General features: G+C 52.0%; 53 protein-coding genes, 1 pseudogene and 1 riboswitch (2 of these 55 cut by a window edge). Of the genes and pseudogenes, 17 read left to right on the forward strand and 37 right to left on the reverse strand.

The annotated features are described in order from the left end of the window. The 3 genes from KHQ09_RS15335 to KHQ09_RS15345 all read left to right on the forward strand — a co-directional run. A protein-coding gene (locus KHQ09_RS15335; RefSeq protein WP_213599138.1) for a 5-(carboxyamino)imidazole ribonucleotide synthase crosses the window boundary here: on the forward strand, positions 1–880 show its 3' portion. The gene continues 194 nt to the left of window position 1, outside the view; 880 of the gene's 1074 nt are visible here — the last part of the coding sequence; its start codon lies beyond the left edge, outside the window; its stop codon occupies positions 878–880. 242 nt (positions 881–1122) lie between these two features. Beyond that, positions 1123–1248 carry a type B 50S ribosomal protein L36 gene (gene ykgO / locus KHQ09_RS15340; protein ID WP_075657282.1) on the forward strand — a complete coding sequence of 42 codons (126 nt, stop codon included), beginning with the start codon at positions 1123–1125 and terminating at the stop codon, positions 1246–1248. 143 nt (positions 1249–1391) lie between these two features. Further along, positions 1392–2117 (forward strand): tetratricopeptide repeat protein, encoded by a 726-nt coding sequence (locus KHQ09_RS15345; protein WP_213599140.1) that lies wholly within the window; start codon positions 1392–1394, stop codon positions 2115–2117. 40 nt (positions 2118–2157) lie between these two features. Here the strand turns inward: KHQ09_RS15345 and KHQ09_RS15350 are convergent, their stop codons facing one another. The 4 genes from KHQ09_RS15350 to thiB form a co-directional block, all read right to left on the reverse strand. Continuing rightward, on the reverse strand, positions 2158–3663 hold the full coding sequence (locus KHQ09_RS15350; protein ID WP_213600045.1) for a M48 family metalloprotease: 1506 nt from the start codon (positions 3661–3663) through the stop codon (positions 2158–2160). Between the two features lie 358 nt (positions 3664–4021). Further along, positions 4022–4756, reverse strand: a complete 735-nt coding sequence (locus KHQ09_RS15355; protein ID WP_213599142.1) for a thiamine ABC transporter ATP-binding protein — start codon at positions 4754–4756, stop codon at positions 4022–4024. Continuing rightward, positions 4753–6399: a thiamine/thiamine pyrophosphate ABC transporter permease gene (gene thiP, locus KHQ09_RS15360; RefSeq protein ID WP_213599144.1), complete on the reverse strand. Its 1647-nt coding sequence runs from the start codon at positions 6397–6399 to the stop codon at positions 4753–4755. Before thiP ends, KHQ09_RS15355 begins: the two co-directional genes overlap by 4 nt. Positions 6400–6469: 70 nt before the next feature. Then, the gene (gene thiB / locus KHQ09_RS15365) at positions 6470–7477 is read right to left on the reverse strand and encodes a thiamine ABC transporter substrate binding subunit (RefSeq protein WP_420801455.1); all 1008 of its coding nucleotides are present in this window, start codon (positions 7475–7477) and stop codon (positions 6470–6472) included. A gap of 61 nt (positions 7478–7538) precedes the next feature. Further along, positions 7539–7648, reverse strand: a riboswitch (TPP riboswitch). Between the two features lie 185 nt (positions 7649–7833). Between thiB and KHQ09_RS15370 the strand changes: the two genes are divergently transcribed. The 3 genes from KHQ09_RS15370 to KHQ09_RS15380 all read left to right on the forward strand — a co-directional run bounded on the left by KHQ09_RS15370 (position 7834) and on the right by KHQ09_RS15380 (position 10842). Next, positions 7834–8475 (forward strand): thiamine diphosphokinase, encoded by a 642-nt coding sequence (locus tag KHQ09_RS15370; protein ID WP_151160266.1) that lies wholly within the window; start codon positions 7834–7836, stop codon positions 8473–8475. Between the two features lie 110 nt (positions 8476–8585). Next, positions 8586–8870, forward strand: a complete 285-nt coding sequence (locus KHQ09_RS15375; protein WP_075657278.1) for a glycine zipper domain-containing protein — start codon at positions 8586–8588, stop codon at positions 8868–8870. Between the two features lie 160 nt (positions 8871–9030). Beyond that, on the forward strand, positions 9031–10842 hold the full coding sequence (locus tag KHQ09_RS15380; RefSeq protein WP_022709940.1) for an ABC-F family ATP-binding cassette domain-containing protein: 1812 nt from the start codon (positions 9031–9033) through the stop codon (positions 10840–10842). 64 nt (positions 10843–10906) lie between these two features. On the opposite strand, the gene KHQ09_RS15385 is transcribed toward KHQ09_RS15380, so the two are convergent. Next, positions 10907–11854: an aldo/keto reductase gene (locus KHQ09_RS15385; RefSeq protein ID WP_213599146.1), complete on the reverse strand. Its 948-nt coding sequence runs from the start codon at positions 11852–11854 to the stop codon at positions 10907–10909. A 111-nt stretch (positions 11855–11965) separates the two neighbouring features. Continuing rightward, entirely contained in the window at positions 11966–12421 is a 456-nt protein-coding gene (locus tag KHQ09_RS15390) for a MarR family winged helix-turn-helix transcriptional regulator (protein ID WP_213599148.1), read from the reverse strand. Between the two features lie 72 nt (positions 12422–12493). On the opposite strand from KHQ09_RS15390, the gene KHQ09_RS15395 reads away from it, so the two are divergent. Further along, positions 12494–12847, forward strand: coding sequence for a DUF1428 domain-containing protein (locus tag KHQ09_RS15395; RefSeq protein ID WP_022709937.1), 354 nt, complete (start codon positions 12494–12496; stop codon positions 12845–12847). Positions 12848–12909: 62 nt separating this feature from the next. Here the strand turns inward: KHQ09_RS15395 and KHQ09_RS15400 are convergent, their stop codons facing one another. The 3 genes from KHQ09_RS15400 to KHQ09_RS15410 form a co-directional block, all read right to left on the reverse strand. After that, entirely contained in the window at positions 12910–13179 is a 270-nt protein-coding gene (locus tag KHQ09_RS15400) for a DUF2312 domain-containing protein (protein ID WP_075657274.1), read from the reverse strand. A 162-nt stretch (positions 13180–13341) separates the two neighbouring features. After that, positions 13342–13647 (reverse strand): DUF1244 domain-containing protein, encoded by a 306-nt coding sequence (locus KHQ09_RS15405; RefSeq protein WP_116089071.1) that lies wholly within the window; start codon positions 13645–13647, stop codon positions 13342–13344. Positions 13648–13665: 18 nt separating this feature from the next. Further along, positions 13666–14463: an N-formylglutamate amidohydrolase gene (locus KHQ09_RS15410; RefSeq protein WP_213599150.1), complete on the reverse strand. Its 798-nt coding sequence runs from the start codon at positions 14461–14463 to the stop codon at positions 13666–13668. 292 nt (positions 14464–14755) lie between these two features. Here KHQ09_RS15410 and KHQ09_RS15415 point away from each other — a divergent pair, with 292 nt between their 5' ends. From KHQ09_RS15415 to pyk, 3 genes and pseudogenes are all read left to right on the forward strand, one after another. Further along, a complete protein-coding gene (locus KHQ09_RS15415; RefSeq protein WP_213599151.1) occupies positions 14756–15061 on the forward strand; it encodes a hypothetical protein in 306 nt (101 codons plus the stop codon). Between the two features lie 108 nt (positions 15062–15169). Beyond that, positions 15170–15562 (forward strand): annotated as a pseudogene (locus KHQ09_RS15420) (DUF1036 domain-containing protein); the annotation flags it as partial. Beyond that, entirely contained in the window at positions 15559–16995 is a 1437-nt protein-coding gene (pyk, locus tag KHQ09_RS15425) for a pyruvate kinase (protein ID WP_213599152.1), read from the forward strand. The pseudogene KHQ09_RS15420 and the gene pyk, both read left to right, overlap by 4 nt. A gap of 68 nt (positions 16996–17063) precedes the next feature. Here the strand turns inward: pyk and KHQ09_RS15430 are convergent, their stop codons facing one another. From KHQ09_RS15430 to mtgA, 8 genes are all read right to left on the reverse strand, one after another. Then, positions 17064–17969 carry an RNA polymerase factor sigma-32 gene (locus tag KHQ09_RS15430; protein ID WP_213599153.1) on the reverse strand — a complete coding sequence of 302 codons (906 nt, stop codon included), beginning with the start codon at positions 17967–17969 and terminating at the stop codon, positions 17064–17066. 295 nt (positions 17970–18264) lie between these two features. Next, positions 18265–18843: a CarD family transcriptional regulator gene (locus tag KHQ09_RS15435; RefSeq protein WP_028233395.1), complete on the reverse strand. Its 579-nt coding sequence runs from the start codon at positions 18841–18843 to the stop codon at positions 18265–18267. Positions 18844–19280: 437 nt separating this feature from the next. After that, the gene (fdxA, locus tag KHQ09_RS15440; protein WP_022709929.1) at positions 19281–19619 is read right to left on the reverse strand and encodes a ferredoxin FdxA; all 339 of its coding nucleotides are present in this window, start codon (positions 19617–19619) and stop codon (positions 19281–19283) included. Between the two features lie 489 nt (positions 19620–20108). Next, complete coding sequence (locus KHQ09_RS15445; protein WP_213599154.1) at positions 20109–20513, reverse strand: RNA-binding S4 domain-containing protein; 405 nt, start codon at positions 20511–20513, stop codon at positions 20109–20111. Between the two features lie 4 nt (positions 20514–20517). Then, positions 20518–23586 carry a helicase-related protein gene (locus KHQ09_RS15450; RefSeq protein WP_420801486.1) on the reverse strand — a complete coding sequence of 1023 codons (3069 nt, stop codon included), beginning with the start codon at positions 23584–23586 and terminating at the stop codon, positions 20518–20520. An 876-nt stretch (positions 23587–24462) separates the two neighbouring features. Continuing rightward, entirely contained in the window at positions 24463–25647 is a 1185-nt protein-coding gene (locus KHQ09_RS15455) for an acetyl-CoA C-acetyltransferase (RefSeq protein WP_213599156.1), read from the reverse strand. A gap of 302 nt (positions 25648–25949) precedes the next feature. Next, on the reverse strand, positions 25950–26132 hold the full coding sequence (rpmF, locus tag KHQ09_RS15460; protein ID WP_022709922.1) for a 50S ribosomal protein L32: 183 nt from the start codon (positions 26130–26132) through the stop codon (positions 25950–25952). 259 nt (positions 26133–26391) lie between these two features. Beyond that, positions 26392–27159 (reverse strand): monofunctional biosynthetic peptidoglycan transglycosylase, encoded by a 768-nt coding sequence (gene mtgA, locus KHQ09_RS15465; protein ID WP_213599157.1) that lies wholly within the window; start codon positions 27157–27159, stop codon positions 26392–26394. A gap of 286 nt (positions 27160–27445) precedes the next feature. Here mtgA and KHQ09_RS15470 point away from each other — a divergent pair, with 286 nt between their 5' ends. After that, a complete protein-coding gene (locus KHQ09_RS15470; RefSeq protein WP_238481749.1) occupies positions 27446–28294 on the forward strand; it encodes a polyprenyl synthetase family protein in 849 nt (282 codons plus the stop codon). Between the two features lie 53 nt (positions 28295–28347). Here KHQ09_RS15470 and ispG read toward each other — a convergent pair whose 3' ends face one another. The 5 genes from ispG to KHQ09_RS15495 form a co-directional block, all read right to left on the reverse strand. Then, positions 28348–29619 carry a flavodoxin-dependent (E)-4-hydroxy-3-methylbut-2-enyl-diphosphate synthase gene (gene ispG / locus KHQ09_RS15475; RefSeq protein WP_213599159.1) on the reverse strand — a complete coding sequence of 424 codons (1272 nt, stop codon included), beginning with the start codon at positions 29617–29619 and terminating at the stop codon, positions 28348–28350. A gap of 132 nt (positions 29620–29751) precedes the next feature. Continuing rightward, the gene (locus tag KHQ09_RS15480; protein ID WP_238481660.1) at positions 29752–30945 is read right to left on the reverse strand and encodes an MFS transporter; all 1194 of its coding nucleotides are present in this window, start codon (positions 30943–30945) and stop codon (positions 29752–29754) included. A 184-nt stretch (positions 30946–31129) separates the two neighbouring features. Then, positions 31130–32455 carry a TRAP transporter large permease gene (locus KHQ09_RS15485; RefSeq protein WP_022709917.1) on the reverse strand — a complete coding sequence of 442 codons (1326 nt, stop codon included), beginning with the start codon at positions 32453–32455 and terminating at the stop codon, positions 31130–31132. Next, entirely contained in the window at positions 32452–33066 is a 615-nt protein-coding gene (locus KHQ09_RS15490; protein ID WP_075657263.1) for a TRAP transporter small permease, read from the reverse strand. Before KHQ09_RS15490 ends, KHQ09_RS15485 begins: the two co-directional genes overlap by 4 nt. A 204-nt stretch (positions 33067–33270) precedes the next feature. Next, positions 33271–34269, reverse strand: a complete 999-nt coding sequence (locus KHQ09_RS15495; RefSeq protein WP_028233390.1) for a TRAP transporter substrate-binding protein — start codon at positions 34267–34269, stop codon at positions 33271–33273. A 223-nt stretch (positions 34270–34492) separates the two neighbouring features. On the opposite strand from KHQ09_RS15495, the gene KHQ09_RS15500 reads away from it, so the two are divergent. Both KHQ09_RS15500 and KHQ09_RS15505 read left to right on the forward strand, forming a co-directional pair. After that, positions 34493–36493, forward strand: coding sequence for a sensor histidine kinase (locus tag KHQ09_RS15500; RefSeq protein ID WP_213599161.1), 2001 nt, complete (start codon positions 34493–34495; stop codon positions 36491–36493). Then, positions 36490–37089, forward strand: coding sequence for a response regulator transcription factor (locus KHQ09_RS15505; RefSeq protein ID WP_116089084.1), 600 nt, complete (start codon positions 36490–36492; stop codon positions 37087–37089). The genes KHQ09_RS15500 and KHQ09_RS15505 overlap by 4 nt, the downstream gene beginning before the upstream one ends. Positions 37090–37123: 34 nt before the next feature. Here the strand turns inward: KHQ09_RS15505 and pyc are convergent, their stop codons facing one another. From pyc to KHQ09_RS15560, 11 genes are all read right to left on the reverse strand, one after another. Then, positions 37124–40582 carry a pyruvate carboxylase gene (gene pyc / locus KHQ09_RS15510; protein WP_213599163.1) on the reverse strand — a complete coding sequence of 1153 codons (3459 nt, stop codon included), beginning with the start codon at positions 40580–40582 and terminating at the stop codon, positions 37124–37126. Between the two features lie 238 nt (positions 40583–40820). After that, positions 40821–41939: a branched-chain amino acid ABC transporter substrate-binding protein gene (locus tag KHQ09_RS15515; RefSeq protein ID WP_028233389.1), complete on the reverse strand. Its 1119-nt coding sequence runs from the start codon at positions 41937–41939 to the stop codon at positions 40821–40823. A 240-nt stretch (positions 41940–42179) separates the two neighbouring features. Further along, positions 42180–43292 (reverse strand): branched-chain amino acid ABC transporter substrate-binding protein, encoded by a 1113-nt coding sequence (locus KHQ09_RS15520; RefSeq protein ID WP_121994222.1) that lies wholly within the window; start codon positions 43290–43292, stop codon positions 42180–42182. 296 nt (positions 43293–43588) lie between these two features. Continuing rightward, complete coding sequence (locus tag KHQ09_RS15525; RefSeq protein ID WP_022709909.1) at positions 43589–43933, reverse strand: DUF6867 family protein; 345 nt, start codon at positions 43931–43933, stop codon at positions 43589–43591. Positions 43934–44103: 170 nt separating this feature from the next. Further along, the gene (locus KHQ09_RS15530) at positions 44104–44835 is read right to left on the reverse strand and encodes an ABC transporter ATP-binding protein (protein WP_370637837.1); all 732 of its coding nucleotides are present in this window, start codon (positions 44833–44835) and stop codon (positions 44104–44106) included. Next, entirely contained in the window at positions 44835–46112 is a 1278-nt protein-coding gene (locus KHQ09_RS15535) for an ATP-binding cassette domain-containing protein (protein WP_213599165.1), read from the reverse strand. Before KHQ09_RS15535 ends, KHQ09_RS15530 begins: the two co-directional genes overlap by 1 nt. Before the next feature lie 17 nt (positions 46113–46129). Continuing rightward, complete coding sequence (gene livM / locus KHQ09_RS15540; protein WP_022709906.1) at positions 46130–47524, reverse strand: high-affinity branched-chain amino acid ABC transporter permease LivM; 1395 nt, start codon at positions 47522–47524, stop codon at positions 46130–46132. Between the two features lies 1 nt (position 47525). Next, on the reverse strand, positions 47526–48434 hold the full coding sequence (locus KHQ09_RS15545) for a branched-chain amino acid ABC transporter permease (protein ID WP_022709905.1): 909 nt from the start codon (positions 48432–48434) through the stop codon (positions 47526–47528). A 422-nt stretch (positions 48435–48856) separates the two neighbouring features. Continuing rightward, entirely contained in the window at positions 48857–49858 is a 1002-nt protein-coding gene (locus tag KHQ09_RS15550; protein ID WP_075657259.1) for a 4-hydroxyproline epimerase, read from the reverse strand. Between the two features lie 8 nt (positions 49859–49866). After that, complete coding sequence (locus KHQ09_RS15555; protein ID WP_213599167.1) at positions 49867–51144, reverse strand: NAD(P)/FAD-dependent oxidoreductase; 1278 nt, start codon at positions 51142–51144, stop codon at positions 49867–49869. 118 nt (positions 51145–51262) lie between these two features. Beyond that, positions 51263–52156, reverse strand: a complete 894-nt coding sequence (locus KHQ09_RS15560) for a dihydrodipicolinate synthase family protein (protein WP_213599169.1) — start codon at positions 52154–52156, stop codon at positions 51263–51265. 294 nt (positions 52157–52450) lie between these two features. On the opposite strand from KHQ09_RS15560, the gene KHQ09_RS15565 reads away from it, so the two are divergent. From KHQ09_RS15565 to KHQ09_RS15580, 4 genes are all read left to right on the forward strand, one after another. Then, positions 52451–53113 carry a GntR family transcriptional regulator gene (locus tag KHQ09_RS15565; RefSeq protein ID WP_213599171.1) on the forward strand — a complete coding sequence of 221 codons (663 nt, stop codon included), beginning with the start codon at positions 52451–52453 and terminating at the stop codon, positions 53111–53113. Positions 53114–53195: 82 nt separating this feature from the next. Next, a complete protein-coding gene (locus KHQ09_RS15570; protein ID WP_213599173.1) occupies positions 53196–53570 on the forward strand; it encodes a hypothetical protein in 375 nt (124 codons plus the stop codon). Positions 53571–53711: 141 nt separating this feature from the next. After that, entirely contained in the window at positions 53712–54011 is a 300-nt protein-coding gene (locus tag KHQ09_RS15575) for an ElaB/YgaM/YqjD family protein (RefSeq protein ID WP_022709899.1), read from the forward strand. Positions 54012–54088: 77 nt separating this feature from the next. Next, entirely contained in the window at positions 54089–54235 is a 147-nt protein-coding gene (locus tag KHQ09_RS15580) for a hypothetical protein (RefSeq protein WP_170265303.1), read from the forward strand. 84 nt (positions 54236–54319) lie between these two features. Here KHQ09_RS15580 and KHQ09_RS15585 read toward each other — a convergent pair whose 3' ends face one another. The 4 genes from KHQ09_RS15585 to atpA all read right to left on the reverse strand — a co-directional run. Then, on the reverse strand, positions 54320–54727 hold the full coding sequence (locus tag KHQ09_RS15585) for a F0F1 ATP synthase subunit epsilon (RefSeq protein WP_022709897.1): 408 nt from the start codon (positions 54725–54727) through the stop codon (positions 54320–54322). 176 nt (positions 54728–54903) lie between these two features. Next, entirely contained in the window at positions 54904–56385 is a 1482-nt protein-coding gene (gene atpD, locus KHQ09_RS15590; protein WP_213599175.1) for a F0F1 ATP synthase subunit beta, read from the reverse strand. A gap of 17 nt (positions 56386–56402) precedes the next feature. Continuing rightward, entirely contained in the window at positions 56403–57293 is an 891-nt protein-coding gene (locus tag KHQ09_RS15595) for a F0F1 ATP synthase subunit gamma (protein ID WP_022709895.1), read from the reverse strand. A gap of 22 nt (positions 57294–57315) precedes the next feature. After that, positions 57316–57671 carry the final stretch of a F0F1 ATP synthase subunit alpha gene (atpA, locus tag KHQ09_RS15600; protein WP_022709894.1) on the reverse strand. The gene runs 1174 nt beyond the window's last position, so only the last 356 of its 1530 coding nucleotides appear in the window; its start codon lies off the right edge, out of view — the gene reads right to left on this strand; its stop codon occupies positions 57316–57318.

A 57671-nucleotide genomic window follows, 5' to 3' on the forward strand; every position in this document is an offset into this window, starting at 1 on the left:
AGCCTGCGATGTCATCACCTATGAATTTGAAAATGTGCCGGTAGAAGCCGCACAGTTTCTGGCAACAAAAAACATTGTCTCCCCGCCACCGCTGGCTCTGGAAATTTCTCAGGATCGCGTTGCCGAGAAACAGTTTCTCAATGAGAGCGGCATTGCCACCGCACCATGGCGTGTGGTTGACGATGTGCAGGATCTGGTCGCAGCGCTTGGCGCGCTGAACGAGCGCGGCATTCTGAAAACCCGCCGTTTCGGCTATGACGGCAAAGGTCAGGTGCGCCTGAACAGCCTCGATAATGACGCCGCGGCGGAAGCCATTGCTGCCATTAAAAATGCACCGGCAATTCTTGAAGGCTTTGTGGAATTTACCCGTGAGGTTTCTGTCATCGCCGCACGCGACAAGGCAGGCAATGTCCGCCTTTATGACATTGCAGAAAATGTTCACAAAAACGGCATTCTCGATACCTCAACCATACCGGCATCAATCAGCTCTGAAACCGCAGCCGCCTGCACCGAGGCCGCACAGAAGCTGCTTCATGCGCTGGATTATGTTGGTGTGCTCGGCTTTGAATTTTTCGTTCTGCCGGATGGTTCTGTCGTTGCCAATGAATTTGCACCGCGTGTCCATAATTCCGGTCACTGGACAGAAGCGGCCTGTGCTGTTTCGCAGTTTGAGCAGCATATCCGTGCCGTGGCCGGCCTGCCGCTCGGTGATCCGCGACGTCACAGTGACTGCGTTATGGAAAACCTGATCGGTGATGATGTACTCAAAGTTCCGGCGATTCTGGCAGAATCGGATGCGGTACTGCATCTCTATGGCAAGGCCGAAGCACGTGAGGGACGCAAAATGGGGCATGTCACACGCATTAAAAACGGAAAATAACACCGTTTTGCGGGTTCCGTGCGCATCAATGGTTGACAATTGACCCATTCATTGACTATTTCACCTCAACCATTCAAACGTGCTCTTTGGCTCGCTCTGAAACATGCTCCCAAATACGGGAAACGGTTTTGGGAACAAGGCATGTATAGAAACAAAGAGCTGGAACGAGCGCAGCGTTTCTAATGAAATGAGACACGTTCCAGGAATATGCCCAATTCGGGCCAAACACATTGGTGAGTAACATGAAGATCAAGAATTCGCTTAAAGCGCTCAAAGGCCGTCATCGTGACTGCCAGCTGGTTCGTCGTAAGGGCCGCGTATACATCATCAACAAAACTGCTCCTCGCTTTAAAGCCCGCCAAGGTTAATCTTGGGGTTAATGAGCTGAGTGAGACAGCTCTGAGAGTTGTTTCAGACAGTAAGTTGTAGAGAATTTTAACAGCGCCGGTATTAATTTACCGGCGCTGTTTTTATGCCTTTAATCAGCCGGTTTCTGCTTTATGATAGCACTATGACCAAGACACGCAGCTCCCTCACCGTTTCTCTGATATCAGTCCTGATGATAACAGGCGCTGCGGGCTTTGTTGCGGCAGAAGATATCAGTGCTACCGGCAAAACAGAGCCGCAGCCAATGCCGCCTGCCGTGACCATACCTGAAACCCCGAAACCGGCACCAATCAACAACACGGCGGTAAAAGCCAAGGAAAAACCGAAAAATCCCGATGTGGAAATGGCAGGGCCGCTCACAGAAACTCGCCGGAAGGAACAGGAGCAACTGTTCACGGATTTGCGCAAGGCATCCACACCGGAGAAGTCCCATGCTATTGCCAGCCGCCTGCGCCAGAGCTTTGTGCGCACCGGCAGCGATAGTCTGGATCTGATGCTGCGCTGGGCTGAAACCGCCCTCAACCAGTCCCGCGAGGCCGAGGCGCAGGATTATATTGACGAGGTGATGGCACAGCGCCCTGACAATGCAACGGTCTGGCAATTGCGCGCCCGCTTGCATCTGCGCCGCAACGAGCTGGCTCCTGCCCTCAATGACATCAGACAGGCAATGATTTTAGAGCCGCGCAATTTTGATGTTCTCATCAATTATGCAACTTTGCTGCGCGAAACCGGAAATCGCAAAGGTGCTCTCCGGCTCTATGAACAGGCTTTGAGTGTTTATCCGATGATGAAAGAAGCGCAGGATGAAATGCTGAAGCTCACTGAAGCTGACAGCGATACCGCCCTCTGAACCCGCATTAAAAAAGCCCGCTTTAAAGCGGGCTTTTTGCTTATTCGCTGATGATTTTCACACGGTCGCCCGCAGAAACCGTACCGCCGCTCGGCAGCGCATTCAGAAGGCGGAAGAGATCAAGCTTGCGATCAGTTCCCTGCATCCGGTTGGCCAGTGAGCCCAGCGTATCTCCGGCTTTCACACTGATCACACGGATGCGCAGCGGTTTCGCTGCAGCCTGCTCGGCCGGTGTCAGCACGCGGAAGCTTTGTGTGGTCGCCTGTGTCGTGGCACTCAAAGCACTGCTGTTTTTCGGCGCGGCGATGAGGAAGCGATAAACTTTCTGACCGGAAGCAATGACAACAATTTCAAACTGCCATTTGTCGGCACTGGCACGCGCAGTGGCTGCAGGCAAACCATTGATGGTGGTTGTCTGCACAGACTGCTCATCAAGACCTGTCACCCATCCGCTGCGCAAATAGGCTGCAAGATCGCCGCCCTGCGGCAGCGCTGCACCGTCAAAACGGATAGCCAGTTCACCCGGACCGCTGGCCATAACGGCACTGGCTGAATTATCAATCGTAAAGCCCTGCGGAACACTGAAAGTCACACCGAGTTTCGGGTGAATAAAAGTGCGCTCACGTACAAAACCTTCTTGCGGCGTGTCACCATAGAGCAGGCCGTCAATACCGTTCAGGAATGAAGGGCGGTCAGTGGTGCCGACACCCGGTGCACCGATGCGGCGTGCATGGCCGATGGCCAGATCAACGCGCTGTGGCGTGGCCGGATGGCTGGCCAGAAAGTCGAGGCTGGCATCGGTCGCACCGGAGACAGAGCGGAACCCCGTATAGGCTTCCATCGACTGCAGAAAACGTGCCGAGGCAAACGGGTCATAACCCGCAGCGCCGATCATTTTAATGCCGATTGCATCGGCCTGTAATTCCTGATTACGCGAGAACTGGGCAAGACGCAGCTTGCTGCGGATTGCCGCCTCACGACCGGCCGCATCATCATGCAGCACCTCGGAGGCAACGCGTTTGGCAAGCACCGATTCCGCTTCTTTTGCCTGTCGCAGAATACCGTGATTGGCCGTGACATGCCCCATCTCATGCGCGATTACAGCAGCAACTTCAGATGAATCATTGGCAAGCGCCAGCAAGCCGCGGGTCACATAGAGATAACCGCCGGGCAGCGCAAAAGCATTGATATTCGGGCTGTTGAGAATTGTAATACGGTATGTCTGGTCAGGATTATCAGAAACCGTTGTGAGATTGCCGACGATCTTTGCAACCATGCGCTCAAGCTTGGCATCTTTATATTCCCCGCCATAGGTGGCGAGAATACGCGGATGCTGCTGCGCGCCAAGCTGTGCCAGCTTGTCATTCTTGCTGACATTGGCAACCGTAACCGGATTGGACGACGGGCCAATCACATCGGGATCACTGAAATCTACAGTACGGCAGGCAGATAAAAGCGCGACCAGACCAATAGCGGCTGATCGTTTGAAAACTGGAGAAATAGAGGGCTTTTCCGCTGCGGAAAACCGTGCTGCCCTTAAAAGCATATCCAGTGTCGTGTCCCCGTTTACTTCAAAGCTGATTTGGCGGTGCCGGTTGCACGGCCTGTTCAGCGATTCTGTCTGCTCGTCTGCAAGCGAATTGCCCGCAATATAAACAATGCTCTTCTGAATAGAAGTGAAATGATTTTTGCGGTATTTCACAAATTGTCAGCTATTGCATCATTAGTAGATATAGGCTGGTTCTCTGTTTAACCAGAGCCGGTCGCATTAAATGATCGTAATGCATCCGCACCGGATTGCTTGAACAGCCGCATAGGCGGCGGCTCAAGTCGAGCATTTAACTGCGCATGCTTTGTGTCAATATCACGTCATTCGCTATGATAATCTGATTATCATATTGTAATCAGGATGTTTTATGCTCTGACGTGCCCATATAGTCACGCACGGGCTGAGGGCCGGAGGGCGAGAGCATCATGGCTGCATCACCCTGCTCTCTGATTTGCCCGTCTTTGAGAAAAAACAGCGTTGAATCGAAACGCAGTGCATCTTCCGGCGTATGCGTCACCATCAGAATGGTAATACCGGTTTCCTGTTGCAATTCACGGATCAGATCCAGCATTTGCTGTCGCAAGGCGGGGCCGAGAGAAGCAAAAGCCTCGTCCAGCAGCAAAACAGGCTTATCACGCACCAATGCGCGGGCAATCGCAACACGCTGCCTCTCGCCACCGGAAAGCGCTTCCGGTTTGCGGTTTTCTTTGCCTGTCAGCTCCACACGATCAATGGCATTCTGCACCGCAAGATGATCCGCTTCACTCAGCTTCAGCGCAGGTGACCGGCCAAGGCTGACATTGGCGCGCACATCAAGATGCGCGAACAGATTATTCTCCTGAAACACCATCGTAACCGGCCGGCCGGCGGGGGCTTCGCTGTTGATTTCCTCGTCACCGATCAGGATGCGGCCGGATAGCGGCGTTTCAAAACCGGCAACCAGATTGAGCAGTGTCGACTTGCCTGAACCGCTCGGCCCCACAATCACACCGGTTTCACCGGCCTTTAAATGCAGGTTAAACAGCATGTCTGTCACCCCAAAGGAGAAACGAACATTGTCGAGAGTAATTGCAGCATTATGTCGTGTCATGAGGCATTCCGCTCAGTAGATTTGCCTGAATTGATCCGGCTGCCGGTTTTATCAGTGATAAGCATCAGTGCAAAGCAGATAGCGGCAAGGATCAGGGCAAGGCCTGCCGCGTCACTGGTACGATAGCTGCCCATGCGCTGCAGCAGAAGATAAGGCAAGGTTTGCACCGCATCGCTGCCGAAAAGAGCAATCGTGCCGAGATCGCCCATAGACAGTGCCATGGCAAAGATAAAGCTCAGGATAAGCGGACGGCGGATGACCGGCCAGTCGATCAGACGCAGACGGTTGAGCCCGTTGATACCGAGCGACGTGCAGAGCCGGTTATTCTGTGCCGCTGCACTGTCCCATGCAGGGCGCAGCAAGCGCACCGCGAAAGGCATAGCCATAACACCATTCACCGCAATGACCATGAAAGGCGCGAGCGTGAACACATCGGTGAACTGGCGCAGCAATATGAACCAACCTGCACCGATGACAATCGGCGGAATGATCAGCACCAGACTGGAACCGCTGTCGAGCGCGGTGGTGAAAAAGCTGCGCAGCCGGTGCGGCGATTTCAGATTTTGTGCGGCGCTAAATTCGCGTGCGGTGACCAGCGTAAGCGACAACACGACACAAAGACTGGCTGCGCCAAAAGCCAGCAAAAGCGAGGTGATAATTGCCTGCTGCACCACGGTTTCATTCAGCAAACGCCACAGATCAGAACCCAGACCGGACAGAACCATCCCCAAAACAGGCAAAGCAATGAACAAGGTGGCAATGAGGATAATGATACCTGATGAGATTTTCGACCATCTGCCGTGGTGAATATAATCACGGTTGGTCGTGACCAGCGACAGCCCCTCTTCTGTCGGCTTGCCGGTCAGACGCAGCAGGCATAAAACGCCAATAGTCAGCAGCAGCTGGGTAAGCGTGAGGGCAACAGCACGCGCCAGATCAAAATCGAAATGCAGTGCCTGATAGATAGCGACCTCCAGCGTGGTTGCGCGGGGGCCTCCGCCCAAGGTCAGCACGATGGTGAAGGAACTGGCGCAGAGCATGAAGATCAGCCCTGCAATACCACTCAGGTTTCGGGCGATCACCGGCCATTCGATCAGCCGGAAACGGGCAAAACTGCCCATACCCAATTGCGCTGAGAGTTTCCAGTAATCTTGCGGAATGGATTCGAGACTGGCCAGCAGCAAACGTACAGCAAGCGGCATATTAAAAAACACATGCGCCAGCAAAATACCGGTCAGCCCGTAAATATCCGGTATCAGCGGCAGACCTAAAGCCGTACTGCCCTGCGCGATAAAGCCATTGCGCCCGTAAATACTGGTAATGCCGAAGACGGCGACCAAGGACGGCAAAGTCAAAGGCACAGCGAAAAAGCGCAGCAGTAATTTGCGGCCGCGAAATGCCGTATTGGCATGGAGTGCACGGGCTACCGGCAGTGCAAACAGCACTGAAAGCAGAACTGACAACAGCGCCTGCAGCAGCGTAAAACGCGTAATATTCCACAAATAACTGTCAAAAGCTGCAAGTGCATCGCTATCGGATTGCAGCCCCTGAATACCAAGTGACAGCAAAGCGCCGCCGGTCAGAACCAGCAGCAGCATCAGCGCGATAAAGCCTGAGACAGTTTTAAAACGGAAGGCCTGCATAATTCTCCGTAAATGCCCCGCCGCACGTTGCGGCGGAAGCAGTCATGTTGAGCTCAGAAACAGTTGTGCCTTAGCGGCTCATAGCTTTCAGCCACTCATCAACCCATGCTTTGCGGTTTTGTGCAACGGTTTCAGAAGCAATCAGCAAGCTCTTATCCGGTTTTGGCAGAGCATCAAAAGCCGCATCGAGCGGCGCAGAAGTGTCATAGGCAGGATACATCCAGTTGGTCTGCGGGATAACATCCTGAAAACCGGCTGTGGTCATGAATTTCAGAAACTCTGCAGCGCGCGGGTTTTTAGCACCGTTTATCGTCTGGCCGGCCAGTTCAATCTGGAGATAATTACCTTCCTCAAAAGTCACTGCTTTATAGCGCTCGGTTTTATCCGAGATCATGTGATAGGCGGCAGAAGTCGTATAGGACAGCACCATCGGTGCCTCACCTTTGGTGAACAGACCATAGCCCTCAGACCAGCCCGGTGTAACTGTCAGCACACGTTTGCTAAGCTTTTGCCACTGTTCCGCAGCCTTATCGCCATAGAGATCCTTCACCCAGAGCATCATGCCCAGACCCGGTGTGGATGTGCGCGGATCCATCAGAATGATCTTTTGCGAAGCATCACCGTCAATCAGTTCGGCCATGGATTTCGGCGGATTTTTCATCTTCTCGCTGTCATAGATCACAGCGAAATAACTGTAATCATAAGGCAGGAAAACATCGTCCTGAAAATTGTCAGGCACATTGCTTTTCACATCACTCAATCCGTGCGGGGCGAACAGGCCGGAGGCTTTGGCATCATTGATAAGATTGGTATCAAGCCCCAGAACAATATCGGCCTTGGTGGATTTGCCTTCCAGTTTCAGGCGGTTGAGCAAAGCCACACCATCGGCAACAGCGACAAAATTGACAGTGCAGCCGCAGGATTTTTCAAAATTCTCTTTAACCTTCGGACCCGGACCCCAGTCAGATGTAAAACTGTCATAGGTATAGATGGTCAGATCCTGAGCCTGTACTGCACTTGCACCGAGGCTTAAAACGGACAGAAGACCGGTTGTGAGAAGTAGATTTCTGATAAGCATGAGATAACAGCCGCGCGGGCTCTCCTCTGGTTATGAATTGATCCAAGGATTGAGCGCCGGAAGCCGGACAGCATCTAATCCCTCCGCCGGTACAAACCGGATCAGGTTCAGCGGGTTAGCCGGAGACCGGCCTCTCAGCCTCCGAAACCGAAGGCACCCCGTTAGAGCGAGCGGACAATAGGATAAAACAGCGTCACGGAGCAAGAGGATTGTTAGAGCATGTCGGGCTCAAATGGTTTCATTTAAGCTGCTGCGACCATGCGACAATTAAAAAATCCGGAGCGAACGCAGTGGGTATGATTAAACGCGACACGCTCCAGACTTCCGGTCTGTGAAACAGCGTGATATGCAGCACCATGTCAAAATTTCTCATTCTTCTCGGCGGTGATCTGACCGTCACTTCGCGGCTGAAAAAGCAAATTTCCGGTGCACGCGTCTTGGCGGCAGACAGCGGTATGCGCCATGCGGCCGGCCTTGGCGTGGTGCCGGAATTATGGCTCGGCGACTTTGATTCCACTGATACAGCACTGGCCGCACAATATGGACACATTGAGCGGCAGGTCTTTCCCGTTGCAAAGAATATGACCGATGGCGAGCTGGCATTGCATGAAGCCTATGAGCGCGGTGCAACAGAAGTGATTTTAGCCGGTGCTTTCGGCGGTGAACGCACCGACCACACATTTCTGCATCTCAGCATGGCAGTAGCGCAGGCACATACAGGACGTAAAATATTTCTCTCCAGCGGTCACGAGGAAGCAACACCGCTGATCTACGGAAAAACCGGTTTTGACCTGCCGGAAGAAACATTATTCAGTATTCTGGGCTTTGAGACATTAACCAGATTATCAATTTCCGGCGCCGAATGGCCGCTGGATAATGTGACTGTACCGTTTGGCTCTTCTTTAACGCTTTCAAATAGGGTAAAAGAAAACTTAACAGTGACGTTAGGTGGAGGCGCGGCAATTTTAGTCGCATCGCCTGCCATTGATTCAATCTGATGTGACTGAACGTAAAAACCTGTAAATTGTTTTGATAGTTGCCGTCTTCTTTTTGCTATAAAATGCAGGAGATTATGGCAAGTGAGTAGCCTCAACGGGAGTAACTTTAGATGAAATCACGTCTTTCTATGATCGCAGTAACAGCAGTGCTCGCGTTTTCGACTGTTGCCTGTACAACAGGCGAACAGCGCACCGCCGGTTACGGTGTGGGCGGCGCAGCACTCGGCGCGCTTGCCGGTGGCGCAATTGGCGGTAACGGCCGTGGCGCCCTGACCGGTGCTGCAATCGGTGCGGTTGCCGGTACGCTGCTCGGTGCAGCACAGACCCGTAACGGCGTTCAGTATTGCCGCTACCGCGACAATTACGGCCGCGTTTACGAAGCGCCTTGTAACTAATAGTTACAAAATTGAATTTAAAAACAGGCCGGTTTCCGGCCTGTTTTTTTATGCCCTCGTATCAAGCTCAGGAAATTTGCCGCGAGGGTTCCTGTTTGCAGCAATATGCAGTAATGAGCAGTAACAATCTTCGGCCTCTCTTTTTAAAGCGTAATTATCCATGGCTCCTCCTCTTCTCCGACTTGACCAGATCAGCCTGACTTTTGGCGGCACACCGCTGCTGGAGGATGCAGGCCTGTCGATCAGCGAAGGAGAGCGGATTGCGTTGGTCGGGCGTAACGGCTCCGGCAAATCCACACTGTTGAAAATTGCAGCCGGTATGGTTGAACCGACCGGCGGCGAAGTTTTCCGCCACCCTTCCGCAACCATTCGTTATCTGGCACAGGCACCGGATATGGATGGTTTTGCCAATGTGCGTGATTATGTGGAAGCAGGTCTCGGCCCGACTGATGATCCGTATCGCGTGGCCTATCTTCTGGAAAATCTGGGGCTGACCGGTGATGAAACACCGGAGCAGCTTTCCGGCGGTGAAGCACGTCGTGCAGCGCTGGCACGGGTCATTGCCCCGCAGCCGGATGTGTTGCTGCTGGATGAACCGACCAACCATCTCGATCTCGCAACGATTGAATGGCTGGAACAGGAACTGCGCCAGATCCGCTCGGCGATTGTGCTGATTTCCCATGACCGTCGTTTTCTGGAAAATGTCAGCCGCGCCACGATCTGGCTGGATCGCGGTGTGACGCGTCGTATTGAACAGGGCTTCGCGCATTTTGAAGAATGGCGCGACAAAGTTCTGGAAGAAGAAGAGCGCGATCATCAGAAACTCGGCCGTCAGATCGTCCGGGAAGAACATTGGTTGCGTTATGGCGTGACTGCCCGCCGCAAGCGCAATATGCGCCGCCTTGGCGAGCTGCATACAATGCGCCATGAATTCCGCACCCATCGCCATGCGCAAGGCGTGGCAACGCTGCAGGCCAGCGATGTGAAAGAATCCGGCAAGCTGGTAATTGAAGCAGATAAGATCAGCAAAGCCTATGATGAGCGTGTGCTGGTCAAGGATTTCTCCATTCGCGTCAATCGCGGTGACCGTATCGGTCTTGTCGGGCCAAATGGTGCAGGCAAAACCACATTACTGTCGATGCTGACCGGTAAACTTGAACCGGATTCCGGCACAATCCGTCTCGGTGTTAATCTGGATTTTGCCGAGCTGGATCAGAAGCGTGAGCTCAATCCCGATGAAACCCTGTCGCATTATCTGACCGACGGGCGCGGTGAATCGCTGGTAGTGAATGGCGAGCAGCGCCATGTAGTCTCCTATATGAAAGACTTCCTGTTTCAGCCGGAACAGGCACGCACGCCAATCCGTGAATTATCCGGCGGTGAGCGCGCACGTCTGATGCTGGCGCGCGTCTTGTCCCGTCCGGCCAACCTGCTGATCCTCGACGAGCCGACCAACGATCTGGATATGGAAACGCTGGATCTGTTGCAGGAACTTGTGTCCGGTTTTGCAGGCACCGTTATTCTGGTGAGCCACGACCGTGATTTTCTCGACCGCACGGTAACATCAGTGATTGCACCGGAAGGTGACGGGCGCTGGCTGCAATATGCTGGTGGTTATGCGGATATGATGGCGCAGCGCAAAGAAACCGCACTGGCACGCCGTCAGGTAAAATCTGCTGCACCCGCAGGTAGTGACAAGGCTGAAGCTGCACCCGCACCAAAACGCGATGAAAAGCGCAAACTGTCCTATAAACAGAAATTTGCGCTGGAAACGCTACCGGCGAAGATGGAAAAGCTGAGTGCTGAAATTACAGCACTTGAGGCGAAAATGGCTGATCCGGCACTTTATACCAAAGATCCTGCGCAGTTTGCCAAGATCGCTGCTGAGATTGAAAAGAAACGTAGCGAGAATGAAGCCCATGAAGAAGAATGGCTTGAACTGGAAATGCTGCGTGAGGAAATTGAAGGCTGATTTTTCCTTCGCACTGAAATGATGAAAGCCTGCCTGAAACATCTTTCAGGCAGGATTTTTTGTTTTATGCGCTGGCCTTGTTCAGAACATCCAATGCAACCTGATCGAGCGCCAGCTGAGTCGCTTTAATCAGCTCTTCCAATTGCTCAATCTTGGTGGCGCTGGAAATCGGCGCAGTGATTGACGGCTGAGCCATCATCCATGCAACCGCAATCTGCGCCACCGTCACGCTATAGCGTTCAGCCACCTGATCCATCGCTTCCAGAATCTTCAATCCGCGTTCATTGAGATAGCTGGTGCCGACCCTGTTACCACGCGGGCTGATGCCCAGATCTTTCTCGCTGCGATATTTCCCCGTGAGGAAACCGGCCGCCAGCGTATAATAAGGAATAACGCCAACCTGATTGGCGCTCACAACCGGTTCCAGCGTGGTTTCATAATCTTTGCGGTCATAAAGATTATACAGCGGCTGCAATGAGTCATAACGCGGCAGATTATGTTTCTCTGAAATTTCCAATGCATTTTGCAGGCGCTCGCCGGTGATATTGGACGCACCGATTGCACGGACTTTACCGGCCTTGATCAAATCCTGAAATGTACCGAGGACATCCTCAAACGGCGTATTCGGATCATCATAATGCGACTGGTAGAGATCAATATAATCTGTCTGCAAGCGCTTGAGCGAAGCGTCAACACATTCACGAATATGGGCAGGCGCCATGGTAAAGCCTTCGCCCATATCGGCACCGACCTTGGTGGCAATGATCATCTTGTCACGACTGCCACGGCTTTTTAGCCAGTTGCCGATAACGGTTTCCGATTCACCGCCCTTATGCCCCTCTACCCAGCGGGAATAGACATTGGCCGTATCAATAAATGTCAAGCCGGCATCGAGCAGACGGTCGAGTAAGGCAAAAGATGTAGTTTCATCGGCTGTCCAGCCGAACACATTGCCGCCGAAGCAGAAAGGTGAAACCTGTAAATCTGACCGTCCAAGTTGTTTCAAGCGCATTCCGTTTCCTCCGCAGGATATGCATTATTCGTTCGCAATGAATTATGACCAAAAAGATGCGGAGGGAAAGAAAAAGCATGGCAAACTATTCTGATAACACAGCTTTGTGTTTTATGCCGGAGTGATGTTCCCAAGGCTGAGCAACATAGAGCGTAAAAAATCGCCGTTACCATTCAGAAGATTGTTTTCCAGTTCTGCGTGGGTCTGCCGCCAGACAGGAACTGCTTCTGCCAGCAGAGCTAAACCTTTTGGAGTCAGCAACAATAAACGGCTGCGTCGGTCGGTAGCATCTGGTATAATTTCTATCAGTGCTTTTTTCTGAAGCGGTTTAAGTGCGGCCGTTAAAGTCGTGCGATCCATGGCCAGCAATTGGGCAACCGGTGCGATGGATGGCGGTTCAGGCCTGTTTAAAGCCATCAGCAAAGAAAACTGGCCGTTTGTCAGTCCGAAAGGCCTCAAAGCATCGTCAAAATAACGGGCTAAAGCACGGGCTGCGCGCTGTGCGTGCAGGCACAAACATGTATCACGGACTTCCAATGTGGTCGAAAATGGTACATTCATTGACATTTTACAATTATGTTGATATCAACATATTAAGTCAACGCAAGAATAAGGTTGCCCACAAGGAGGAGAATGAAAATGGGATATGTCGAGGGTTTTGTCGCTTCTGTTCCGGAAAACCGCAAAGAAGACTACCGTAAACATGCAGCTGAAGCGGCTGTGATTTTTAAAGAATTTGGCGCCACCCGCATTGTTGAGTGCTGGGGCGATGATGTGCCGGATGGCAAGCTGACGGATTTCCGTCGTTCCGTGCAAGCCAAAGACGGCGAAATTATTGTGTTCAGCTGGATTGAATTTCCGAACAAAACTGTGCGCGATACAACCTGGAAGAAAATGATGGAAGATCCCCGCATGCAGGCGATGGGTGAATCCATGCCTTTTGACGGCAAGCGGATGATCTATGGTGGTTTTGAAAAACTGCTTGATGTTTAACGCTGATTTTTAGCAATAAAAAAGGGGGCGAAAGCCCCCTTTTTGTTTCAGCGGTGCTGAAATCAGCTCATGCCGAGCGCGTCCATATAAAGCTGAATCATCGCTTCTTCTTCCTGACGCTCATGCGCTTCTTTCTTACGCAGGCGGATGATGGTGCGTACGGCTTTGGAGTCAAAGCCGGAGCCTTTCAGCTCAGCGAAAACCTCTTTGATATCATCAGAGATGGTTTTCTTTTCTTCTTCCAGACGTTCAATACGTTCAATAAATGCACGCAGCTGGCCGACTGCAATGGACTGGGCGCTGTCGCCGGTAATATCGTCGCTCAATATCATTCTCCGATTATAGACAAGACCATATGAAACGCCGGGCGAGTCGCAGGTCTTAAAACAGGTGGTCTTGGTTGCCTCACATGCAGCGCATGGTCAAGCAATGGATTTAAGAATCTTGAAATCTAAACTAGCCGCTAAGCGGTAAGATACTGGTTAAAATATCTGTTAGTGGCTTGGTTTTCGTGCAGAAAAAGCATCCTGCTGCGCCTGACTGGCCGGTGTCTGATATTTTTCCCGCCATTCATCATAAGGCATGCCGTAGATCTCGGCGCGTGCTTCGTCTTTGGTCAGCGCATTACCGTCGGCATTGGCGGCTTCCTGAAACCAGTTGGACAGGCAGTTACGGCAAAAACCGGTCAGGTTCATCATATCGATATTCTGAACATCGGTGCGGTTGCGTAAATGCTCAACCAGCTTGCGAAAAGCGGCAGCCTCATAGGCCAGACGCTGATTATCAGTAATATTTGTCATGCAATTTCCTTTCGCAGCTCAACCCCGTTCAACGAAACCGGTGCGTGAACCATAATGTCGGGTATCGTGAATACCATCCATCATATTGATATGTGTCAGCATCGGCGCAAGGCGTTCAGCCCAAACCTTCACACCTTCCGGCGTCGCAATCAGATCCTGCCGCACTTCAATCAGCACATTGGCATAGCCTTTAGCGGTACAATGGCGGAACAATGTGTCATTACGCAGAGCGCCGTCATAGGGCTCATTGTCGCCGACAGATAATGTGCCATCTTCACGCAACATCGACAGAAGCGGCGTAATCGCCCGGTCATCTTTATCCCAGAGCAATGCAACCTGCCACGGACGCGGTATGGTTTTCCAGACCGGTGTATAGGAATGAACGGAAACGACAAAAGGTGCACGTCCGGCAGCTTGCAGCATCTGTTTGCAGGCTGCATCAACAGCATTGTGATAGGGGCGATAAAAGCGATTTAGCCGGTTTTCGCGCTCTTCAGCCCGCATCGGATAATTGGCTGGAATAACAGCACCGTCAGACAGCTGCATAATCAGCGTCGGATCATCCTCACCGCGGTTCGGATCAATCAGCAGCCGCGAAAACCCGCCGAGCACAGCCGGACTGTTCAGCTTTGCTGCCAGCGCTCTGGTCAGCATATCAACGCCGATATCATAGGCGATATGGCGCTCAAAAACACGCGGTTCCAGCCCGAGCGTGCCATAATCCTCAGGCACTGCACGGCTGGCGTGATCGGCAATCAGCAGCAGACCTTGCGCAAAATCACCGTCAATGGTCTCAAAAGGGGAAAAACCTGTCATCTCGTTTCCGGCTATGGATTGGATGATCAACATATAAATAGATTGCAAGGAATTGCGAGCCATTTGTGACCGGCGCTCTGTCTCGCAAGATAGGCCAGAGCATGTCTGGCTCAAATGGATAGACGTAAAAACAAAAAGATAGAGCACGCGCAGCGGATATAATTAAACGCGATACGCTCTAGTATCCGGTCGGAGTGTGGGCTATAGACAAAACAGCAATTAAATCGATTTGATTATAATTGCGACAACTGAAAACCACTGAATTCGCAAAACAGGAGGTATTTTTCAGACTGTGATCCGTCACTATCTGCCGGAGATGATTGCAAAGGTTGCCGATAGCGGCTTGACCGGCAAGGCAGGCTATTTTGCAATTAGTTCTGATTTACAGCGGAAAACTGACCTCAGGCTCTTGAGTCTGCCTGCAACTTGCGTGAATTATGCGGCTTTACGGCATCGCATTTTCATGGTGAAGCAGATACGGTGCCGCAACCCGGTTGTTTACAGTGCTGTATCATTTGTTTCTGCCCGAAACAGAGCCGAACAAAAGATGCAGTCCGGTGGTAATGGTCAGGCTGTTACACCTTGCTGTCATATTTAAGCAGTACCGTGCGCTGAAAGGTTCTGGCGGATGCGTCTTCATTCTACCTTGTTCTATTGTCTGGCTTTTGTTTCGGTCACATTGATTTCTGTTATCTTTTCCGCACCTGAAGCCCGTGCCGATTTTCGCGTTTGTAATTCGACGCAAAATCTTGTCGGTGTCGCAATCGGCTATCGTGCCAAGAGCGGATGGATCACGGAAGGCTGGTGGCATATTAACGGATCAAGCTGCAAGACCCTGATCGAAGGCCCGCTGACCTCACGCTATTACTATGTTTATGCTGAGGATTCAGAAGGCGGCGGCCGCTGGGACGGCAAGGTCAATATGTGTGTGGCTGAAAACGAATTTAAAATTAACGGCGTGAATGACTGTTTTGCCCGCGGTTATCAGCGCTCCGGTTTTCAGGAATATGATACGGGCGAACAATCAAGTTGGATGGTGCAGCTGACTGATGATGCACCGGCCGGCAATGCCACAGTGACAGGAACCAATCACCAATGAGACGTGCGCGTAAGGTAAAGATCCTCGCAACACTTGGGCCCGCATCTTCGGATGAAGCGGTTATTGAGAAATTATTCGCGGCTGGTGCCGATGTCTTCCGCATCAATATGAGCCATGCCGATCACGATCTGATGCGTGAGCTGGTGCGCCGCATCCGCAATGTAGAGCGCAAACTCGGACGCCCGATCGGTATTCTCGCAGATTTGCAGGGCCCGAAACTGCGTGTCGGTAAATTCAAAGACGGTAAAGTCGAACTCACACCGGGTCAGATTTTCACGCTTGATGATGATGAGACACTGGGCGATGAAAATCGTGTTTTCCTGCCGCATCCGGAAATTCTGCAGGCCGTACAGGCTGGTGACCGTCTGCTGATTGATGATGGTCGTCTGGCATTGCTGGCCGAAGCCAGTGACGGCAAATCCATCCGCTGCAAAGTTGTTTCCGGCACTAAAATCTCTGACCGCAAAGGCGTAAGCCTGCCGGATACGACATTGCCGGTTGGTGCATTGACGGAAAAAGACCGCCGCGATCTTGATGCTGTGTTGTTGGAGGATATTGACTGGGTAGCCCTGTCCTTCATTCAGCGACCGGAAGATCTGGCGGAAGTCCGCAAGATTGCCCGTGGCCGTGTTGCCCTGATGTCCAAGATTGAAAAGCCGCAGGCTGTTACCCGTCTCGATGAAATCATCGAATTGTCGGATGCGCTGATGGTTGCCCGTGGTGATCTCGGTGTGGAAATGCCGCTGGAAAGCGTTCCGGGCATTCAGAAACAGATCGTGCGTGCCTGCCGCAAAGCCGGTAAGCCGGTTGTGGTTGCCACCCAGATGCTGGAATCCATGATTACAGCTCCGGTGCCAACCCGTGCAGAAGTCTCCGACGTGGCAACTGCCGTGTTTGATGGTGCCGATGCGGTGATGCTGTCTGCGGAATCTGCCGCCGGTGATTATCCGGTGGAAGCGGTTGCGACCATGGCGCGTATTGCCGAGAAAGTGGAACGCGACCCGAATTATCCGTCCATCGTCAATAATCAGCGTTCCGAACCGGAAGCAACCGGTGCCGATGCGGTATCGCTGGCAGCCCGCCAGATTGCTACCACGCTGAACCTTTCGGCGATCATCTGCTATACTTCATCGGGCACCACAGGCCTCAGAGCGTCGCGTGAGCGCCCGCTAACGCCGATTATTGCCCTGTCACCGGTCGTTGAGACAGCACGTCGTCTGTCGATCGTCTGGGGGCTGCATTGCGTGGTGACTGAAGATGCGCGTGATCTGGATGATGTGGTCAACCGCGCCTGTCATATTGCCCATCGGGAAGAGTTCGCTAAACCGGGTGATCGCGTGATTATCACTGTCGGCGTGCCGCTCAGAACTCCTGGCAACACCAATATGCTGCGCATTGCCTATATCGGTATGGACGGCCTGACAGGCATCTGATGACATCTACAATCTGAAAAGAAAAAGCCCGCTTTAAAGCGGGCTTTTTATAAGCACATTGGTAGTGCTCAGGCGTGATAGGCTGCAATACCATTCTGGGAAAGCAACGCAGCCCGCAGTTTTTCCAAAGCACGGTTTTCAATCTGGCGGACACGTTCTTTAGAAATACCAAGTTTTTCTCCCAGCATTTCCAGTGTCACGGCATCATCTTTCAAACGACGCTCGCGGATAATACGCAATTCGCGATCATTGAGTACAGATAATGCCTGTTTCAGCCAGCTGACACGTCGCTCGCTGTCGATCGTATTCTCAACAATTTCATCCTGCAGCGGGTGATCGTCGACCAGAAAATCAATCTTCTCCGCGCTGCTGCTGTCATCCGGCGAAACAGTCATACTTAAAGAACTGTCGGGGCCGGATAATCTGGAATCCATCAGTTCCACATCTTTTTCAGACACGCCGAGCTGATCGGAAATGCGGGTATATAATTCGCGCTTCGACAGGGTTTCATTGCTCTGCACCAGTTTGGCACGCAAGCGACGCAAATTGAAAAACAAAGCTTTCTGCGTTGAACTTGTACCGCCACGAACAATCGACCAATTGCGCAGAATATAATCCTGTATCGATGCTCTGATCCACCAGATCGCATAGGTGGAAAAACGCACCTCGCGCTCCGGTTCAAAGCGGAAAGCAGCCTCCATAAGCCCCACTGTCCCTTCCTGTATGAGATCGGCCATCGGCAAATCAAATTTGCGGAACCGTCCGGCGGTGGAAATCACCAGCCGCATATGGGATGAGGTAATTTCATCCAGCGCATGCTGATCGCCCTGCTCTTTCCAGCGCTGAACAAGTGCCTGCTCCTGTTCCCGTTCAAGATAAGGCGCGGACATAGCACTGCGAATAAGATTTCTGGAGGATACAAAAGAGACGGTACGTTTCGTAACTTCGGTGGAGGAGGACGCTACAGGCTTCATTTCAATCTCCATAACGAAAATATCAACGCAACCTGCTTATGAGGATCACGTTATCCGCTAGGAGTTAAACGCATCAATGGAAGGCCGGTTCCTTCATCTTCTGCTAATTTTATGATTTTTTTGAACAGAGAGCTTGAAAAACATTTTTTGTACTCCAGCACATGCTTCAGAGCAGATACATGCTGTGCAATCATTACTAGTAGCGAAAATATACATAAAACAATAACGCCGCTCTGAGTGAACAGAACGGCGTTATTGTTATAAAGGACTATATTTCAGCCTGAGTTGCGTAAAATTATGCAGCTTCGGCTTCATCATCCTCAACTTCAGCTTCATCAGTCTTCGCACCGCGTTTCGGTCCTTTAGCCAGATTAGCTTCAATGAGGCGTACAGATTCTGTATCAGACAGCTTGTTTACAGCTGCCACTTCACGCGCCATACGATCCAGAGCTGCTTCATAAAGCTGACGCTCGGAATAAGACTGTTCCGGCTGGTTTTCTGCACGGAAAAGATCACGCACGACTTCTGCAATGGAAATCAGATCACCGGAATTGATTTTTGCATCATATTCCTGAGCCCGGCGCGACCACATGGTGCGCTTGATACGGGCACGACCCTGCAAGACTTTCAAGGCGCGTTCTACGAAATCACCTTCTGACAATTTACGCATACCAATGGTAGCCGCTTTAGCCACCGGCACTTTAAGGCGCATCTTATCTTTATCGAAATCAATAACAAAAAGCTCAAGCTTCATGCCTGCAACTTCCTGCTCTTCGATTGCAACGATCTGTCCCACACCATGCGACGGATACACAATCGACTCACCCGTCTTAAAACCCTGACGGACGGCGGCCTTCTTCTGCTGGGATGACATACGCTTCAATACTCCCTGTAGTGTCCGGCACCTGGAGCGCCGGTTTACACGCGGTGATACAATCAGTCCTGCGACCAGCCCCGCGGGAAACGGAACGGGCATAACAGCTGATTAAAACAAGTGCCGAAACAGAATGTAAAAGGGATGCTGAGGCAAAACTTAAGCAAAAAAAATCACAGGATAAACGGTGGGAGCAAAATTTAAAAACAAACTTGCCCCGGCACTATTTCAGCCTGTAATTTATATCAGCCTTTCAGTGAATACCTGTAGCCGCCACGAAATGACGCCTGCTCATCGACATTATCGTGGACAGTAACACAAAAAACCGGCAGAATCAACAAAATGCCGTCACAAGCCGCCTGACCGGGCGATTTGTGTTAATAAACCGTTAATTGACAGGGCTGATCCTGTGGTTATCCCGGCATATCAGCGGAGAATCAATCGCCTTCGCCAGGCTCTGCCGAGAAGAACTGTTCAAGCTTATTAGCGACGCCATCCATTTCAGCGGCTTCAGGCATCTGGTCTTTTTTCACGGTGAGATTTGGCCATTTCGCTGAATATTCAGAATTCAGCTCAATCCATTTATCAAGACCCGGTTCTGTATCCGGACGGATTGCTTCAGCAGGACATTCCGGCTCACACACGCCGCAGTCAATGCACTCATCAGGATTGATGACGAGCATATTCTCGCCTTCATAGAAACAATCGACAGGGCAGACCTCCACGCAATCCGTATATTTGCAACGAATGCAGTTATCGGTCACGACATAAGTCATTGTCGAACTCCCAGAGCTTTGAACTGCCACACATAATCTGCGGCCAAAATTACAATCATATCATTTGGCATAACATCCGGCAGAGTGTCAGGATAACTGACTGATCCTGCCATCCGGCCTGCGAAACCGGAATGCCGTTTTTCAGCAACTGCGCTATATGAAATACGGCAGAAAACCTGTCTGTCAGGTAAAGGCTTTAGCCGCAGCTTGCAAGAGGGTTTTCCCTCAGCCGCGACGCTCCGCCGCAAAAAAGAACTACATTCTGTATCACCGTAATTTCTGAAAAACTGCGTCCCCGCTGGCTTTTAACAAAGCACAATCCTTCCGCCGCATCATTCTTCATTCCGGACAGAAAACAAGCCAACACGAAGATTTGAAAGAATGGTCAGACCCGACTCAGTATCTCAAGCATAGTTCAGCTTCTGAAAACACCGGTCAGCCTGCGGAGTTGTGCTCTGAATGCGACTCACATCAGCCCGATCAAGCAGTTCAGAAGTCATCAAAACCGGAACCACCTTGTTTCAGCCGTTCCGTTGCCCTGCGGTCGCGTTTTGTCGGACGGCCGGAACCGGCATCCCGTTTTTCACCAACCGCAGCCATCTGCTCTTCCGTCTTTTCAGCTGGCGGTGTCAGATCTTCATAGAGCAATTGCGCTTCGGGAAAAGAGCCGCGACGCTCTCCGAGTTCGCGCACTTTATAAATCAATATGCGGCGATCCAGCGTGACCGTCACCACATCTCCGATTTTAATGCCGTGAGATGCCTGATCTATTTTATCGCGGTTAATACGAACACGCCCGCCCGCAGCCAGTTTTGCCGCGAGCGAGCGTGATTTAACGATACGGGTGAAAAACAACCATTTATCAATGCGCTGTTTTAAAGCACCCGTATTCATGCGCTTATTTCTTCAGCTGCTCTTTCAGAGCAAGCAGCTTGGCGAATGGTGAATCAGGATCAATCTGCACCGGGCGCTCATTGCGCTCAACGCGTTTCTGATCCTGAGCATGATCCCGCTTGCCATGACGCGGCTTGCCGTGATGTTCATTACGGCCGGATTTCTGCTCACCGTTACGGAAGTCAACCCGTGCAGCTTTTTCAAACCGCTTGCTGCGACCTTCACGGTTCTGATTATCACCCGCATTATCTTTAGCTGCATCAGCCGGTGCGCCGTCTTTAGCAGGTGCACGGCGATTGCCCTGCGGACGGTTGCGGTTCTGCTCGCGTCCCTTGCCCTGCTCGCGGCCACGGTTGTCGTGACGCCCCGGACGCCACAGCAGAACCATTTTCACTGGTTCTTCTGCAACAGCATCAACAGTCTCAGCCGCTTCTGCAACCGGTGCTTCAGCTTCTTCCGTATTCACGGTTTCTGCCACAGCTTCCGGCTGTTCTTCAGTTTCAGCGGCAGTTTCTGTTACTGCTTCGCCGGTCTGCTTGGCAGCATCGGCTTCAGCAAAAGCATCAAGTTCTGCAAGCTTGGCAGCAACAGCCGGTGCTTCCATCGCTTCATGACGATAACCGAGGCTTTTCAGCACTTCTTCCATGTCTTCCGGTGTCGCACCGAGAATAGACATCATCGACGGCGTTACCATGAAACGGGCACCATCATAGGCACCTTCCGCGCGCAGACCTGCACCCGGACGCCAGGCCAGAGCCGGACGGATCAGATCAGCCAGACGCTCCAGAATGTCGAAACGCACAGCACGGCGGCCAAGAACGCGGTAACCGGCCAGCGTGTAGAAAACCGGATCGAAAGCCGGATCAACAACAACCGAGGTACGACCTGCTGCCAGAACATGAACAACATCACCGTAACCGGCACGTTCACGGCCGTCATTGCTCAGCGCCCAGAGCAGTGTCATCAGACCAGCAGGTGCCGGTTTCAGCAAGGCAGGGATAAACACATGATAGGCACCGAAGCGCACGCCGAAACGACGCAGAGCTGCACGGGAATCCTGATCGAGACCACGGATTTCCTCAGCAATGTCGCGACGCTGGATCACGCCGAAGCTCTCAACCAGACGGAAAGCCAGACCACGGGTCATGCCGGTCAGGGCATCAGCCTCAGTCAGATCGTGCAACGGCTTGAGAACTGTCTCAATATGATGAGCGACAAAGCGGTCAATACGGCTCTGTACTTTCTCACGGGAAGCACCTGTCAGCTGCTCGTCAGCCAGCAGAACGCTGCGCGGACGCATCACGCTGTCACCGGCAACCAGAGTTGCAACCGGAGCGCCGACCCAACGCAGAATGCCATCCGAGCCAAGGGCAAAATCGCCATTGGCCGCAGCAGAGAAGCGCTCTGCACGACGGTCATATTCAGCGGCCAGCGCTTTTTGTGCAGCCCCCTTTACCGCTTTCGCGTCCGGCCCTTCGGCCTTGACGTCGGCGGTAAATCGGAATCCTTCCAACTGCCCGACATTGTGGTCTTCGACAAGTACATCCCCTGTCGGGCTAATTTCTGCTTCTAGCATGGCATTCTCTCTCAGGCGCTTCATAAGCACGCTTGTCCTGCGGTCTACAAAGCGTTTCGTCAACCGTTCATGCAGCGCGTCAGACAACCTGTCCTCAATTTCGCGCGTCTTTTCTTGCCAATGTGCCGGATCTGCCAGCCAGCCCGGCCGATGCGACACAAAAGTCCATGTGCGAATTTGTGCAATACGATGAGATAGAGTGTCGATCTCACCGTCAGTCCTGTCGGACCGATGCACCTGCTCGCTCATATAGTCTTCATCCACAAAACCTTTGCGGATGATATCCTTATAGATTGCGGCAATAATATCGGCATGTTGTGCCGGCGCAATCCTTCTATAGTCGGGAAGCGCACAGGCATCCCACAAAATTTCCACACGCTTGGGTGTATCCGCAAGCCGCATAATGTCTTCATCACGCGCCAGATTTTCAAGCGCCTGCATGTCAACCGCAGGTAGCGCCCGTGTCAACCCTTCCAAAGGCGCTGAACGGTCTAATGAGTGCTTCAATGCGCGAACAGATGAAAAATCAAACTGAGCCGTGCGCCATTGCAACACTTTAACCGCGTCGAAATTATGTGATTCTATCCGCTCGACAAGATCTTTATCAAACGGATCAACCTGTCCGGTGACACCGAATGTACCATCGCGCAGGTGACGACCCGCACGACCGGCAATCTGCCCGAGTTCGCCGGGGTTCAGATCACGATACTGAAATCCGTCAAATTTACGCGCTTGCGCAAAGGCCACATGGTCAACATCAAGGTTAAGCCCCATGCCGATCGCATCGGTCGCGACCAGAAAATCCACATCACCGGACTGATAAAGTTCCACCTGCGCATTGCGGGTGCGCGGGCTCAAAGCCCCCATCACTACGGCTGCGCCACCGCGCTGACGGCGGATCAGTTCGGCAATCGCATAGACCTCATCAGCAGAGAAAGCGACAATGGCACTGCGGCGCGGCAGACGGGTAATCTTTTTCGAACCTGCATAGGCCAGATGCGACAAACGCGGACGGGTAATAATATTAATACCGCGCAGCAGCTTTTCGAGAATAGGCCGCATAGTTGCGGCACCCAGTAGCAGGGTTTCCTGCCGGCCGCGCAAATGTAAAAGACGGTCTGTGAAAATATGGCCGCGTTCCAGATCGGCAGCCAGCTGTATTTCATCAATAGCAACAAAAGCGGCATTGGTCTGACGCGGCAGAGCCTCAACGGTACATACGGAATATTTCGCACCGGCCGGAATGATTTTTTCTTCGCCGGTGACCAGCGCTACTTTTTCAGGGCCGACTTTGGTAACCAGCTTATTATAAACTTCACGCGCCAGCAGGCGCAGCGGCAGACCAATAATCCCGCTCTCATGGGCGAGCATACGCTCCAGCGCTAGATGAGTCTTACCGGTATTGGTAGGCCCGAGCACAGCGGTTACATCGCGCCCACTCACAATAAGCGGCGCTGTTCCCTGATGCAGAGACGCCGCCCCAAGCGGAGGCGTCAATGAGTTCTTCTGGTCATTCATGCGGAATTGATTATTCCCCGTCTCATGAAGTCGTTACACATGAAATCCGCCCCGCAGGTCAGCACCATATTTTGCAACATAGCTAACCCGATCCGGCAAACCCCATTTTTTCTGTCTGCCTGCCGTCAGCCAGTACAGATTGAGCAAAGCAGGTAGCATTATCTGTCTCTGACTAAAAGGGTAACAACGGCACCTTTATGACTTCTTTTGTATCAAAACTTCAGAAAATGACAGGAAACCATGCCAGCTCTTCACAAAAACCCGATCTTGTCAGAATTTTACGCGCATTTCAGGCGTTAGAATCCACTAAAATGCCCGCAAAAACCCTGTATTTTAATGAAAAGAACACGAGAAGAACAAAGAGGCTACGAATCAATGGTTTTAGCGAGTTCTTATTTTGTTCAAAACAACATCCTGTATTTTTTAGAAAAAGAGACACAATATGCAGATTCAGCAACATAGGAACGACGCAATAAAAAGCGGAGAAATTAACTTTTACCACTGACCGCACATAGCGATGTGGTAACATGCGGATAATACCAATTTAAAAACCCGCACAACATTAATAAAGATTAAAAATACATTACCGGAATGCGCTGCATTTCAGAGAAACAACCTGCTTTCATTAAGCTTTCGGCCAAACCCTGAACGAATCGGCGACGAATCGCTGATGAATCAAAGTTCCCGTTTCGTTTTCACAAAATACAGCATCAAAAAGATCAATGCGCACCACATATAGTATTAGGCCTTGGTGAAACGTAAATTCGCGGCAACAAAAAGCCCCGAAAAGGTTAATTTCCTTCGGGGCTTCAATTTTCGTAACAATGCGCCTTGTTAACTTATCGGCAAACGCGCTCAGTCGCGCTCAACACAGAGCGCAACCCCCATGCCGCCACCGATACACAGGGTCGCCAGACCTTTCTTGGCATCGCGGCGCTGCATTTCATAAAGCAGTGTGGTCAGAACACGGGCACCGGACGCACCGATCGGATGACCAATTGCGATAGCACCGCCATTCACATTGACGATAGCCGGATCAAGCCCCAGCTCACGGGTCACACAGCAAGCCTGCGCCGCAAAAGCCTCATTGGCTTCAACCAGATCAAGGTCTTTCACTGTCCAGCCGGCTTTTTCCAACGCTTTGCGCGAGGCCGGAATAGGTCCTGTGCCCATCACTGCCGGATCAACACCTGCTGTTGCCCAGGAGGTGATGCGTGCCAATGGTTTAATACCGCGACGCTCCGCTTCCGCTTCGCTCATCAGCACTGTCGCCGCCGCACCATCATTAATACCGGAAGCATTACCGGCTGTGACTGTACCTTCTTTGGCAAAAGCCGGACGCAGCTTCTGCAAAGCCTCAATCGTGGTGCCGTGGCGGATATATTCATCCTCGCTCACAATCACCTCGCCCTTACGGGTTTTGATGACCACAGGCACGATCTCGTCTTTAAAACGACCGGCAACCTGCGCGGCCTCTGCCTTGTTCTGAGAAGCAAGAGCGAAATTGTCCTGATCCTCACGGGTCAGCTGCCAGCGATCAGCAATATTCTCGGCTGTTACGCCCATAGGATAACCGTGGAAAGCGTCCGTCAGACCATCTTTCATCATGGTATCAATCATGGTCATGTCGCCCATTTTGGTACCGGAGCGCAAATGTGTGCAATGCGGAGCCATCGACATGGATTCCTGACCACCGGCAACAATCACCGATGCATCACCATTGGCAATCTGCTGCAAGCCCAGCGCCACAGAGCGCAGGCCGGAGCCGCAAAGCTGGTTCACGGCAAAACCCGTTGTCTCAATCGGGCAACCGGCAGCGATTGCAGCCTGACGTACCGGATTCTGTCCCTGCCCTGCTGTCAGCACCTGACCGAAAATCACTTCATCAACATCAGCGGCAGCAACACCGGCGCGTCCCAGCGCAGCCTTGATCGCTGTTGCACCCAGCTCATGGGCAGGCACATTGGCGAAAGCCCCGTTGAATGAACCGACAGGAGTACGCGCAGCACTGGCAATGACGACTGTTGTTTCTTTGCTCATGACAGATAATTTCCTCACATCCCAATAGTGCCTGTTTTCCGCATATACGCAGAACCGGCTTTTCCTCAGTATAACGTCAGTTACAAATGATGCTGGTACTAATTGCGATCAAGGTTTTGAATTTTTCGCATAACCCCGTGCTGCATTACAGGCAGATTGCCGTGCTTTTGCGCAAAACATAGCAGAAACAACCGGTCCTCGCTACGCAGGTGATGCGCTGGCGGAATAGACAGGCAAATTGCAGACAAAAAAAGACCGGCTGAAAAGCCGGTCTTTTTTAAAAGCTCCAAGAAAAAGCGAAATTACGCTTCCTTTGGCTCCAGAACCTGACGGCCGCGATACATACCGCTTTTCAGGTCGATATGGTGCGGGCGACGCAGTTCGCCGGAGTTCTTGTCTTCAACATATGTCGGAGCCTTCAGCGCATCAGCCGAACGACGCATGCCGCGCTTCGAAGGGGAAGTTTTTCGTTTAGGTACAGCCATTGATTCTGCTCCAGTGATTAGTCAATCGAATGTCCGGTGCCTCATAGCGAGGCTGTCACATCGGACATTGTTCCGGAAAGTTTTGCTGCCTATACACGCTCAAACGTCTTTTGACCAGCAGGACTCGCATTTTTTTTATGCGAATCCCGATTTACCGGCTTAAAAACCTGCTCAGAAATGTATTTCAGTCGCTGCCCTATAGCATCATTCCCGGCCAAAGGACAAAAGATTTCGCGCTTTTGCTCAAATTTTGCTGATTTTATTGCACGCAACCGACATAAGCGCCGCTGTTTTGGGCTCTTCGCTCAATAATACGGGAAATCCGCACCATACCGCGGCTTGGCTTGGATGCATCGCGGAGAATCGGATTCGGCAGCGTGACTGCAAGATAAGCGGCCTGCCGCGCCGTCAATTTGGATGCCGGACGCTTGAAATAATGCTGGGCAGCAGCTTCAACACCATAAATCCCGTCACCCCACTCCACGATATTGAGATAAATCTCCATCATCCGGCGCTTGGAAAGAATCAATGAGGCGGCCTGCGCCAGCGGGAATTCCAGTGCCTTGCGCACATAAGAGCGCCCGTTCCAGAGAAACAGATTTTTCACCGTCTGCATCGGGATTGTCGAGGCACCGCGGCTTGGCTCACCGTCACTGCCCAGCACCAGTTTCAGCTGATTCCAGTCAATGCCATAATGGCTGCAAAACTGCCCGTCTTCAGACATCATCACCGAATTGACCAGTACCGGAGCAATATCCTCCAGCGGCACCCACTGGCGTTCATAGCCTTTCAGCGTCACCAGATCCTTGATCATCAGGGTTGATACCGGATGCACAAAGGGCAGCTTGTAGAGAAAAAGCAGAGCGAAAGGCGCAATAGCCAGCAACAGCAAAATGCGCTTCAGCCAATACCACGGCCGCACGCTCACCGGATCCGCCACAAAGCTGGCGACGGTTTTCGGAGCTGCGGTTTCATGATGACCGTCCCCTTTATCTCCGTCCTCCTTATACATGACAAATTTTGTCATTGTGCCCGCAGTGTCTCCGTTACTTGCCATATCGTTACTGCATAATTTCAGCCGATTGAAAAGCCGGCGCTGCAAGACATATCAGTTTTCAGGCATTTTTTGTTGGTAAAAAACATTTCGCGGCTTTTCTGCATCACCTCTGATACAGAAATTTCATATTGAGCCGACCGGACAGGAGTTGATTATTACAGGCGAATGGTTCATGCCCTTGTCCATGAAAAACGATCATGACATTTCCGGTTTCGGACAGCGGCTGGCACTTCATGCCGCTTCCGTTGAGCAACTGATGGTCTCACTTCTGGATGAGCGCCCGCGTCTCGGCGAGGTTATCCGTCCGCCACGCCTCATGGCCGCAATCCGTCATGGTGCGCTGAATGGCGGCAAGCGCCTGCGCCCGTTTCTGGTCACGGAAACCGCCCGCCTCTATGATGCGGATCCCCAAGCTGCATTGCGCGTTGCCGCAGCGCTGGAATGTATCCATTGCTACTCGCTGGTTCATGATGATCTTCCGGCCATGGATGATGATGATATGCGTCGCGGCCAGCCAACAGTTCACAAAGCCTATGATGAAGCGGCAGCAATTCTCGCCGGTGATGGTTTGCTCACTTATGCTTTTGACATCATCGCTGAAGATGCCACAGAACTGCCGGTGAAAACCCGCCTTGATCTGGTGCTGGCTTTGTCCCGCGCTTCCGGTGTCGGCGGTATGGTCGGCGGTCAGGCACTTGATCTGATGGCAGAAACCGCCAGCCCTGATGAAGCAGACATTATTACCTTGCAAGCGATGAAAACCGGTGCGCTGATCCGCTTTGCCTGTGAAGCCGGTGCAATTATCGGTAATGCAAGCACGGAAGAGCGTGAGCGCCTTGCTGAATTCGGCTCGGCCATTGGTCTGGCTTTCCAGCTTGCCGATGATCTGCTTGATGTGACCGCCGATGCGGCCACTATGGGCAAAGCCACCGGCAAAGATGCCGCCGCAGGCAAAGCGACCCTTGTTTCACTGCATGGCATTGACTGGACAAAGAAACAGCTGGCCGGTCTGGTCGCGCAGGCAGAAGACCTACTGGCACCTTTCGGTGAAAAAGCACAGGTTCTGAAAGAAGCCGCGCATTTTATCGCTCTGCGCCAGAACTAAGCCAAATATCTTCAATAAAAAAACCGGCTAAAACAGCCGGTTTTTTATTATTCTTATTCTGCGGCTTCCGGCTTTTTTGCACCGAGCCCGTAACGGTTTTCGATATATTCGGCCACCATCTTCTGGAAATCTTCAGCGATTGCCGGACCGCGCAATGTGGCGACCTTCTTGCCATCTACGAAAACCGGTGCGGATGGTGTCTCACCGGTTCCTGGCAGAGAAATGCCGATATCCGCATGTTTGGATTCCCCCGGGCCATTAACAATACAGCCCATCACCGCAACAGACAGACCTTCAACGCCCGGATATTTCTCACGCCAGATCGGCATATTGGTGCGGATATCATTCTGGATGGTTTGCGCCAGTTCCTGAAACACCGTTGAGGTGGTGCGGCCGCAACCCGGGCACGCCGCAACGATCGGAATAAACTGACGGAAACCCATCACCTGCAGCAATTCCTGCGAAACCTGCACTTCGCGGGTACGGTCACCATTCGGCTCCGGTGTCAGGGAGATACGGATTGTATCGCCGATGCCCTGCTGCAGAAGAATGCCCATCGCGGCAGAAGACGCCACAATGCCTTTGGTGCCCATACCGGCTTCGGTCAGCCCCAGATGCAGCGCATGATCGCAGCGTTTGGCAAGCTCTGCATAAACAGCAATCAGATCCTGTACCTGACTGACTTTGGCGGAAAGAATGATCTTGTCGCGCGGCAGGCCGATTTCCTCAGCCAGATCAGCTGAAATCAGTGCAGATTGGATAATCGCCTCGCGCATCACTTCCTGCGCGGTCAGCGGCGCACCTGCGGCCTGATTGCGATCCATCAGCGTGGTCAGCAATTCCTGATCCAGTGAACCCCAGTTTACGCCGATACGCACCGGCTTGTCATAGCGGATTGCCATTTCGATAATTTCGGCAAACTGCTTGTCTTTTTTGTCTTTGAAACCGACATTGCCCGGATTGATACGATATTTCGCCAGCGCTTCCGCACAGGCCGGATGGTCTGACAGCAGCTTATGGCCGATATAATGAAAATCACCGATCAGCGGCACATTGAGGCCGAGGCGCTCAAGACGTTCACGGATTTTCGGCACGGCGGCAGCAGATTCATCACGGTCAACCGTGATGCGTACCAGTTCGGAACCCGCATGATGCAGGGCGGCCACCTGCGCAACTGTGCCGTCAATATCCGCCGTATCCGTATTGGTCATGGATTGCACAACCACCGGCGCATCACCGCCAACAATCACGCCGCCGACATTGACCCCGACAGATGTGCGGCGGGCAAAGGGATGGGCATAATAGTGCAGATTATCAGAAGCCATAATTATACAATCTTAAAGTGGGCAATCTTACAGTGATACGGGAACATCTCAGTTCAATGCTGTTCCATAACCGTGACGGAACAGCTTTTGAACCGCAATTGTGACAGTCTTACAGCAGGTCGTTCAAAACTTCTATTCTCTTTTCTGATCTGCGGCACTTGCGAGCGATGAAAGCATAAACACCACCACCAGCATCAGCGCCAGCACCATATAGACAGGGCCGAAACCGATATGCCCGCCGATATAACCGATCAGGGACGGTGCAACCAGAATGCCTGAATAGCCCATCAATGTGACAAGACTTAACGCCGTACCCGCATGAATGCCACTCTGATTGCCTGCCGCCGAAAAAATGATCGGCACAATATTGGCCACACCAAGTCCGGCAACGGCAAAAGCCAGAATTGCTATCCACGCATGTGGTGCAAAACCGCTGACAAACAAGCCCGCTGCGGCAATAATGATCGACACGCGGAATGTGCGCACAGCACCGAAGCGGTTGCGCACGCCGTCCCCGAGAAAACGAACCAGCGCCATGGTGGCAGAAAAAGCCGCATAGCCATAACCGGCTGTGGTCAGATCTGCGGAAAAGGCCTGCTGAATATAGACCGCTGCCCAATCCAGCACCGCACCTTCCGGTACCATTGCAAACAGCGCCATCATACCGATCAGATAGATCACCGGCTGATTAGGCAGGCGGAAGCGGATTTTCTCGCTGGTCTGCTGCTGACGATCCATGACCAGTCGCGGCAAAGTTATCAGCATAATAATACCGGCAATCACGCTCACCAGAACCGCATGGCTGAATGCACCCTGATAGTGCAGATAAAAGCTGCCAAGCGCACTGCCTGCAAAACCGCCAAGGCTCCAGAAACCGTGAGAGGAAGACATCAGCGCACGGCCGAGCGTTTTCTCCACCGCAACGGCATTGGCATTCATCGCCACATCCATACCGCCGAAGACCGCGCCCAGCATAAACAGCACCGGCACAGCCAGATAAAGATTATTGGTGAGGGCGACGACAATCAGCCAGAACGCCACGCCGACGGCAAAGCTTTTGGTGACGCGATCCGAGCCATAGCGCGCCAGCAACGGGCCGCACAGTCCCATGGCTGCCAGAGCGCCAAGACCGAAAACCAGAATGAGTAATCCGAAGACACCTTCAGAAACGCCCAACCGGCTCATCATCAACGGAATATGCAAAGCCCAGCTGCCGGTAACAAAGCCGTTGGAAAAAAATGCACCCGCCACTGCCCAGCGGTAATAACGCGCACCACTGTCTATGACAGCAGGCTGCACTGTGCTGATCCCTGCATCTCCGCTCACAAAACCGCTCCATCAGGTTCAGAACATTATTTAAAGCGTATCCCGAAAAGCGAGAGTTGCTCCTGAGCCTCTGTTTAGTCGATTTTTATGACAAAAGAAATCACCTAACCGTCACAAGCCTGTCAGCTGTTGCAGCCAAAGAAAAAGGCGGCCGAAGCCGCCTTTTGTCTGATTATTAAAGCCTTTATTTCATGCCCAGCGTATGTGGCAGCCAGAGCGTGATCTGCGGCACATAGGTGACCAGCCCGAGGAAGATCAACGTTGTGATAATCCAAGGCAATGTCGATTTGGTCACGGCCGTGAGCCCCATTTTCGATATGGATGAGGCCACATAGAGATTGAGCCCCACCGGCGGTGTACACAGACCGATCTCCATATTCACCACCATCATCACCCCGAAATGTACCGGATCAACACCGAGCTTCACGGCAATCGGGAACAGGATCGGCGCCATAATCAGCACCACAGCAGAAGGCTCCATCACCATGCCGATCAGCAGCAGGATGATATTGACCATCAGCAGGAAGCCGATCATGCCAAAGCCCTGCTCCACAATCCATGCACTCATCTGCTGCGGAATTTGCTCCGAGGTCAGGATGAAGGCAAACATCACCGCATTGGTAATGATATAGAGCAGCATCGCGCTCATCGCCGCCGAAGACAGCAGCACTTTCGGCACATCGCGCAGTTTAATGTCCTTATAGACAAAGACTGCAATCACGAATGCATAGACGGCAGAAACCGCAGCAGCTTCAGTCGGTGTGAAAATACCGCCATAAATACCACCCATAATGATGACGATCAGCATCAGCCCCCAGACGGAGGAGCGGAAGGCTTCCCAACGCTCACGCCAGCTGGCTTTCTGCATCCGCGGATAGCCGTTCTTCCATGCGCGCCAGATGGTTGTGCTGCCAAGCATTGCCGCCAGCATCAGCCCCGGAACAACACCCGCCATAAACAATGTGCCGATTGAGGCCGACATGACCGGCGCACCGTCCGGCCCCGTCACCACCATACCGGAGGTGGCCACCGCATACATCACCATCACAATCGACGGCGGAATGAGAATGCCCAACCCGCCGGAGGTCGCGATAACGCCGGTACCAAATTGCGGCGGGTAACCCTGCTTGACCATTGCCGGTATCAGGATGGAACCAACCGCCATCACCGTTGCCGGTGACGAGCCGGAAATTGCGGCGAACAGCGAACAGGCGGCAACTGCTGCCAGCCCCATACCGCCATACCAGTGCCCGACCATCGAGGTGGCAAAGCGGATCATGCGCTTGGCTACCCCGCCATGGGTGAGAAAGTTACCGGCAAGGATGAAAAACGGGATCGCCATGATCTCAAATTTTTCAATACCGGTGAACAGTTTCAGCGCAATTGAATCCATCGGGATCGAGGTGAACCCGAACAGGAAGGTGAAAACCGTCAGACCCAGCGCAATGGAAACCGGCATCCCTGTCACAAGCAACAGTGCCAGAATGAGGAAGATAATCAGAGCGGTCATCGTGCGGCCTCCGCATCTTCCAGCCCGTCAACATGACCATGATCGTGATGAGCGATAGTGCCTGTGGTGAGATAGAGCCACAGCGCCTGAATAAAGCGGAAGCACATCAAGGCAGAGCCAAGCGGCACGGCGAGATAAACAATCCACATCGGCATTTCGAGATCAGCGGAAATCTGGCCGGTTTTGGAAATATGCCAGACGAAATCCGTGCCGATCCACGCCACGATACCCGTGAACAGGATACAGGCCAGAAAAGCGATAATAATCATCAGGCGCTGGTTTTTCGGTGACATACGCTCCACCAGCACATCAACGCCGACATGGATGCCGATACGCACGCCATAGGCCGCGCCGAATTTCGCCATCCATACAAACAGATAAATACAGGCTTCCTGAGCCCAGGTCAGATTGATTGATGCCAGCCAGCGATAAAAGCTGCGGGCATAGCCCTGCAATTCGGCATAATCATTGGCGCGTGCCCAGGACAGCACATCGGCAACCAGCCCGATAGAATAACGGTGAGCAACCGCGACAAAGATCAGCACAACGGCCGCTGCAATCAAAAAAGACAGCAATATTTCTTCAAAGCGGTCGAGGATACGCAACACCATAGGATGCTCCTCATGTGAGGGCGCACCGCTTTTCGGTGCTCCGTCTTGTTAATTATGAGCGCAAAAAACCAGCCGTGATAACAGCCGATACGCACAAATGTGATTGAAAACAGAATTCGGAAAATGTGCCTGCCCCAAGCACCATCGTCAGGGCAGGCAGGCCCGCTGCAATCGGAGAAACTCCGGCAGCGGGGCTTGAGAGGATTACTCTTTCATACCGACGGCTTCATAAACCTGCTTAATCAGGTCAGCGCCCACGCGGTCAGCCATTTCAGTATGCACAGGCTTGAGCGCTGCAACCCATTCTTCACGCTCTTCCGGTGTCAGTTCGTAGAATGTAGTCGTACCGGCCGCCTTCATTGCCGCCAGAGAATCGTCATTTTCTTTCTGAGCGATTTCGTTGGCAAAGGCAGTTGATTCAGCCATGGCCTTATCAAGCTGGGTGCGCACATCTTCCGGCAGGCCTTCCCAGAACGCCTTATTGACGATCACCGCATAGCCCAGATAGCCGTGGTTTGAGACCGTGGCATGTTTCTGCACTTCATGCATTTTCTGGGTATACATATTGGATGGCGGGTTTTCCGTACCGTCCACAACGCCGGTCTGCAAAGCCTGATAGACTTCGGAGAAAGCCAGAACCTGCGGCACGGCACCCAGCGCCTTCATCTGTGCTTCCAGAATTTTGGAAGACTGAATACGCATTTTCAGACCAAGGAAATCATCCGGCACATGCAGCTGGCTGTTTGCCGACATCACTTTGAAGCCGTTATCCCAATAGGCCAGACCTTTGATGCCCTTGGCATCCAGCTTGTCGAGCAACGCACGGCCAACCGGACCATCGGTGATTTTGCGCAGATCATTATAGTCTTTCATAATGAACGGCAGATCGAAAACTTCAAATTCACGTACGCCGAGCGGGCCGAATTTTGCCAGAGACGGTGCCAGCATCTGCACAGCGCCAAGCTGCAGGGCTTCCAGCTCTTCTTTGTCCTTATAAAGCTGCGAGTTCGGATAGACCTCGACCTTCACTTTACCTTCGGTGTAGGATTCAGCGAGTTCCTTGAACTTCTCGGCGGCTTTGCCCTTTGGTGTATCAGGTGCCACAACATGGCTGAATTTAATGGTAATTGCCTGCGCAAGCGCAGTTGTACTCACACCAAAAGCGAGAATTGCAGCAAGACCGGCAGTTGTAAGAAATTTCATTGAGAGGCCCTCCCAAGCCTGCATCTGTCAGTAAAACATTCCGGCGGATAAACCGGCACGGACTCCAAACGGAGTAAAAATCAGATAAAATCCTTAAAAGGAGTAGAGCCGCAATTCTATTGTGGAATACCACAGTATTTCTATTGTGGTTTACCACAGGCATAACTTCGTGCAGACAAGAGGTTATGCTTATAAAGCATAGTGAGGATATTCAGACGAGCGCATGAAATTTCGTCATACAGCAGCAAATCCGCAAGACAATAGCCAGAGTCTCTCCGGCTTCCGCGCATCTGTGCGTGATTATACGCTGGCTATTCCCCTGCTCGCGATCCTGCTGATTGTGACCCTGATCGTTGCGCTGATTTGGATGACCTCGCGTGATAACCAGTCAGAAACGGAGAAAAAACTCACAACTGACGCGCTTTGGGTTGAGCAGTATCTGCGTTTTCAGCTGCAAACCTTTGAGACAGAATTACGCGATCTCGGGGCAGATATCGAACGCGATCCGCAGCAGAAAGACACGATCAGAACCAAGGCTCAGCATCTGGTTTCCATCCATTCGGAATTCATCGATATCAGCTGGTTCACGCCGGATGGCCAATTGCTGGAAAGCGCACCACCCGGTCTCAATGTTATCGCCGACTATAAACCGGCACTGGCCGAGCATAGCCGCCTGTTCGGCAAACCGGTCTATTCTTCTCCCCGCCATACGAGCGAAGGCTGGGTGGTCGATATGGTGGCGCCGGTTTACAATAATAACCGTTCCGCAGGCACAATCTGGGTCATCATCTCACTGGACAGGCTGCTCTCGCGCAATGTGCCCTGGTGGGTTGCGGGAAAATATCAGGTCTCGCTCACAGATTCCGGCGGCGATCCCCTGATCTCAAAATCCAGCATCATGCCGACCAACGATCAGGCGCGTCACACGATTTCTTTCGATCCGCCGCTGACCGGCACCTATATCACTGTCACGCCTTATCAGAGCCGTGCCGCCATCGGCCCGATTGTCATTTCTGCCGCCATTATCGGCCTGACCATTCTGGTGATTATCAATCTCTGGATGGCCTATCGCCAGAACCGGCGCAGAGCCGCAGCTGAACACGCTTTGCGCACCGAATATGCATTCCGGCAGGCGATGGAAAACTCTCTGACCATCGGCATGCGTGCCCGCGACCGCGACGGACGCATCATCTATGTGAATCCGGAATTCTGCCGCATGGTCGGTTATGAAGAAAAGCAGCTGATCGGCATGATGCCGCCGCATCCCTATTGGGCACCGGAAATCATGTCGGAAGGCATCCAGCGGCAGAATGATATGCGCAGCACCGGCATTGCCCCGCGTGAATTTGAAACGCGTTTCATCCGACCAGACGGCAAGCTGATTGATATTCAGGTCTATGAAGCACCGCTGATTGATGCGGATGGCACCCATATAGGCTGGATGGGTTCGCTTGTTGATGTGACCGAGAAAAAGAAACTGGAAGAGGCCCGCCAGACGGAAGCTGAAAAACTTCAACATAATGCCCGTCTGATTACGATGGGAGAAATGGCCTCCACACTGGCGCATGAGCTCAACCAGCCTCTGGCCGCTATTACCAGCTATGCGACCGGCAGTCTCAATCTGCTGCAATCAGGCACGGTACAGCCCGTTGATCTGACCGGAGCCTTACAAAAACTCTCCGATCAGGCACAGCGCGCCGGTACAATTGTCCACCGTGTGCATGATTTTGTGCGCAAGCGCTCCGTAACGCCGGAGCAACATGACCTGCGCAAAATTTTGCAGGATGCTGCCAGTTTTGTCAGTAGCGATATTATCAAGGGCGGCGGTTATATCGACATGCGCCTGCCCGATATGCCGGTAGCCGTGCGGGCTGATGCGGTGCTGATCCAGCAGGTCCTGTTGAACCTGATCCGCAATGCCCGCGAGGCAGCCATAGGCCTGCCGCGTAACCGGCAGAAATTACATATCAGCCTTGAGAGTGATGAAAATGAAGCCGTTATCACCATCACCGATCACGGGCACGGTATTCCGGAAGGCATGGAAAACGAGATTTTCACGCCCTTCATCTCATCAAAATCGGAGGGCATGGGCATGGGGCTACCGATCTGCCGTTCCATTCTGGAATCGCACAAAGGCCGCTTATGGTTGCAGGCAACACCTGACAGGCAAGGTGCCAGCTTCTGTCTTTCTTTACCGCTAAGCACGCAGGAAATCACGCAATGACCGTTCATATTGTTGATGATGATGAAGCCATTCGCGACAGCCTGTCATGGCTGTTTCGCTCCCGTGGTGTGGGCGTTGTCACATGGCCGTCCGGTGAGGCTTTTCTGCAAAACTGGTCGCCGGATCTTCAGGGCTGTATTCTGCTGGATATGCGTATGGACGGCATGTCCGGCCTTGAGGTTTTCGACAAGCTCATCAAGCTTCATGCCCGTCAGCCGGTCATTTTTCTGACCGGACATGGTGATATTCCGCTGGCCGTGGAATGTCTGAAACAGGGCGCTGCGGATTTTCTCGAAAAGCCGTTCAACGACAATAATCTGGTCGACAGGGTTCTGGCTGCCCTGCACAAAGCAAAAGAGCGTGCTGCCTCAGACCGTCAGCGCGATGAATTACGGCGCAAACGCACCCAACTTTCGCCGCGCGAGAATGAAGTCCTGTCGATGATATTGGAGGGTCTGCTCAATAAGCAGATTGCCGACAGGTTGGAGATCACCATCCGCACTGTTGAAGTGCATCGCGCCCATATTATGGAGAAAATGGGTGCGCGCAATGCCGTGGAACTGGCGCGGCTGATCAGTTTCAGCGAACAGAATTAACCGGCAGAGCAAGTACACTCTGCCGGTCTGAATTTTATGCATAAATAATCAGCAGATCCTTGGCATCAATCTGATCACCGGCGCGTACCAGCACTTCTGCCAGCACACCGTCCCGCTCGGCATGAAGGGCAGTTTCCATCTTCATCGCCTCAATCGACAGCAAGACATCTCCGGCTTTCACACTCTGTCCGCTAACCACCGCCACTGTTGAAACAATACCGGGCATCGGCGCGCCGATATGGGTCTCATTGTTCAGCTCGGCTTTGCGACGGGCGCCTTTGGCGGCACCGCGTGTACGATCCGGAACTTTGATACGGCGCGGCTGACCGTTCAGCTCAAAAAACACTGTGACCATGCCCTGATCGTCAACATCACCCACTGCCTGATTGCGGATAACCAGTGTCTTGCCGCGCTCGATCTCAACAAAGACTTCCTGCTCCTGCGCCAGCCCGTAGAAATAAACCGGCGTCGGCAGCACACTTGTCGGCCCGTAAAGGGTCTGTGCGCCAGCAAAATCGGTGAAGACTTTCGGATACATCAGATAGGACGCAAATTCCTGATCGCTGATTTTGCGCTCCAGTTTGGTTTCAATCTCTTTGCGCTCTGCTTCCAGATCAGCCGGTTGCAGCAACGCACCCGGCCGCTCTGTAAACGGCTTTTCGCCTTTCAGCACTTTGGCCTGCAAATCCTTCGGCCAGCCTGCAGACGGCTGCCCGAGATCACCGCGCATCATGGAGACTACGGAATCTGGGAACGCAATATCCTTGGCAGGATTGGTCACATCACCTGTCGTCAGATCCTGACTGACCATCATCAGCGCCATATCGCCCACCACTTTGGAAGACGGCGTGACTTTGACAATATCGCCGAACATCAGGTTCACATCGGCATAGGCCTGCGCCACCTCATGCCAGCGGCTCTCCAGTCCCAATGAGCGTGCCTGCTCCTTCAAATTGGTGAATTGTCCGCCCGGCATTTCATGCAGATAAACTTCCGAGGCAGGGCCTTTCAGGTCACTCTCAAAAGCTGCATATTGATTACGCGCCGCCTCCCAATAGAAGGAAATCCGGCGGATCGAAGCCGGATCAAGCTGCGGATCGCGCTCACTGCCCGCCAATGCTTCAACAATCGAGCCGAGGCATGGCTGTGAGGTATTGCCCGACAATGCATCCATTGCCGCATCGACAACATCCACACCGCTCTCCACGGCCGCCAGTACCGTTGCTGCGGCAATGCCGGATGTATCATGGGTATGGAAATGGATCGGCAGATCGGTTTCCTGCCGCAAGGCCGTGAAGAGTTTGCGTGCCGATTGCGGCTTCAGCAACCCCGCCATGTCTTTAATGGCGATGATATGCGCTCCGGCCTTTTCAACCTCACGCGCCAGTTTCAGATAATAATTGAGATCATATTGCGGGCGTGCCGCATTCATCAGATCGCTGGTATAGCAGATCGCTGCCTCGCAGAGCTTGCCCTCTTCCAGCACGGCATCCATCGACACGCGCATATTCCCAACCCAGTTGAGACTGTCAAACACGCGGAACAGATCAATACCGCCGCGTGCGGCTTCACGCACAAATTGCGTCACCACATTATCGGGATAGCTCTTATAACCCACGCCATTGGCACCGCGCAGCAGCATTTGCAGCAGCAAGTTCGGTGCGCCATCACGCACTTTGCTCAGCCGTTCCCACGGATCTTCCGTCAAAAAGCGCATGGAAACATCGAAAGTCGCACCGCCCCAACATTCCAGAGAAAACAGGTTCGGCAGCAGGCGCGCATAGGTTTCGGCAATCTGCGCAATATCATAGGTACGCATACGTGTGGCGAGCAAAGACTGATGCCCGTCCCGCATGGTCGTATCGGTTACCAGCACCCGCTTTTGCTCACGCATCCATTGCGCAAATTTCTGCGGCCCCAGCTCTGCCAGTTTCTGGCGGGTGCCGTGCTGAATATCACCATCGGGCACATAAGGCACTTTCGGTGCGGCCGCATTCATGTCCGGCAAGGCACGGCCTTTGGTTTCCGGATGACCATTGACCGTCACATCGGCAATATAGGTCAGAAGTTTGGTCGCGCGATCCTGTCGTTTCACATGCTCGAACAATTCCGGCGTCGTATCAATAAATCGCGTAGTATATTCGTTACTGCGAAATTTCGGATGCGTAATAATCGCTTCGAGAAAGGTCAGATTGGTCGACACACCGCGGATACGAAACTCCCGCAGTGCACGATGCATACGCAGGATCACCTCTTCCGGTGTCGACGCCCATGCGGTCACTTTCTCCAAGAGCGGGTCATAATAGCGGGTGATGAATGCACCGGAATAGGCGGTACCGCCATCCAGACGAATGCCGAAACCGGTTGCCCCGCGATAAGCGGTAATCCGCCCATAATCCGGAATGAAATTCTGCTCCGGATCTTCTGTCGTGATACGGCATTGCAATGCATGGCCGCGCAGAACAATCTTGCTCTGCTCCGGCACACCGGATTCCGGCGAGCCGATAGCTGCGCCTTCCAGAATACGGATTTGCGCTTTGACAATATCAATGCCGGTGACTTCTTCCGTCACCGTGTGCTCCACCTGAATGCGCGGATTGACCTCGATAAAATAGAATTTCCCTGATGTCACATCCATCAGGAACTCGACCGTCCCCGCACCGATATAATTGGTGGCACGAGCGATCTTCAGCGCATAATCGGCCAGTTCCTGACGCTGCCCATCATTGAGGTAAGGCGCCGGTGCACGTTCCACCACCTTCTGATTACGCCGCTGCACCGAACAATCACGTTCAAACAGATGCACAGCATTACCATGGGTATCGCCGAGGATTTGCACTTCCACATGGCGCGCATGTTCAATGAGTTTTTCGAGATAGACCTCATCCTTGCCGAAAGCGGCTTTGGCCTCGCGTTTGGCTTCCGTGACCTCACGTGCCAGATCTTTGGCCTCGCGAATGGCACGCATACCGCGTCCGCCACCACCCCATGAGGCTTTAAGCATCAGCGGATAGCCGATGCTATCAGCAATCTTGCGCACCTCATCCATATCCTCCGGCAGTGGATCGCTGGCAGGAACCACCGGCACACCGACCTCAACGGCCAGATTGCGCGCAGCAACTTTATTGCCGAGGCGGCGCATCGTGTCGCCTTTCGGACCAATGAAGATAATGCCGTTCTCAGCGCAGGCATCGGCAAATTCAGGACTTTCCGACAGCAAACCATAGCCCGGATGAATGGCATCAGCACCGGAGAGTTTGGCAACGCGGATCACTTCCTCGATTGAGAGATAGCTTTCAATCGGCCCCAGATCACGCTGCAGATGCGGGCCGCGCCCGACCTGATAGCTCTCATCGGCTTTAAAACGATGCAATGCAAGTTTATCTTCCTCTGCCCAGATCGCCACGGTTTTCATGCCCAGCTCATTTGCAGCGCGGAATACGCGGATAGCAATTTCAGAGCGGTTTGCGACAAGAATTTTATGGATAGGCAAAGCAGGTCTCCCTCACTGCAAAACTATTCTGACACATGTCGGTCGTTCCCGTGACCGGCAAAATTCCGCCTGCATACTGATCGTTTTTTTTGTGAAAGAACAGCGAAAATACGTCTTAAAATAACAATGCCCGACACAAGTGCCGGGCATTGCTGAGCCAATTATTCCAAAGTATTAGACCTCTTTTCGACAAAGAGAATACTATTCTAATTCTGCAATAATTCCCTGATTTCAAGAATTATTTTTTCTGGAAATAATTATATTTTCCGTCGTCGCCTTTGCGCCATTCAAACATGACATAAGGCGAAAGATTCGGATCGCCTTTTTCATCATAGGAAATCTCGCCGAGAACTGTCTTGAACGGGCCTTTTTCCTTCATGGCTGTCGCAACAGTCATAGGGTCATTGGTACCGGCAGCCTTTGCCGCCGCAGCCAGAGACTGCACTGCCGCATAGGAATAGAAAGTATAAGCTTCCGGCTCAAATCCGGCATCGCGGAATTTTTTAATCAGCTCGGCATTGGCCGGATCTTCACGCGGATCAGGGCCGAAAGTGTTCAGCACACCGGCAACCGCATCACCGGCAATCGAAGCCAGTTCGTTAGACACAATACCATCCCCGGAAATGAACTGTGCTTTCAAATCCTGATCGCCCATCTGACGGATAATCAGACCGGCTTCCGGATGCAGACCGCCCCAGTAAATAACCGTAACGCCGTCACGCTTCAGCTTGGCGATCAGCGCAGAATAATCTTTTTCACCGACATTCACGCCTTCATAAACTGTCTCTTTCAGACCCAGTTCATTCATCGCATTTTTGGTAGCGTCTGCAAGTCCCTGACCATAAGGGGTTTTGTCATGAACAATTGCGATTTTACCGTCTTTGAAATTATCGACGATATATTTGGCGGCAGCGATACCCTGATTGTCATCGCGGCGGCAGGTCCGGAATGTATTCCAGAGACCACGATCGGTATAAACCGGATTGGTGGTGCCCGGTGCAATCGCAAGAATACCGTTTTCAGCATAAACTTCCGAAGCCGGAATGCTTACACCCGAATTAAAGTGACCGATGACAAATTGCACACCATCGGCAGCAAATTTATTGGCAACGGACATGCCCTGCTTGGGATCAGAAACATCATCGCCATAAACAAGAACGATCTTTTCGCCGTTCAGACCGCCTTCTGCATTCACAACTTCAACAGCTGCTTCCACACCGTTTTTAATCTGTGCGCCATATGCGGCACCACCGCCCGTCAGAGGTGCACCAACACCGACCAGAATATCGGCCCATGATGAACCGCTAAAGGCCAGCATTGCAGACAGTGCAACACCGCAGAACAGAGACTTCTTCATATTTCCTACTCCCGTGAATATGCTCAAAAACTGACAAAAAGCAGGTTCTGAGGTCGCCGGAACACCGGCATTTTTCTGTCGGAATGAGACATCCGGCAGAATTTCTTTCGACAGTTCCTCTATGAAAACCGGTTTCACACGGAACTGTTCTGAAACAAAAACTGTCTCCGCTGTCTGCAATACAGCTTTCAATCAAACGGGGCCGGACTGAGCCGGCCCCGCTGATTTTCAAAGACAGGTTTACTGCTGAATGTAAGTGAACTTACCGTCAGCGCCTTTTTCCCACTTATACATGACATAGCCCGGCAGCTTCGGATCGCCTTTCTCATCGAAAGAGATATCTCCGAGCACAGTCTTGAATGTGCCGGACTTCAGTGCTTTCGCAACTGTTTCCGGATCATTGCTGCCTGCAGCTTTCGCTGCACCAGCCAGCGACTGCATCGCGGCATAGGAGTAAAGTGTATAAGCTTCAGGTTCGAAACCGGCATCGCGGAACTTCTTCACCAGATCAGCATTGGCCGGATTGTTGCGCGGATCAGGACCGAAAGTATTCAGAGTTCCTTCAACCGCATTACCGGCAATGGAAGCCAGCTCATTGGAGACGATACCGTCACCGGAAATGAACTGCGCTTTCAGACCCTGATCGCCGAGCTGACGAATAATCAGACCGGCTTCCGCGTGCATACCGCCCCAATAAATAACGGTAATGCCTTCCTGTTTCATTTTTGCGATCAGTGCCGAGAAGTCCTTCTCGCCAATATTCACACCTTCATACAGGGTTTCTTTCATACCTGCTGCATTGAGTGCTTTCTTGGTTTCATCAGCCAGACCCTGTCCGTAAGGTGTCTTGTCGTGAACAACAGCCACTTTGGCGTCTTTGAACTTTTCAGCAATATACTGACCTGCAACAATACCCTGCTGGTCATCGCGGCCGCAGGTACGGAATGTGTTCCACATACCGCGATCAGTATAAACAGGGTTGGTCGCACCTGGTGAAATCTCCAGAATGCCGTTTTCCTGATACACTTCTGAAGCCGGAATTGTTACACCGGAGTTAAAGTGTCCGATAACGAATTTAACACCGTCAGCGGCAAACTTGTTGGCAACCGAAATGCCCTGTTTCGGATCGGAAACGTCATCACCAAGGGTGAAAACGATTTTCTCTCCGTTCAGGCCGCCTTCAGCATTGATGATCTCTGCTGCAGCCTCGGCTCCTTTTTGAATCTGGAGACCATAAACCGCGTTCGGTCCGGTCAGCGGTGCGCCGATACCCACCAGAACATCCGCAAAAGCCGAGCCACTGAAAGCCACGAGAGCCGACACTGCTACGCTGTAGAATAAAGATTTTTTCATATTAACTGCTCCCATTACAATGATTATGCCGGAAACCGTCTGCCGCAGATCAGTTTCCTTGTTTTATTAAATACGGAGATCAAAGTTTTGCGGTGCAATACCGATGATCGGCCGGTCATTTTTATTACAATCATTAAGCAGAAACCGGTTTCCCGGGCAGTTCATACCGGCGTGTTACACCGGCGTATCACAATACTCACTTCGTTCCCGCAAAGCGGAATATTGCAATTTCAAAACACCCCCAAATTCAATAATCAACTCAGGGATGTTGTTTCTTGGTTCCTTTAAATCGCCTGTTATTTCGACTTATAGGAAAATGGTGAAGTCTGTTCATAGAGCCAGTTATATTGACGCACCATCTGCTTCACCTTTGTGAAACGATAGCCAAGCGTGCCAATCACCAGCAACACAACAAAATCGACCAGATAGTAATGCAGCGACAGCAATGTCCCTTCAAACATCGCAAAATGAATAAAACGAACCATCGCTGTCAAAGGCAGGAGATAGAGCACAAACATTGCATATGGGCGCCATGTTTGTGCGCAGGCCCGCCCTGTCATCCATGCGGCCCAGCCGCCGAGAATGCAGGTAATCAACAAAAACAGCCAGAATGACGGCTCTTCATAGAGAATGCCTTGCATCAATAATTCTCCCCAATTCACCGGATTTCTGAATGAAATTTCCGGCTGGTGCAATTTCCGGAAGTGAGGCTGATTTCTTTTAGCGCCCCGGCTTGTCAGAAACTGCGTTAATTCGTCTAAAGCTGAACATTATGAAGAGTGCCGGACAATTTGTCTGTCCGGCTTTCTCATCAATGACGTCCGCCTTCCAGATAGGCTGCGCGGACTTCCGGATTTGCCAGAAGCTCCTGCCCGCTGCCGCTCATAGTAATCACACCATTGACCATCACATAACCGCGATGAGCAAGTTTCAGCGCACCGAAAGCATTCTGCTCCACCAGAAACACAGTCAGTCCGGTAGTGCGGTTCAGCTCTTTAATCGCCTCAAAAATCTGTTTGACGATCAGTGGTGCCAGACCAAGTGACGGCTCATCCAGCATCAGCAATTTTGGCCGCGCCATCAATGCACGGGCAATCGCCAGCATCTGCTGCTCACCGCCCGACAAAGTACCGCCGCGCTGATTGATACGCTCTTTAAGACGCGGAAACAGATCAAACATCAGTTTCACATCTTCATCAAAGTATTTTTGATTATCGAGACTGGCACCCATTTGCAGATTTTCCATCACGCTCATGCGCGGGAAAATACGGCGTCCTTCCGGAGACTGCGCAATACGCAGTTTTGCAATCTCGTGAGGCGGCATAGAGGTAATATCTTTGCCCTCAAAAAGAATGCGTCCGGTGCGGGCACGCGGTGTACCGAAAATCGTCATCATCAGAGTTGATTTTCCGGCACCGTTTGCACCGATCAGCGTGACGATTTCACCGGATTTAACCGTGACATCAACACCTTTCAGCGCGCAGATATTGCCGTAATAGGTCTCAACCTTATCGATAACCAGAAGCGGGTTCTGAGCCTGCATCATTTACCCCCCTCAGTTTTCTTCGTCGAATCTGTCTCTTCGGATGTCTCATGGCTGGACGGTACTTTGCCGGCTTCCACACGGGATGAGAATTCCGTTTTTCCGCCGCTGGCCAGCTGACGTGCCTGCCCTACCCAGTCTTCACGGGCAATACGGCCGTCAAAGCTCAGATACATCTCAGCCTGTTTGATATCAGCTTCTGTCCACGCAGCAATCTGATCGAAATGATAGATGCCATGGGCATTGAGCTTGGTCTCATTGACACTGCCGATCCCTTTAATCAGGGTCAGATTATCAGCAATACCGCCACGCGGGGCATCCAGACCACCGGCAAGATGCTCCGGTGCTGCAACCTCATCCGCAGGATCAACATCTGCAAGCTGCGTGACCAGCTGATCAACTTCCCCGACGTCACCGCCGGAGCCTTCAATCAGATCGGTTACCTCATCATCATCAACACCAAGATAGGCGGCGATAACTTTAGGATCATTCTGCACAAAGCTCGGAGCGCCGTCAGAGATTTTCGTGCCGTATTCAAGCACGATCACATGGTCGGAAATTTCCATAACCACCGACATATCATGCTCAATCAGCAGAATGGACGTGCCTGTCTCTGCACGAATATCCAGCAAAAGCTTGTTAAGCTCCGCAGATTCACGCGGGTTCAGACCGGCTGCCGGCTCATCAAGACACAGCATTTCCGGATCGGTGCACATAGCACGGGCAATTTCCAGACGGCGTTGATCGCCATAAGGAAGATCACCTGCTGGATCATCAGCACGATGGATCAGATTGATCTTCTCAAGCCAAATACGGGCTTTTTCGACCGCGTCTTTCGCTGCCTTTTTATAGCCGGGAAATCCGAGCAGCCCCAGAAAAGTAAAGCCGGATGACACCATCAGCGGATTATGCTGGGCAACCAGCAGATTTTCCAGAACCGTCAGACCTGTGAACAGGCGGATATTCTGGAAAGTACGGGCAACCTTGGCTTTTTTGGTAATCACAAAATCCGGCATCCGTTCCAGCAGGAACTTATCGCCGTTTTTATGCTGCATCGTCACCATGCCGCCGGTCGGCTTGTAGAAACCGGTCAGGCAGTTAAACACAGTGGTTTTACCGGCACCGTTCGGCCCGATCACCGCAGTGATCTCGCCGCGCTTGGCTTCAAAGCTCAGATCATTAATTGCCACCAGACCGCCGAAACGCATGGAAAGATGCTCGACTTTCAGAATGGTATCGGCGTTTTGTCTTTTTTCAGCAAGTTCAGAATTTGCCATAGTATTTATCCCCGCCATCAACCGTGACCTTCCTTGGTAAAGGAACCGGACACCAGCTTACGCTCATTCAGGAAGGCGCTTGGTTCACGATGACCGACAAAACCACGCGGTTTCCAGACCATCACCACAACCATAGCCAGACCGAAAATCAGCATACGATAGAGTTCCGGCGTAAAGCTTTGGCCGAACACGGCTTTCAGGAATGAAAGTTCGCGCAGGATTTCTGTACCGCCGATCATCACGATTGCAGCAATCGCAATACCGATCAGCGATCCCATACCGCCAAGAACCACAATGGCAAGAATAACCGCGGATTCGAGGAAGATGAAGGATTCCGGGCTGACAAAGCCTTGACGCGCGCCGAAGAAGGCACCGGCAAAGCCGCCAAACATCGCGCCGGTTGCAAAGGCGGTCAGCTTGGTTGTTGTCGTATTGATACCCAGCGCACGGCAGGCAATTTCGTCCTCACGCAGTGCTTCCCATGCACGGCCGATCGGCATACGGCGCAGGCGGATTGTGACCCATGCGGTCAAAAGCGCCAGCAGCAGAATGACGTAATAGAGGAAGATTTTATAATGGGCTGCGGAAAATTGCAGACCGAACGTGGCAGCAAAACCATCAGGACCCGCTTTAAACGGAATGCCGAAGAAAGTGGCCTTGGCAATACCCGACACACCATAGGTGCCTTTGGTGACCGCCGTCCAGTTTATCAGCACAAGTCTGATGATTTCACCGAAAGCCAGTGTCACGATCGCAAGATAATCGCCTCGCAGACGAAGCACAGGGAAGCCGAGAATAATGCCCCAGAAAGCTGCGAGAATACCGGCAACCGGCAACAGCGTCCAGAAAGACAGACCGAAATAGGAAGACAGCAATGCGTAGGAATAAGCACCGACCGCATAGAAAGCCACATAACCCAAATCCAGCAGACCGGCGAGACCGACAACGATATTCAGACCCCATGCCAGCATGATATAGATGAGGATCTGCACACCGAAATTATCCACCCATTTCAGGGAACCCTGAAAACCGAGTGTCAGAACAATCAGCACCGGATAGATAAACAGGAACAGAATTGCCAGTTTCGAAAAGTTCTTACGGAAGAACGAAACATCACCGCTGGCAACAACCTGTTTTTCGGATTTCCCGCGCTTTGCCATATATGGCACAAGAAAAGCGCGGTGCAGAAAACGGCCGATACCTGCCAGAGCAACAAGGGTAAACAACAGACCCCAGCGCTGAACCAGCACCAGCTCATTATTGATATTCTGTTCGGTTTTGAAACCGACGATCAGTACGAACAGGCCGAATGCCAGAATAGCTGCAATGATACCTTCGCGGATACCGGCTGCAAAATCTGACGGTTCAGCCTTCGGTGCACCCGCCGGAGAAGTTTGAAAAGCATTGGTCATGTTACACCTTTTCAACTTCTGGACGGCCGAGAATGCCGGAAGGCATAAAGATCAGCACTATCGCAAGGATCGAGAACGCAGCAACATCTTTATAATCAATCGAGAAATAGGCAGACCAGAGCGCCTCGATCAGACCGATCAGCAAGCCACCGATCACAGCGCCCGGAAGCGAGCCGATGCCGCCGAGAACCGCTGCGGTGAACGCTTTCACACCCGGAATAAAGCCGTCTGTAAACGAGATAACCCCGTAGAATGTGAGATAAAGCGTACCGGCCACGGCTGCCAGTGCGGCGCCCATAACGAAGGTCAGAGAAATCGTGCGGTCAACATTGATACCGAGCAGTGATGCCATTTTACGATCCTGTTCGCAGGCACGCTGGGCGCGCCCCAAGGATGTACGGTTAACAATATACCAGAAGATTGTGAGCAAAACGATGGTAACTGCAATGATAACGATCTGTTTCAGCGAGATGATAACACTGGTACCGAATAATGAATAAGAGTCATTAATCAGCGAAGGGATCGGCTTGTTACGCGGACCCTGTGTTACCTGCACGAAGTTGGACAGCGCAATGGACATACCAATTGCTGTAATCAGCGGTGCAAGCCGGAAAGACCCGCGCAATGGCCGGTAGGCGACCCGCTCAATGGTCCAGCTCCACATACTGGTCAGGATCATAGCGACAATCATCATCAGCAGGATTGCAAGTACGACAGGTACTGCACCAACAAATGTTGTCAGCAATAAAAAAACAATAAGCGCCATAAAGGCGCCGAGCATAAAAACATCACCGTGAGAAAAATTGATCATGCCGATAATACCATAAACCATGGTATAGCCGATGGCGATCAATCCATAGATCGATCCGAGCGTGAGCCCGTTGATCACTTGCTGGATAAAATATTCCATTGCAAAGTCACCCTTTTATGATCTGAATTATTGTCACCTTTAACAGGCTCTTCCCTTATATTTCAGATCGTTTACTCCTACTGCACAATCCGGCAGGCAAAATCCGCCTTGGTACCGCCCAGCATTTATAGATCCGCCGCATGTCCCTAAGGACAGACCGGCATTATTCATTTTAGCATTTCAGGCAAAATTCTCCCCCGATAGTTTCTGCGTAGTCAGACAAGCTTCCCTCTGTCTTTGGCTGAACATGCGCCAAACCGGATAGCTCGCATACACAGAAACTATAGAAATAACGACTAGTAATATAGTATTATATTCCCCCTGCTCTGCTCCTGAAATTTAAGATTACTCATAATTTAATGCCGGTCAATCGCCCTTCTGCATTGTTTCAAAGATTGAACAATGTTCCGTTTGCGACGTCTTTAACGAACTACAAATCCGTGCGCGAACGGGTCACGGTCATCAATAAAAATCGTATTATATCCGGTCATGCGCGCCCAGCCGGCAACTGACGGAATTATCGCTTTCTTATCAGCAACTTGTACCTCTGCCTCCACACGTCCGTGGAACAGTGACCCGATCACAGATTCGTGAACAAAATCGTCACCTGCCTTCAGCTCTCCGCGTGCCGCCAGCTGCGCCATACGCGCCGAGGTACCGGTGCCACATGGTGAACGATCAATCGCTTTTTCCCCGTAAAAAACGGCATTTCGTGCATGAGCTTCCGGTTTCGTCGGTTTTCCTGTCCACAAAATATGGCTGAGGCGGTTGATATCAGCCAGTTCCGGATGCTGAAATTTATACAACTCATTGAGTCGCTGACGTAAAACAGGGCTCCAGCCGATCAGATCCAGTACCGAATAATCGGCAAGATCCGTGTAATTTTGTTGCGCCTCAACAATTGCATAGAAATTTCCGCCATAGCTGACATCAACTTTCAGCATGCCGAGATCAGGACATTCCACTTCCAGACCTTCCGCATAGAGGAATGCCGGAACATTGGTGAGCCGCACACTCTCCACATATTGGCCGTTCTGCTCATATTCGATCGCGACTTTACCGGCCGGTGTATCCAGATTGATCTTGCCCGGTACTTTCGGCGTGATCAGTCCCTGCTCAATCGCCATGGTTACAGTACCGATCGTGCCATGTCCGCACATCGGCAGGCAGCCCGATGTTTCAATAAACAGCACGGCCACATCGCAATCTTCGCGTGTCGGCGGATACAGGATGGAGCCGGACATCATGTCATGACCGCGCGGCTCAAACATCAGCCCTGTGCGGATCCAGTCATATTCCGCCAGAAAATGCGCCCGCTTTTCCATCATGGTTGAGCCATGCAGGTTCGGTCCCCCGCCGGCAACAAGCCGGACGGGATTCCCGCAGGTATGACCATCAACACAGAAGAAGGAATGTTTTGCCATGATGTTTCTCAAAAACGTTTCGGACTGAAAGCACTGACAGGCAGTGCGGTTGTTTCGTGATTAAGCAGCTGCGTTACCAGCCGTGCTGTTGCCGCCGATTGTGTCAGCCCCAGATGTCCATGACCAAAAGCATAGACAATATCTTTGGAAGCCGATGAATAACCGATGACCGGCAGCGTATCCGGCGTTGAAGGACGATAGCCCATCCATTGCCGTCCGCCCTCAATATTCATCTGCGGCAGGAACTGTTTTGCTTTTTTCAGCATAGCTTCTGAACGCGCATAATTCGGAGGTAACGTCAGCCCGCCGAGCTCGACCGCACCGCCCACACGCACGCCGGTCGTCAGCGGCGTAATCACAAAAGCATGTCCGGGGAATGTCAGCTGACGGCGGATGTCATAAGCCCCGACCGGCAGTGTCGTATTATATCCGCGTTCTGTCTCCAGCGGTACCGCATCGCCCAGCTGAGCACTCAGATGATGTGACCATGCCCCTGCGGCAACAATGAGTTTTTTGCACTGCAGCTTACTGCCGTCAGCCAGTGTGACTTCAGCACCGCCCTGCATATGCGCGATTTTAGTAACCACGCCCTGCCGGTAGCGGCTGCCGAGTTTCTCTGCATAAGCCCACAGAGCTTTACCATAAAGTTTCGGATCGGAGACATTCTTCCATTTCGGAACAAAACAGCCAACCACAAAACGCGGTGATAATCCCGGCTGCAAGGCTGCCAGTTCAGCGCCGCGCACCACACTATAATCAATGCCTGCCTGTTTTTTGGCTTCCCAGCCGGGCATAGCCGCCTGCAGTTCAGCTTCACTTTCATAAAGCTCAAGATTGCCTTCATGATGGATCATGTCCGTCACACCGGCACGTTCCGCCAATGCCAGCATTTCGCGTTCGGCAAGTTGCATCATCTGCCCTTGCACGACAGTACTGTTGCGCAAAGCCGAAGGACTGCTCGCACGCCAGAAGCGATAAAGCCATGGCAGCAATTTCAACAAGTAAGACGGACGGATAGCGAAGGGCCCCAGCGGATCCATCAGCCAGCCCGGCACTTTTTTCATCACACCTTTGGAAGCGAGCGGCAAGACTTCAGAAAATGCCAGTGCCGCCGCATTACCGGAACTTGTCTCCTCACAAATACCGGTGCGATCCACAACCAGCACAGAATGCCCCGCCTCGCTCAGCACAGCTGCTGCAGCGATACCGACAATACCTGCCCCGATTATAATAATTTCAGAATTATTCTGCTTCCCATCCACATTGACGCTATTGACCGACGCCATGTGCCCTCCTGCCTGCTACACTTATTGTTATTTCAGCTGGTGCAGACCTTACGCCGTAAAATACATTCTTGCTATGAAAAAACCCCGATTATTTTTGAATTAACCGGGGTTCAGATTGTCAGATTTTTGGCAGTTCAGGCCGTGTCGCCAGAGCCTGTTTTACAATCTTTTCGACCTGTGCGCGGCGCTCTCCGCTCAGCGGCTGGCGCGGCAGACGAACACGATCATTCGACTGAATCGCATGAGCTTCAATCAGCTTGAGGTTCTGCACCAGATAGGTTGAAACATCGAGATCAAGCAGCGGACGCATCCAGCGATATAGCGGCAGCGCTTCATCATAACGCTTCTGCTTGATGAGCTGATACAGAACCACAGTTTCACGCGGCAGCGAGGTCACAACACCGGCAACCCAGCCGATTGCACCGGTTGTCAGCGCTTCAAAAGCCAGATTGTCTACGCCGGTGAAAAGATCAAAACGATCGCCGAACTGATTGACGATATCGATTGTGCGACGGATATCATCTGAAGATTCCTTGATCGCAACAAACAGATCGTCCTTTGCCAGTTCTTCAAGGCATTCACCGGTCACATCCACACGATAGGCCATGCGGTTGGAATAGATCATCACTGGCAGACCACCGGCAGCAGCCATGGCTTTCAGCGTGGTGACAGTTTCCTGAGGATTGGTGAAATAGATCGGACTTGGCACAACCATCAGTCCGTCTGCACCGGCTTTCGCAGCAGCTTTGGCAGCAGCAGCACCTTCACGTGTACCGGCCTCGAAAACGGTCATCAGCACCGGACGTTTTCCGGCAACCGCACGGGCGGTTTTGAAAACTTCCAGCTTTTCCTCTCCCGACAGCATCGGGCCTTCACCCAGAGAGCCGCCGACAACAAAACCGTCAACGCCCGCATCAATCTGCAGACCGAAGCAACGCTCCATCTCTTTATGATCCAGAGCATCATTTTCGGTAAATTTTGTTGTGACTGCCGGAAAAATACCTGACCACATAACCACTCTCCCAATTGATATATTTCTGATATATCTAAATTCAAAATGCGCGTCAATTAAATTCTGCACGGGATAATGCAGACTTATAAACAATCGCCCAGTCAGGACGACCGGCACTCATATTGAGAAAACCGGCTTCTTGTAGTATCTCTCAGAAAAATATCATTGAAATTTATACATTCTGCATATTGCGCTTTAGCGATATCGGCTTCGCAAAAACTAAAAGCAGAGCACAGCTTGCCGCAAATTCTGCCGGCAGCAAAACTGCTTATCAATAACAAGGATAAAGCCTTTATGTCAGGGCAGTCAGACTATTCCGACGACCAGCAGACAGTAACCGCACTCAGCCTCTCGGATCAGGCTTACCGGCTGCTCGAACGCCATATTGTTACACTGCAGCTGCAACCGGGAAGTGTCACCAATGAACGTGTCCTGATCGAGCTCACTGGTATGGGCAGAACACCGGTGCGCGAAGCTATCCAGCGACTGGCATGGGAAGGCCTGATGGAAGTGCGGCCGCGCTCGGGTATTGCGATTACGGCCCTTGACCCTAAGGATTTCACCAAGGTTCTGGATGCCCGCGAAGGTGTCGAGCAAATTCTTTGCCGCGATGCAGCGCGTTATTCCGGTGCTTATGAGCATGAGAAACTGCGCGAAGCTGCGGTCATGATGAAGCAAGCCGCCACAACGCAGGATATCCCACTGTTTCTGGACGCCGATAAAGCGTTTGATGAAGTTCTTGGCAGCGCCTCACTCAACAGCTACGCCACACGTCTGGCCGCGCCTCTGCAAAGCCACAGCCGCCGCTTCTGGTTCCGCCTGCGCCGAGACAACAGCCTGCAGGATTCTTCAACTGCCCATACGCAGATGATTGACGCAATTGTCTCCCGTGATGAAGCAGCCGCCATTGAAAGCGCAAAACAGCTCATCGCCTATCTGCGTACACTCACCCCATAAGGGCCGTAATTGCTGCCGATAAGCCTGTTTCATCTCCGAAAGGCTTATCGGCTATATGTTTGTTTTTAATTCGCATTTTTCATTGAAATTATTAGCAGCACCTTGCCTGCTCTTCCTGTTCAGCAGTACCGGTTTTACGCAAACTGCTGAGAGTGATTATCAGGGGCCGGTTGTAACCAGCTGCAAGACCATTGGCACTCTTGCAGCTAAATGGGACAAAACATCCGAACAATGGCCGGAAATTACTCTGCAGGCAAAAGTCAAAGCTGTACATGAGGCCAATCCGATTGCCGTAACAGAGCTTTGCCCGAACCAGAGACTGCAAGTCATCTGTCTTGACTATGACAATAGTGCATTGAAAGCCGGAGATCATGTGGAAGTCAGCGGGATGCTAACCAACAGCTTTAAGGGTGGAGTGGTGATTGACCCCTGCTCCACCCGCTTGCAGCAGGACTAAGTTCCTCCTATTCGGCCATTCAAACAGGTAATTTATTAAATACAGGAACTTATTTCGCGCTGCATCGTTATCTCTTTGAATAGTTTTCTGAACCGGAAGATACCCGTCTCCGGTTTATGGCCATCACACAAGGAGATCACTATGGCTTCCAAATTGCGTAATGATGCAGAAAAGACATTTGAAGACCAGATTGCGGAACTGAAAAGCGAACTGGCTTCGGTTACCAAGAAACTCTCCGAGCAAGGTTCTGCATTTTACGATGATGCCCGCGAAAATGCATCCGAAACCTATGAAAATCTCCGTAAACGCGGTCGCGTTGCAGCAAGAGAAGTCAGACATCAGGCACAGGTCGTGACCGAAACAGCCAAAGAAAATCCTTTGGCAACCGCAGCGCTTGTCGCCGGTATCGGTCTGGTGCTGGCTCTGTTAGCCCGCCGTTAAGAGAATAATTTTCAGCAAGACAGGAGTGATCCCTGTAATACGGGGATCACCGAACAAAACTGCATATCTGAGGTCGTATGAATAAAAACGGATTATATATTCTGCTCGGTGCGCTCATTGTAATTATTATCGGCTTTTCGATTTACACCTATCAGCAGGAATCCAAACCCAAAGGTGTCGAATTGAAAATCGGTGAGCAAGGCGTATCGATTGAACAGAACTGATTTTGTAAATCTATTTAGATACAAAAAAACCGCGATAAATTTATCGCGGTTTTTTTATGATCAAAAGGCTGCAAACGCCCTGCATTATGCAGGCAGAATAGCGCCTTCAAGAGTTGTCAGTTGATGCAGGAACAATTCTGCAGCAGTACGATGCTCCGGTGAAGCAGCATCATCAATCAGTTGACGTGCATGCTCGATGCGGGCAGCAATATCTTCACGCTTAACTTCATCAATATGAAGTGCGGATTCTGCCAGCAATGAGCAGCCTTCCGGAGTAATGTCAGTGAAGCCGCCGAAAACGATATAAGCGTCGCTCTTACCGTCAGCAGTTTTGACTGTTACTTTACCGGGAATAATGGTGGTCATCAAAGGAGCATGACCGGCCAGAACTGTCAGATAGCCTTCGCTACCGGGAATGACCACTTCGCTCACTTCTGCAGAGAGCAACAGGCGTTCCGGTGATACCAGTTCGAATTTGAAGGTTCCAGCCATGATTCTCACTCAAATTTCCTGAACAAGCTGCTCTGAAACAGTGTTCCGGCGTTGAATTCTATAGGTCAGCGTATCGAAACAACGCTGTCAGTTTTAACTGTTTTACAAGAGGGTCTCAAGAGACACACCTGTTGTAAGAACGGTCAGGCAGACCAAAGCCTGCCTGACCAATCACATTAAGCGGCCTGTGCCAGCTTCTGTGCTTTTTCAATCGCTTCTTCAATCGAACCGACCATGTAGAAAGCTGCTTCAGGCAGGTGATCGTAATCGCCTGCGCAAAGGCCTTTAAAGCCTTTGATTGTATCCTGAAGATCAACCAGCTTACCTGGCGAACCGGTGAAGATTTCAGCCACGAAGAACGGCTGGGACAAGAAGCGCTCGATCTTACGGGCACGGGTCACTGTCAGCTTATCTTCTTCAGACAATTCGTCCATACCAAGGATGGCGATGATGTCCTGAAGCGACTTGTAGCGCTGCAGAATTGACTGAACCTGACGGGCAGTCTCGTAATGCTCTTCACCAACGATCATCGGGTCAAGCATACGGGATGTTGAGTCAAGCGGATCAACCGCAGGATAAATACCCTTTTCAGCGATCGAACGGTTAAGAACCGTAGTCGCATCCAAGTGCGCAAAGGAAGTCGCAGGCGCAGGGTCAGTCAAGTCATCGGCAGGAACGTAAATTGCCTGCACCGAAGTGATCGAGCCTTTGGTTGTGGTGGTGATGCGTTCCTGCATCGCGCCCATATCCGTTGCCAGTGTAGGCTGATAGCCCACAGCGGAAGGAATACGGCCGAGAAGCGCAGACACTTCCGAACCAGCCTGTGTGAAGCGGAAAATGTTATCCACGAAGAACAACACGTCCTGACCGTCATCACGGAAGCTTTCAGCGATAGTCAGACCGGAGAGAGCAACACGGGCACGCGCACCTGGCGGCTCGTTCATCTGACCGTAAACGAGAGCTGCTTTCGAGCCTTCGCCGCCACCCAGCTTGTTAACGCCGGATTCGATCATTTCGTGATAAAGGTCGTTACCTTCACGGGTACGCTCACCAACACCGGCGAATACCGAGTAACCACCGTGGGCTTTAGCCACGTTGTTGATGAGTTCCATGATGAGAACGGTTTTACCAACGCCCGCACCGCCGAACAGACCAATCTTACCACCTTTAGCGTAAGGGGCGAGAAGATCCACAACCTTAATACCGGTTACCAGAATCTCGGATTCAGGTGACTGTTCGATATATTCAGGAGCCGGCTGGTGAATACCGCGGGTCGCAGCAGTCACGATCGGACCAGCTTCATCAACTGGTTCACCGATTACGTTCATGATACGGCCGAGTGTTTCAGGCCCTACCGGAACGCGGATCGCATCGCCGGTATCACGCACGATCTGACCACGAACCAGACCTTCGGTCGAGTCCATAGCAATGGTACGTACTGTATTTTCGCCAAGATGCTGAGCAACTTCCAGAACGAGACGGTTACCGAGATTGTCGGTTTCCAGCGCGTTCAGGATCAGAGGCAGATGATCATCAAACTGGACGTCGACGACAGCGCCGATGACCTGCTTGATACGGCCGACTGCACCAGATGCAGCCTCGCCGGACTTAGCCTTTGCCGTGGTCTTGGTAGTTTTCGGTGTCGCTGCTTTAGCCATCGATCCTTACCTTCCGATTAGAGCGCTTCCGCGCCCGCAATAATTTCAATCAGTTCTGTGGTGATCTGAGCCTGACGCTGACGGTTATATGTGATCGACAGCTTGTTGATCATATCGCCCGCATTACGCGTTGCGTTATCCATCGCGCTCATTTTTGCGCCCATTTCACCGGCCACATTTTCAAGCAAAGCGCTGAAAATCTGGACAGAGATGTTGCGCGGCAGAAGATCGTCAAGAATAGCAGCCGCATCCGGCTCATATTCATAGATCGCACCACCAGTAGAAACCGCTTCCCCAGCATCACCAGCTCCGCCATTGGCAGATGCCGGAATAAGTTGCTGAGCAGTCGGAACCTGATTAATCACCGACTTGAACTGCGAGTAGAACAGTGTCGCAACATCAAATTCGCCCTTATTGAAAAGCGCGATCAGTTTGCGACCGATCTGGTCGGCATTGGCGAAACCAAGCTGCTTAACTTCGCGCAGATCAACGTGATCGATGATCTGACCGCTAAAGTCACGACGCAGAATGTCCGCACCTTTTTTGCCGACAGTAATGATTTTTACTGTCTTACCCTTTGCCAGCAACTGGCGGGCATGTTCACGGGCGAGACGTGCGATCTGCGAGTTGAAACCACCGCACAGACCACGTTCCGCAGTAGCGACGATGAGCAAATGCACATCGTCTTTACCGGTACCCGCCATCAGTTTCGGTGCATCATCACCGCTTACATTCTGGGCAATATTGGCCAGAACTGCACTCATCCGCTGAGAATACGGCCGTGCCGCTTCGGCTGCTTCCTGGGCACGACGCAGCTTAGCCGCGGCGACCATTTGCATCGCCTTGGTAATTTTCTGCGTCGCCTTAACCGAGGCGATACGGTTTCTCAGATCCTTTAGTGAAGGCATCCGTTCATCCCGTCAGAGTTAATCAAGCAAAGTTCTTGGCGAAAGCGTCGATAGCTGCCTTGAGTTTGCCCTTGATTTCGTCGCTGATTGCCTTCTGATCGCGGATCGCATCCAGCACATCTTTGTGCTCGTTGCGCAGCGATGCCAGAAGACCGGCTTCAAATTTGCCAACCTGATTAACAGCCAGCTTATCGAGATAGCCGTTAACACCGGCGAAAATCACAGCAACCTGTTCTTCGGTTTTCAGCGGCGAGAACTGTGGCTGCTTGAGCAGTTCAGTCAGACGCGCACCGCGGTTCAGAAGACGCTGGGTTGCAGCATCCAGATCGGAACCGAACTGCGCAAACGCAGCCATTTCACGATACTGAGCGAGCTCAC

Source organism: Pseudochrobactrum algeriensis (genome assembly GCF_018436245.1).
Classification (GTDB): domain Bacteria; phylum Pseudomonadota; class Alphaproteobacteria; order Rhizobiales; family Rhizobiaceae; genus Pseudochrobactrum; species Pseudochrobactrum saccharolyticum.

Excerpts from the sequence above, each read along its gene's own strand:
- ykgO (WP_075657282.1), top strand. The coding sequence starts at position 1,123 with ATGAAGATCAAGAATTCGCTTAAAGCGCTCAAAGGCCGTCATCGTGAC.
- KHQ09_RS15345 (WP_213599140.1), top strand. The coding sequence starts at position 1,392 with ATGACCAAGACACGCAGCTCCCTCACCGTTTCTCTGATATCAGTCCTG.
- KHQ09_RS15350 (WP_213600045.1), bottom strand. The coding sequence starts at position 3,663 with ATGCTTTTAAGGGCAGCACGGTTTTCCGCAGCGGAAAAGCCCTCTATT.
- KHQ09_RS15355 (WP_213599142.1), bottom strand. The coding sequence starts at position 4,756 with ATGACACGACATAATGCTGCAATTACTCTCGACAATGTTCGTTTCTCC.
- thiP (WP_213599144.1), bottom strand. The coding sequence starts at position 6,399 with ATGCAGGCCTTCCGTTTTAAAACTGTCTCAGGCTTTATCGCGCTGATG.
- thiB (WP_420801455.1), bottom strand. The coding sequence starts at position 7,477 with ATGCTTATCAGAAATCTACTTCTCACAACCGGTCTTCTGTCCGTTTTA.
- KHQ09_RS15370 (WP_151160266.1), top strand. The coding sequence starts at position 7,834 with ATGTCAAAATTTCTCATTCTTCTCGGCGGTGATCTGACCGTCACTTCG.
- KHQ09_RS15375 (WP_075657278.1), top strand. The coding sequence starts at position 8,586 with ATGAAATCACGTCTTTCTATGATCGCAGTAACAGCAGTGCTCGCGTTT.
- KHQ09_RS15380 (WP_022709940.1), top strand. The coding sequence starts at position 9,031 with ATGGCTCCTCCTCTTCTCCGACTTGACCAGATCAGCCTGACTTTTGGC.
- KHQ09_RS15385 (WP_213599146.1), bottom strand. The coding sequence starts at position 11,854 with ATGCGCTTGAAACAACTTGGACGGTCAGATTTACAGGTTTCACCTTTC.
- KHQ09_RS15390 (WP_213599148.1), bottom strand. The coding sequence starts at position 12,421 with ATGTCAATGAATGTACCATTTTCGACCACATTGGAAGTCCGTGATACA.
- KHQ09_RS15395 (WP_022709937.1), top strand. The coding sequence starts at position 12,494 with ATGGGATATGTCGAGGGTTTTGTCGCTTCTGTTCCGGAAAACCGCAAA.
- KHQ09_RS15400 (WP_075657274.1), bottom strand. The coding sequence starts at position 13,179 with ATGATATTGAGCGACGATATTACCGGCGACAGCGCCCAGTCCATTGCA.
- KHQ09_RS15405 (WP_116089071.1), bottom strand. The coding sequence starts at position 13,647 with ATGACAAATATTACTGATAATCAGCGTCTGGCCTATGAGGCTGCCGCT.
- KHQ09_RS15410 (WP_213599150.1), bottom strand. The coding sequence starts at position 14,463 with ATGACAGGTTTTTCCCCTTTTGAGACCATTGACGGTGATTTTGCGCAA.
- pyk (WP_213599152.1), top strand. The coding sequence starts at position 15,559 with ATGAGACGTGCGCGTAAGGTAAAGATCCTCGCAACACTTGGGCCCGCA.
- KHQ09_RS15430 (WP_213599153.1), bottom strand. The coding sequence starts at position 17,969 with ATGAAGCCTGTAGCGTCCTCCTCCACCGAAGTTACGAAACGTACCGTC.
- KHQ09_RS15435 (WP_028233395.1), bottom strand. The coding sequence starts at position 18,843 with ATGTCATCCCAGCAGAAGAAGGCCGCCGTCCGTCAGGGTTTTAAGACG.
- fdxA (WP_022709929.1), bottom strand. The coding sequence starts at position 19,619 with ATGACTTATGTCGTGACCGATAACTGCATTCGTTGCAAATATACGGAT.
- KHQ09_RS15445 (WP_213599154.1), bottom strand. The coding sequence starts at position 20,513 with ATGAATACGGGTGCTTTAAAACAGCGCATTGATAAATGGTTGTTTTTC.
- KHQ09_RS15455 (WP_213599156.1), bottom strand. The coding sequence starts at position 25,647 with ATGAGCAAAGAAACAACAGTCGTCATTGCCAGTGCTGCGCGTACTCCT.
- rpmF (WP_022709922.1), bottom strand. The coding sequence starts at position 26,132 with ATGGCTGTACCTAAACGAAAAACTTCCCCTTCGAAGCGCGGCATGCGT.
- mtgA (WP_213599157.1), bottom strand. The coding sequence starts at position 27,159 with ATGACAAAATTTGTCATGTATAAGGAGGACGGAGATAAAGGGGACGGT.
- KHQ09_RS15470 (WP_238481749.1), top strand. The coding sequence starts at position 27,446 with ATGGTCTCACTTCTGGATGAGCGCCCGCGTCTCGGCGAGGTTATCCGT.
- ispG (WP_213599159.1), bottom strand. The coding sequence starts at position 29,619 with ATGGCTTCTGATAATCTGCACTATTATGCCCATCCCTTTGCCCGCCGC.
- KHQ09_RS15485 (WP_022709917.1), bottom strand. The coding sequence starts at position 32,455 with ATGACCGCTCTGATTATCTTCCTCATTCTGGCACTGTTGCTTGTGACA.
- KHQ09_RS15490 (WP_075657263.1), bottom strand. The coding sequence starts at position 33,066 with ATGGTGTTGCGTATCCTCGACCGCTTTGAAGAAATATTGCTGTCTTTT.
- KHQ09_RS15495 (WP_028233390.1), bottom strand. The coding sequence starts at position 34,269 with ATGAAATTTCTTACAACTGCCGGTCTTGCTGCAATTCTCGCTTTTGGT.
- KHQ09_RS15500 (WP_213599161.1), top strand. The coding sequence starts at position 34,493 with ATGAAATTTCGTCATACAGCAGCAAATCCGCAAGACAATAGCCAGAGT.
- KHQ09_RS15505 (WP_116089084.1), top strand. The coding sequence starts at position 36,490 with ATGACCGTTCATATTGTTGATGATGATGAAGCCATTCGCGACAGCCTG.
- KHQ09_RS15515 (WP_028233389.1), bottom strand. The coding sequence starts at position 41,939 with ATGAAGAAGTCTCTGTTCTGCGGTGTTGCACTGTCTGCAATGCTGGCC.
- KHQ09_RS15520 (WP_121994222.1), bottom strand. The coding sequence starts at position 43,292 with ATGAAAAAATCTTTATTCTACAGCGTAGCAGTGTCGGCTCTCGTGGCT.
- KHQ09_RS15525 (WP_022709909.1), bottom strand. The coding sequence starts at position 43,933 with ATGCAAGGCATTCTCTATGAAGAGCCGTCATTCTGGCTGTTTTTGTTG.
- KHQ09_RS15530 (WP_370637837.1), bottom strand. The coding sequence starts at position 44,835 with ATGCAGGCTCAGAACCCGCTTCTGGTTATCGATAAGGTTGAGACCTAT.
- KHQ09_RS15535 (WP_213599165.1), bottom strand. The coding sequence starts at position 46,112 with ATGGCAAATTCTGAACTTGCTGAAAAAAGACAAAACGCCGATACCATT.
- livM (WP_022709906.1), bottom strand. The coding sequence starts at position 47,524 with ATGACCAATGCTTTTCAAACTTCTCCGGCGGGTGCACCGAAGGCTGAA.
- KHQ09_RS15545 (WP_022709905.1), bottom strand. The coding sequence starts at position 48,434 with ATGGAATATTTTATCCAGCAAGTGATCAACGGGCTCACGCTCGGATCG.
- KHQ09_RS15550 (WP_075657259.1), bottom strand. The coding sequence starts at position 49,858 with ATGGCAAAACATTCCTTCTTCTGTGTTGATGGTCATACCTGCGGGAAT.
- KHQ09_RS15555 (WP_213599167.1), bottom strand. The coding sequence starts at position 51,144 with ATGGCGTCGGTCAATAGCGTCAATGTGGATGGGAAGCAGAATAATTCT.
- KHQ09_RS15560 (WP_213599169.1), bottom strand. The coding sequence starts at position 52,156 with ATGTGGTCAGGTATTTTTCCGGCAGTCACAACAAAATTTACCGAAAAT.
- KHQ09_RS15565 (WP_213599171.1), top strand. The coding sequence starts at position 52,451 with ATGTCAGGGCAGTCAGACTATTCCGACGACCAGCAGACAGTAACCGCA.
- KHQ09_RS15575 (WP_022709899.1), top strand. The coding sequence starts at position 53,712 with ATGGCTTCCAAATTGCGTAATGATGCAGAAAAGACATTTGAAGACCAG.
- KHQ09_RS15580 (WP_170265303.1), top strand. The coding sequence starts at position 54,089 with ATGAATAAAAACGGATTATATATTCTGCTCGGTGCGCTCATTGTAATT.
- KHQ09_RS15585 (WP_022709897.1), bottom strand. The coding sequence starts at position 54,727 with ATGGCTGGAACCTTCAAATTCGAACTGGTATCACCGGAACGCCTGTTG.
- atpD (WP_213599175.1), bottom strand. The coding sequence starts at position 56,385 with ATGGCTAAAGCAGCGACACCGAAAACTACCAAGACCACGGCAAAGGCT.
- KHQ09_RS15595 (WP_022709895.1), bottom strand. The coding sequence starts at position 57,293 with ATGCCTTCACTAAAGGATCTGAGAAACCGTATCGCCTCGGTTAAGGCG.